The organism is Formosa sp. Hel1_33_131, assembly GCF_001735745.1.
Taxonomy (GTDB): Bacteria; Bacteroidota; Bacteroidia; order Flavobacteriales; family Flavobacteriaceae; genus Hel1-33-131.
Genome location: NZ_CP017260.1, coordinates 2,168,342 through 2,226,012, shown reverse-complemented (window position 1 = coordinate 2,226,012; position 57,671 = coordinate 2,168,342). Strand labels below are relative to the sequence as shown.

The 57,671-nt window shown below is 36.6% G+C and carries 57 protein-coding genes and 5 tRNA genes (2 of these 62 running past the window's edge); 12 read left to right on the top strand and 50 right to left on the bottom strand.

The window, feature by feature from the left end:
- From coaBC to FORMB_RS10285, 5 genes are all read right to left on the bottom strand, one after another.
- On the bottom strand, window positions 1–480 hold the 5' portion of the coding sequence (gene coaBC / locus FORMB_RS10305; RefSeq protein ID WP_069677372.1) for a bifunctional phosphopantothenoylcysteine decarboxylase/phosphopantothenate--cysteine ligase CoaBC. The gene continues 732 nt to the left of window position 1, outside the view; 480 of the gene's 1,212 nt are visible here — the first part of the coding sequence; its start codon is at window positions 478–480; its stop codon lies beyond the left edge, outside the window.
- Window positions 481–483: 3 nt separating this feature from the next.
- Window positions 484–816: a DNA-directed RNA polymerase subunit omega gene (locus FORMB_RS10300; protein WP_069677371.1), complete on the bottom strand. Its 333-nt coding sequence runs from the start codon at window positions 814–816 to the stop codon at window positions 484–486.
- 8 nt (window positions 817–824) lie between these two features.
- Complete coding sequence (locus FORMB_RS10295; protein WP_069677370.1) at window positions 825–1,640, bottom strand: outer membrane protein assembly factor BamD; 816 nt, start codon at window positions 1,638–1,640, stop codon at window positions 825–827.
- 114 nt (window positions 1,641–1,754) lie between these two features.
- Entirely contained in the window at window positions 1,755–2,630 is an 876-nt protein-coding gene (gene dapA / locus FORMB_RS10290; RefSeq protein WP_069677369.1) for a 4-hydroxy-tetrahydrodipicolinate synthase, read from the bottom strand.
- Between the two features lies 1 nt (window position 2,631).
- Window positions 2,632–3,150 carry a DUF6913 domain-containing protein gene (locus FORMB_RS10285; RefSeq protein ID WP_069677368.1) on the bottom strand — a complete coding sequence of 173 codons (519 nt, stop codon included), beginning with the start codon at window positions 3,148–3,150 and terminating at the stop codon, window positions 2,632–2,634.
- 33 nt (window positions 3,151–3,183) lie between these two features.
- Between FORMB_RS10285 and FORMB_RS10280 the strand changes: the two genes are divergently transcribed.
- The 5 genes from FORMB_RS10280 to FORMB_RS10260 all read left to right on the top strand — a co-directional run bounded on the left by FORMB_RS10280 (window position 3,184) and on the right by FORMB_RS10260 (window position 7,454).
- Window positions 3,184–3,942, top strand: a complete 759-nt coding sequence (locus FORMB_RS10280; protein WP_069677367.1) for a 5'-nucleotidase C-terminal domain-containing protein — start codon at window positions 3,184–3,186, stop codon at window positions 3,940–3,942.
- Window positions 3,943–4,037: 95 nt separating this feature from the next.
- Window positions 4,038–4,952: a bifunctional metallophosphatase/5'-nucleotidase gene (locus FORMB_RS10275; protein ID WP_069677366.1), complete on the top strand. Its 915-nt coding sequence runs from the start codon at window positions 4,038–4,040 to the stop codon at window positions 4,950–4,952.
- A 111-nt stretch (window positions 4,953–5,063) separates the two neighbouring features.
- Window positions 5,064–5,360, top strand: coding sequence for a type II toxin-antitoxin system HigB family toxin (locus tag FORMB_RS10270; RefSeq protein ID WP_069677365.1), 297 nt, complete (start codon window positions 5,064–5,066; stop codon window positions 5,358–5,360).
- A 2-nt stretch (window positions 5,361–5,362) separates the two neighbouring features.
- On the top strand, window positions 5,363–5,722 hold the full coding sequence (locus FORMB_RS10265; protein ID WP_069677364.1) for a helix-turn-helix domain-containing protein: 360 nt from the start codon (window positions 5,363–5,365) through the stop codon (window positions 5,720–5,722).
- A gap of 145 nt (window positions 5,723–5,867) precedes the next feature.
- Window positions 5,868–7,454 (top strand): peptide chain release factor 3, encoded by a 1,587-nt coding sequence (locus FORMB_RS10260; RefSeq protein ID WP_069677363.1) that lies wholly within the window; start codon window positions 5,868–5,870, stop codon window positions 7,452–7,454.
- A gap of 134 nt (window positions 7,455–7,588) precedes the next feature.
- Here the strand turns inward: FORMB_RS10260 and FORMB_RS10255 are convergent, their stop codons facing one another.
- From FORMB_RS10255 to FORMB_RS10095, 34 genes are all read right to left on the bottom strand, one after another.
- Window positions 7,589–7,837 carry an alpha/beta hydrolase family protein gene (locus FORMB_RS10255; RefSeq protein ID WP_335583336.1) on the bottom strand — a complete coding sequence of 83 codons (249 nt, stop codon included), beginning with the start codon at window positions 7,835–7,837 and terminating at the stop codon, window positions 7,589–7,591.
- 238 nt (window positions 7,838–8,075) lie between these two features.
- On the bottom strand, window positions 8,076–8,393 hold the full coding sequence (locus tag FORMB_RS10250) for a DUF3467 domain-containing protein (RefSeq protein ID WP_069677361.1): 318 nt from the start codon (window positions 8,391–8,393) through the stop codon (window positions 8,076–8,078).
- A 5-nt stretch (window positions 8,394–8,398) separates the two neighbouring features.
- Entirely contained in the window at window positions 8,399–12,700 is a 4,302-nt protein-coding gene (gene rpoC / locus FORMB_RS10245; RefSeq protein ID WP_069677360.1) for a DNA-directed RNA polymerase subunit beta', read from the bottom strand.
- A gap of 32 nt (window positions 12,701–12,732) precedes the next feature.
- On the bottom strand, window positions 12,733–16,545 hold the full coding sequence (gene rpoB / locus FORMB_RS10240) for a DNA-directed RNA polymerase subunit beta (protein ID WP_069677359.1): 3,813 nt from the start codon (window positions 16,543–16,545) through the stop codon (window positions 12,733–12,735).
- A 127-nt stretch (window positions 16,546–16,672) separates the two neighbouring features.
- A complete protein-coding gene (rplL, locus tag FORMB_RS10235; RefSeq protein WP_069677358.1) occupies window positions 16,673–17,047 on the bottom strand; it encodes a 50S ribosomal protein L7/L12 in 375 nt (124 codons plus the stop codon).
- A gap of 65 nt (window positions 17,048–17,112) precedes the next feature.
- Window positions 17,113–17,634 (bottom strand): 50S ribosomal protein L10, encoded by a 522-nt coding sequence (gene rplJ, locus FORMB_RS10230; RefSeq protein ID WP_069677357.1) that lies wholly within the window; start codon window positions 17,632–17,634, stop codon window positions 17,113–17,115.
- Between the two features lie 11 nt (window positions 17,635–17,645).
- Window positions 17,646–18,338 carry a 50S ribosomal protein L1 gene (gene rplA, locus FORMB_RS10225; protein WP_069677356.1) on the bottom strand — a complete coding sequence of 231 codons (693 nt, stop codon included), beginning with the start codon at window positions 18,336–18,338 and terminating at the stop codon, window positions 17,646–17,648.
- A 15-nt stretch (window positions 18,339–18,353) separates the two neighbouring features.
- Window positions 18,354–18,794, bottom strand: a complete 441-nt coding sequence (gene rplK, locus FORMB_RS10220; RefSeq protein WP_069677355.1) for a 50S ribosomal protein L11 — start codon at window positions 18,792–18,794, stop codon at window positions 18,354–18,356.
- A 75-nt stretch (window positions 18,795–18,869) separates the two neighbouring features.
- Complete coding sequence (nusG, locus tag FORMB_RS10215) at window positions 18,870–19,442, bottom strand: transcription termination/antitermination protein NusG (RefSeq protein WP_069677354.1); 573 nt, start codon at window positions 19,440–19,442, stop codon at window positions 18,870–18,872.
- 8 nt (window positions 19,443–19,450) lie between these two features.
- The gene (secE, locus tag FORMB_RS10210) at window positions 19,451–19,645 is read right to left on the bottom strand and encodes a preprotein translocase subunit SecE (protein WP_069677963.1); all 195 of its coding nucleotides are present in this window, start codon (window positions 19,643–19,645) and stop codon (window positions 19,451–19,453) included.
- Between the two features lie 75 nt (window positions 19,646–19,720).
- Window positions 19,721–19,793 (bottom strand) — tRNA-Trp (locus FORMB_RS10205).
- 591 nt (window positions 19,794–20,384) lie between these two features.
- On the bottom strand, window positions 20,385–21,572 hold the full coding sequence (gene tuf / locus FORMB_RS10200; RefSeq protein WP_069677353.1) for an elongation factor Tu: 1,188 nt from the start codon (window positions 21,570–21,572) through the stop codon (window positions 20,385–20,387).
- Between the two features lie 74 nt (window positions 21,573–21,646).
- Window positions 21,647–21,718 (bottom strand) — tRNA-Thr (locus FORMB_RS10195).
- A gap of 50 nt (window positions 21,719–21,768) precedes the next feature.
- Window positions 21,769–21,841: transfer RNA gene (locus FORMB_RS10190), tRNA-Gly, on the bottom strand.
- A gap of 29 nt (window positions 21,842–21,870) precedes the next feature.
- Window positions 21,871–21,952, bottom strand: a tRNA-Tyr gene (locus FORMB_RS10185).
- 147 nt (window positions 21,953–22,099) lie between these two features.
- A tRNA-Thr gene (locus FORMB_RS10180) sits at window positions 22,100–22,173 on the bottom strand.
- A gap of 100 nt (window positions 22,174–22,273) precedes the next feature.
- A complete protein-coding gene (gene hpf, locus FORMB_RS10175) occupies window positions 22,274–22,576 on the bottom strand; it encodes a ribosome hibernation-promoting factor, HPF/YfiA family (protein WP_069677352.1) in 303 nt (100 codons plus the stop codon).
- A gap of 29 nt (window positions 22,577–22,605) precedes the next feature.
- Window positions 22,606–23,493: a tyrosine-type recombinase/integrase gene (locus FORMB_RS10170; RefSeq protein ID WP_069677351.1), complete on the bottom strand. Its 888-nt coding sequence runs from the start codon at window positions 23,491–23,493 to the stop codon at window positions 22,606–22,608.
- A 98-nt stretch (window positions 23,494–23,591) separates the two neighbouring features.
- Complete coding sequence (locus FORMB_RS10165) at window positions 23,592–23,858, bottom strand: hypothetical protein (RefSeq protein ID WP_157498142.1); 267 nt, start codon at window positions 23,856–23,858, stop codon at window positions 23,592–23,594.
- Window positions 23,859–24,125: 267 nt separating this feature from the next.
- Complete coding sequence (gene rpsU, locus FORMB_RS10160) at window positions 24,126–24,320, bottom strand: 30S ribosomal protein S21 (protein WP_069677349.1); 195 nt, start codon at window positions 24,318–24,320, stop codon at window positions 24,126–24,128.
- A 67-nt stretch (window positions 24,321–24,387) separates the two neighbouring features.
- Window positions 24,388–25,527, bottom strand: a complete 1,140-nt coding sequence (locus tag FORMB_RS10155; RefSeq protein WP_069677348.1) for an acyl-CoA dehydrogenase family protein — start codon at window positions 25,525–25,527, stop codon at window positions 24,388–24,390.
- Window positions 25,528–25,534: 7 nt separating this feature from the next.
- Window positions 25,535–26,401: a ComEA family DNA-binding protein gene (locus FORMB_RS10150; protein WP_069677347.1), complete on the bottom strand. Its 867-nt coding sequence runs from the start codon at window positions 26,399–26,401 to the stop codon at window positions 25,535–25,537.
- Window positions 26,402–26,417: 16 nt separating this feature from the next.
- On the bottom strand, window positions 26,418–28,019 hold the full coding sequence (locus tag FORMB_RS10145; RefSeq protein ID WP_069677346.1) for an alanine/glycine:cation symporter family protein: 1,602 nt from the start codon (window positions 28,017–28,019) through the stop codon (window positions 26,418–26,420).
- Window positions 28,020–28,157: 138 nt separating this feature from the next.
- Window positions 28,158–28,445, bottom strand: coding sequence for a type II toxin-antitoxin system RelE/ParE family toxin (locus FORMB_RS12880; protein ID WP_083243989.1), 288 nt, complete (start codon window positions 28,443–28,445; stop codon window positions 28,158–28,160).
- 12 nt (window positions 28,446–28,457) lie between these two features.
- Entirely contained in the window at window positions 28,458–28,673 is a 216-nt protein-coding gene (locus FORMB_RS10140) for a hypothetical protein (RefSeq protein WP_069677345.1), read from the bottom strand.
- 50 nt (window positions 28,674–28,723) lie between these two features.
- Window positions 28,724–29,758: a potassium channel family protein gene (locus tag FORMB_RS10135; RefSeq protein ID WP_069677344.1), complete on the bottom strand. Its 1,035-nt coding sequence runs from the start codon at window positions 29,756–29,758 to the stop codon at window positions 28,724–28,726.
- 5 nt (window positions 29,759–29,763) lie between these two features.
- A complete protein-coding gene (locus FORMB_RS10130; RefSeq protein WP_069677343.1) occupies window positions 29,764–29,991 on the bottom strand; it encodes a PspC domain-containing protein in 228 nt (75 codons plus the stop codon).
- 8 nt (window positions 29,992–29,999) lie between these two features.
- Window positions 30,000–31,277 carry a DUF2851 family protein gene (locus FORMB_RS10125; RefSeq protein ID WP_069677342.1) on the bottom strand — a complete coding sequence of 426 codons (1,278 nt, stop codon included), beginning with the start codon at window positions 31,275–31,277 and terminating at the stop codon, window positions 30,000–30,002.
- Between the two features lie 148 nt (window positions 31,278–31,425).
- Window positions 31,426–31,746, bottom strand: coding sequence for a helix-turn-helix domain-containing protein (locus FORMB_RS10120; RefSeq protein ID WP_069677341.1), 321 nt, complete (start codon window positions 31,744–31,746; stop codon window positions 31,426–31,428).
- 4 nt (window positions 31,747–31,750) lie between these two features.
- Entirely contained in the window at window positions 31,751–32,080 is a 330-nt protein-coding gene (locus FORMB_RS10115; RefSeq protein WP_069677340.1) for a type II toxin-antitoxin system RelE/ParE family toxin, read from the bottom strand.
- Between the two features lie 135 nt (window positions 32,081–32,215).
- The gene (locus tag FORMB_RS10110) at window positions 32,216–32,434 is read right to left on the bottom strand and encodes a MazF family transcriptional regulator (RefSeq protein ID WP_069677339.1); all 219 of its coding nucleotides are present in this window, start codon (window positions 32,432–32,434) and stop codon (window positions 32,216–32,218) included.
- 208 nt (window positions 32,435–32,642) lie between these two features.
- Window positions 32,643–33,437, bottom strand: coding sequence for a cation transporter (locus FORMB_RS10105; protein ID WP_069677338.1), 795 nt, complete (start codon window positions 33,435–33,437; stop codon window positions 32,643–32,645).
- A 447-nt stretch (window positions 33,438–33,884) separates the two neighbouring features.
- Window positions 33,885–34,865: a PLP-dependent cysteine synthase family protein gene (locus tag FORMB_RS10100; protein ID WP_069677337.1), complete on the bottom strand. Its 981-nt coding sequence runs from the start codon at window positions 34,863–34,865 to the stop codon at window positions 33,885–33,887.
- A 64-nt stretch (window positions 34,866–34,929) separates the two neighbouring features.
- Window positions 34,930–36,165, bottom strand: coding sequence for an ABC transporter permease (locus FORMB_RS10095; protein ID WP_069677336.1), 1,236 nt, complete (start codon window positions 36,163–36,165; stop codon window positions 34,930–34,932).
- A gap of 9 nt (window positions 36,166–36,174) precedes the next feature.
- On the opposite strand from FORMB_RS10095, the gene FORMB_RS10090 reads away from it, so the two are divergent.
- Window positions 36,175–37,368, top strand: coding sequence for an exo-beta-N-acetylmuramidase NamZ family protein (locus FORMB_RS10090; RefSeq protein WP_069677335.1), 1,194 nt, complete (start codon window positions 36,175–36,177; stop codon window positions 37,366–37,368).
- On the opposite strand, the gene FORMB_RS10085 is transcribed toward FORMB_RS10090, so the two are convergent.
- Genes FORMB_RS10085 through FORMB_RS10075 form a run of 3 tightly spaced genes read right to left on the bottom strand, consistent with a single transcriptional unit; the run spans window position 37,337 to window position 40,134 of the window.
- Window positions 37,337–38,182 (bottom strand): sterol desaturase family protein, encoded by an 846-nt coding sequence (locus tag FORMB_RS10085; RefSeq protein ID WP_069677334.1) that lies wholly within the window; start codon window positions 38,180–38,182, stop codon window positions 37,337–37,339. The two genes, FORMB_RS10090 and FORMB_RS10085, sit on opposite strands and share 32 nt — an antisense overlap.
- 28 nt (window positions 38,183–38,210) lie before the next feature.
- Window positions 38,211–38,702: a YkgJ family cysteine cluster protein gene (locus FORMB_RS10080; RefSeq protein WP_069677333.1), complete on the bottom strand. Its 492-nt coding sequence runs from the start codon at window positions 38,700–38,702 to the stop codon at window positions 38,211–38,213.
- A gap of 49 nt (window positions 38,703–38,751) precedes the next feature.
- The gene (locus FORMB_RS10075; RefSeq protein WP_069677332.1) at window positions 38,752–40,134 is read right to left on the bottom strand and encodes an alanine/glycine:cation symporter family protein; all 1,383 of its coding nucleotides are present in this window, start codon (window positions 40,132–40,134) and stop codon (window positions 38,752–38,754) included.
- A gap of 208 nt (window positions 40,135–40,342) precedes the next feature.
- Between FORMB_RS10075 and FORMB_RS10070 the strand changes: the two genes are divergently transcribed.
- On the top strand, window positions 40,343–41,041 hold the full coding sequence (locus tag FORMB_RS10070) for a class I SAM-dependent methyltransferase (protein ID WP_069677331.1): 699 nt from the start codon (window positions 40,343–40,345) through the stop codon (window positions 41,039–41,041).
- On the opposite strand, the gene FORMB_RS10065 is transcribed toward FORMB_RS10070, so the two are convergent.
- Together FORMB_RS10065 and FORMB_RS10060 are read right to left on the bottom strand one after the other, a co-directional pair.
- The gene (locus tag FORMB_RS10065) at window positions 41,038–42,777 is read right to left on the bottom strand and encodes a TonB-dependent receptor (protein ID WP_069677962.1); all 1,740 of its coding nucleotides are present in this window, start codon (window positions 42,775–42,777) and stop codon (window positions 41,038–41,040) included. The two genes, FORMB_RS10070 and FORMB_RS10065, sit on opposite strands and share 4 nt — an antisense overlap.
- Window positions 42,778–42,781: 4 nt before the next feature.
- Window positions 42,782–45,811: a tetratricopeptide repeat protein gene (locus tag FORMB_RS10060; RefSeq protein ID WP_069677330.1), complete on the bottom strand. Its 3,030-nt coding sequence runs from the start codon at window positions 45,809–45,811 to the stop codon at window positions 42,782–42,784.
- Window positions 45,812–45,992: 181 nt separating this feature from the next.
- Between FORMB_RS10060 and FORMB_RS10055 the strand changes: the two genes are divergently transcribed.
- From FORMB_RS10055 to FORMB_RS10045, 3 genes are read left to right on the top strand one after another with little or no spacing between them, the layout of a single operon-like run.
- Complete coding sequence (locus FORMB_RS10055) at window positions 45,993–46,676, top strand: cell division ATP-binding protein FtsE (protein WP_069677329.1); 684 nt, start codon at window positions 45,993–45,995, stop codon at window positions 46,674–46,676.
- 2 nt (window positions 46,677–46,678) lie between these two features.
- Window positions 46,679–47,575 carry a glycosyltransferase family 2 protein gene (locus tag FORMB_RS10050; protein WP_069677328.1) on the top strand — a complete coding sequence of 299 codons (897 nt, stop codon included), beginning with the start codon at window positions 46,679–46,681 and terminating at the stop codon, window positions 47,573–47,575.
- Window positions 47,575–48,519 carry a glycosyltransferase family 2 protein gene (locus FORMB_RS10045; RefSeq protein ID WP_069677327.1) on the top strand — a complete coding sequence of 315 codons (945 nt, stop codon included), beginning with the start codon at window positions 47,575–47,577 and terminating at the stop codon, window positions 48,517–48,519. The genes FORMB_RS10050 and FORMB_RS10045 overlap by 1 nt, the downstream gene beginning before the upstream one ends.
- A gap of 14 nt (window positions 48,520–48,533) precedes the next feature.
- Here FORMB_RS10045 and FORMB_RS10040 read toward each other — a convergent pair whose 3' ends face one another.
- From FORMB_RS10040 to typA, 5 genes are all read right to left on the bottom strand, one after another.
- Complete coding sequence (locus FORMB_RS10040; protein WP_069677326.1) at window positions 48,534–49,640, bottom strand: glycosyltransferase; 1,107 nt, start codon at window positions 49,638–49,640, stop codon at window positions 48,534–48,536.
- Window positions 49,641–49,691: 51 nt separating this feature from the next.
- Complete coding sequence (locus FORMB_RS10035; protein ID WP_197493467.1) at window positions 49,692–51,305, bottom strand: phosphoethanolamine transferase; 1,614 nt, start codon at window positions 51,303–51,305, stop codon at window positions 49,692–49,694.
- 34 nt (window positions 51,306–51,339) lie between these two features.
- Complete coding sequence (locus FORMB_RS10030) at window positions 51,340–52,629, bottom strand: O-antigen translocase (RefSeq protein ID WP_069677324.1); 1,290 nt, start codon at window positions 52,627–52,629, stop codon at window positions 51,340–51,342.
- Between the two features lie 113 nt (window positions 52,630–52,742).
- Window positions 52,743–52,973 carry a uroporphyrinogen decarboxylase gene (locus FORMB_RS10025; protein ID WP_069677323.1) on the bottom strand — a complete coding sequence of 77 codons (231 nt, stop codon included), beginning with the start codon at window positions 52,971–52,973 and terminating at the stop codon, window positions 52,743–52,745.
- The gene (typA, locus tag FORMB_RS10020; protein ID WP_069677322.1) at window positions 52,973–54,772 is read right to left on the bottom strand and encodes a translational GTPase TypA; all 1,800 of its coding nucleotides are present in this window, start codon (window positions 54,770–54,772) and stop codon (window positions 52,973–52,975) included. The genes FORMB_RS10025 and typA overlap by 1 nt, the downstream gene beginning before the upstream one ends.
- Window positions 54,773–54,886: 114 nt before the next feature.
- On the opposite strand from typA, the gene kdsA reads away from it, so the two are divergent.
- Together kdsA and FORMB_RS10010 are read left to right on the top strand one after the other, a co-directional pair.
- Window positions 54,887–55,705, top strand: a complete 819-nt coding sequence (gene kdsA / locus FORMB_RS10015) for a 3-deoxy-8-phosphooctulonate synthase (protein WP_069677321.1) — start codon at window positions 54,887–54,889, stop codon at window positions 55,703–55,705.
- Between the two features lie 5 nt (window positions 55,706–55,710).
- Window positions 55,711–56,589 (top strand): hypothetical protein, encoded by an 879-nt coding sequence (locus FORMB_RS10010; protein ID WP_197493466.1) that lies wholly within the window; start codon window positions 55,711–55,713, stop codon window positions 56,587–56,589.
- Window positions 56,590–56,595: 6 nt separating this feature from the next.
- Here FORMB_RS10010 and FORMB_RS10005 read toward each other — a convergent pair whose 3' ends face one another.
- Window positions 56,596–57,671: the 3' portion of a M20/M25/M40 family metallo-hydrolase gene (locus tag FORMB_RS10005; protein ID WP_069677320.1), read on the bottom strand. It continues 328 nt past the right edge of the window; only the last 1,076 of its 1,404 coding nucleotides appear in the window; its start codon lies beyond the right edge, outside the window; it ends in the stop codon at window positions 56,596–56,598.

Genomic DNA, 57,671 nt, shown 5'->3' with positions numbered 1-57,671 from the left:
TGCCAATTCGCCTGCGGTTGCTGGAATCATGATGTTTCCAAAAGATTGAAGGGTTTCTAAAGAAGCTTTTGTGGAAGGATGTTTGTACATGTCCAAATCCATGGCGGGTGCAAAATAGACAGGACATTTGGCAGAAAGATAAGTCGCTACCAGAAAATTATCGCTGCTTCCGGCTGCCATTTTAGAAAGGGTGTTTGCCGTGACTGGCGCGACAATAAATAAGTCTGCCCACAATCCCAAATCGACGTGGTTGTTCCACACCGCATTCTCATCAGTTTCTTCAGTAAACGAAGAAATGACTGGGTTTTTAGAAAGGGTTGAAAGCGTAAGCGGAGTAATAAAATCTTTCGCAGCTGGCGTCATTATGACTTTGACGTCGGCACCAGCTTTGATAAATAATCTTACAAGGGATGCTGTTTTGTACGCAGCAATACCGGCAGTAATTCCTAAAAGAATATGTTTACCGCGTAAAATAGACATCTTTTATTTTTCTTCAGAATCTTCTTCTACACTACGGTAGTAGATTTTGTCGTTTAACCATTCTTGAACGGCTAAAGCGTGTGGCTTTGGAAGACGCTCGTAAAACTTAGAGACTTCAATTTGTTCTTTGTTTTCAAACACTTCTTCTAAGCTATCGTTAAAAGTTGCAAATTCTTCAAGCTTGTCAATCAACTCTCTTCTGATGTCGGTGTTGATTTGCTCTGCTCTACGAGAAATTACAGAAATCGCTTCGTAGATATTTTGCGTTGGCGCATCTACTTTATTTCGATCGTAAGTTTCTGTATTAACGGGTGCATTTACTTTTTTTAAGTCCATAATGAATATTAACTTTTAGTCGTTGGTGAATTAGTTTGAATTGATTTTAAGGCTTCGAGCATCTTCTGAATGTCTTCATTGTTTTGGGTCTCCGGAAACACATATAACAGAGAATTGTAAAAAGTCAATGCTTTTTCAACACGCTCCGGTTGTTTCCATTCCACACTATTCATAGCCAATTCATAGGCGGAATCAAATTTATAATACATGGCCTGTTCTTTGAAAGAGGAGCCTGGAAATTCAATGAGGAAATTATCTAAGGCGGTGATTGCAGAATTATAATCTCTGTGATACGGCCCTGTCTGGTTGTATTGCAAAGCAATGTTAAATGCTTTTTTTTCTAGTTTATAATCTAGTTCTCTTACCAAGGTACTGGCTTGATCCAAGTACTCCGATAAAGGATAGGTGTTGATAAACATTTGAAGTTTATCTACCGCTTCGACGGTTTCGGTTTGATCTTTAGAAAACAGTGGCGAAAGTTTGTAGTAACTTTTGGCTGCTAAAAAAGCTATTTCTTGAATTTTTTCGCTTTTTGGATATGCATTTACAAAGCGTTCCATCTGGTAGTTGGCCGTGTAATAATCTCTAGTTTCGTAGTAGGTTTTACAGTACATATACATCAACTTCTGCGCTTGTGGTTTCCCTCTGTATTTAGGAACAATTTGCACGAATAGGCGGTTTGCTTTGGCAAACTTGCCTTCTTCAAAAAGCTCAGTACCTAATTTAAACTTAGCAGCAATGTCTTCATTTTTCAAAACCTTCTGGTATTCACTACAGGAGTTCAATGAAAATGCTATAATTAAGATGTATATAAAATTCTTCATAAATATTTTAAGAATGTGGGCAAAATTACGGATTTATAACGGATTTAAAAAACTATTATTTTAGCTAAATTAATAGGTTTCATTTTCCATACTAAGGGTTTAAGTAATATTTAACTAAAACTGTGCTATAAAGGCTGCTATTTTTGACTGTAAGGCTTCGGTTGCAGGGACAAGCGGCAAACGCACGGCGTCCTCACAATACCCCATTTTTTTGAAGACTGCTTTGATGCCTGCTGGATTGTTTTCTTCAAATATCAAATTGATGATCGGCATTAAACGAGCTTCTAGCTTACGAGAATCTTCCGTATTCCCTTCTAATCCCCATTGAATCATCTGAGAGAATTCTTTTGGAAAGGCTTGTCCAATCACTGAAATGACTCCAGAACCTCCTGCTAAGGTCACGCCTAGCACTAAATCATCATCGCCAGAAATCACTAAGAAATCGGCTGGTTTATTTTTTATGAGTTCTAAATATTGTTCCCTATTATTTCCGGCTTCTTTCACCGCAACAATGGATTTGAAGTCAGTGGCGAGTCGCAAAATTGTGGAGGCTTCCATATTTTTAGCCGTTCGGCCTGGCACATTGTACAAAACTACTGGTATTTTGGATGCTTCTGCGATGGCTTTAAAATGCTGATAAAACCCTTCTTGAGTGGGTTTGCTGTAGTAAGGCGCTACGGACAAAATGGCTGCAAACGGGGAAAGATCTGTGGACTGTAATTCCTCGACCACTGCTGCTGTGTTGTTTCCACCAATTCCGATGACCAAAGGCACACGGCCTTTGTTCGCTTTGATAATTGTCGCTGAAATTTCTTTTTTCTCTTTCGCCGTGATGGTCGCACTTTCTCCTGTGGTTCCACTAATGACTAGATAATTAACACCGTTTGAGATGTTAAATTCTACAACCGCTGCTAAGGCTTGGTGGTCGATACTTAAATCTGCTTTAAATGGAGTGATAAGGGCAACTCCAGTCCCAATGAATGCATTCATTTTACAACCTATTTAGTTGGGTTAAATATTTAATTAATTCTATCTTAAAAATATCTGTATCTGCGGGCTCAACGTCAATGGTTAAATCGTGTAAACGCGAATCTTCGTTGGTAATCCCAATTTTGAAATTTGCTTTGGAACGTGCTGTGACCAAATTAAGCTCTAATTGATTGGTCTTGTAATAGCTAATCAACACATCAAATGGCTGTTCTACAAATTCTTCAATCTCAACACTTTTGGGGCGTCCTAACCAATCAAAATTATCTAAACTAAAAAAGGAATCCCAGCTGTTTGGCTTGTTTTTTTCCAAATCAACCTTGGCAATAAAGCGAACTTTAGTGTCCATAACCCCTAAATCTTTAATGAGATTTCGAAAAAAATCATAGTCATAGTACGCATCGTAATCAAAAATAACACCAATAGAATTGACTTTACCACTTTGAAAATTCTTGATTCGAGATTTAAGAATTAAAGTGATATTTTTTTGAAGCGATAGCGTTCGAAATTGTTTGAAAAACATTTACCTTTATTGTCAACTACAAATGTAACATAAATGATGTATAAATGCGTTCAAATTATTGGGATTCTTTCCTTGTTTTTATCTTGTGATAATTCAAAACAACTTGTAAATACCAAAGGTGAAAATATTTCCATTTCTAAAGAGATGCCGTCTGACAAAGCCATTGAGGCGGTTATTGATCCTTATAAAATAAATCTGGACAAATCCATGAATGAGGTACTCAGTTATGCTGTGGACACGTATTCTAAAAATGATGGTGACTACAACACCGCCATTGGAAATCTAATGGCAGATGCTGTTTTTGAACTTTCTGCTCCCATACTTAAAAGTCGTACGGGCTATGACCTCGACATTGTGCTGTTGAATCACGGTGGGATTCGATCTATTTTACCCAAAGGAGAAGTCACTACAAAATCCGCTTACAGTCTGATGCCGTTTGAAAATAGTGTGGTGGTGGTACCGCTGAAAGGGTCTGTCATTATGGAAATGACCACTTACCTGAAAGAATTTAATAAAGCCCATCCCATTTCTGGACTTGAATTGGTGTTAAATGCAGGTAATAACTATCGTAAAATTTTAGTCGACGGCAACCCAGTAGACCTCGAAAAAACTTACTATGTAGCGACCAACGATTATTTATACAATGGAGGCGATCGCATGGATTTCTTAAAAAAAAGTGACACCCTCTATGATATGAATTATAAAATCCGAAATGTCCTCATTGATTATTTCACAAAGTACGATACCCTCAATCCTAAAAAAGACCTACGATTTATAAAGCTTGAAAATTAACACACATGAAACGAGCATGTTAAAAATAGAATCTCCTAAGAGAATGATCTATTGCGAACACATGTGACCGTTAAAAAACAAATAACTATAGACGCATGAAACGTAGAAATTTTATTCAAAAAACAGCTGCTTCCACAGCATTTATATCTTTAAGTGGTTTGGGATTGGCATCTTGTTCAGAAGCGAAAGCGACCAAAATCACCATTCTTCACACGAATGATGTGCACAGTCATATTGAGGCTTTTGGTCCCAACGACGGACGAAACGCGAACAAAGGGGGCGTTGCTCGACGTGCAACGCTTGTGGAAAACTTAAGAAACGAAAATCCAAATACCTTACTTTTGGATGCTGGAGATATTTTTCAAGGGACTCCCTATTTTAACTTTTATGGAGGCGAACTCGAATTCAAACTGATGAGTATGTTAAAGTACGATGTTGCAACCATCGGTAATCATGATTTTGACAATGGAATTAACGGGCTTTACGCACAACTTCCACACGCAAAATTTGATTTCATTTCTGCGAATTACGATTTCTCAAATACGGTGATGGATACGCATGTCAAACCTTATAAAACGTTTGTAAAAGATGGAATTAAAATTGGCGTTTTTGGATTGGGGATTGAACTTGATGGACTGGTCAATAAAGAAGCTTATAAAGAAACTAACTATTTAGACCCGATTGAAATTGCTCAAGATATGAGCCGTATTTTAAAGACTGAGGAAGCTTGTGATTTAATCATTTGCCTGTCGCACCTTGGTTACGAATATAAAAAATCACCTTCTAAAATATCGGATATAAAATTGGCCAAAGCAACTCAAGACATCGATTTGATTATTGGTGGTCACACCCATACTTTTTTAGACAAACCCACTGTAGAAACCAATGCGGTTGGGAAATCTGTGCTTGTCAATCAAGTGGGATGTTATGGACTCTACCTCGGGAAAATAGATTTTTATTTTGATGCTAAAACGCTTAAAGGGAGTGAAAGTGATACGTTAACGGTTTAGGTACAGCCTGATTAAGTATCTGTTTTTTGTGTAAAATTATTTTGTTTTTTGTGATATTATTTTGAAAAACAAAATTTAATACTATCTTTGTATTGTTTAAAAAAGGAGCTCATGCGTATTGTGACCTACAAACGAATCCAAGAATTTGCGACAAAACATCCAGATACACAAGCACCTTTAAATGTTTGGTATCATACAATAACAGCAAAATCTTGGCAAAATCTTACAGATATTAAGAATGACTTTAATAGCGTAGATTATGTAGGAAATCATAGATATGTGTTTAACGTTAAAGGAAACGCTTATAGGTTAATTGCAATCATATCATTTAATGCTCAAAAGGTGTATATCCGTTTTATTGGTACACACGCAGCAAATGATAAAATTAAGGATATTAAAACTATATAAAGATGATACATACTGAACCACAATATAAAGCCATTTTAGAGCGTGTAGAAGAGCTATTACTGGTTTCTGACAACATCGAAAATCAAAATGCTAAAGGATATTTAGAACTTAATTTATTGTCCGACCTTGTTGCTGCCTACGAAGAAGAGAATTATCCCGTAAAAAAACCGTCGCTTACAGAAGTCGTCAAATTACGAATGACCGAAAGAGGTTTAAATCAAAAATTGTTATCAGAACTTTTAGGAGTCAGTACCTCAAGAGTCAGTGAATATCTGACAGGAAAAAGTGAGCCTACTTTGAAAGTCGCTAGAACCATCAGTAAAAAATTAGGGATAGAGGCTTCTATTGTGTTAGGCGTTTAATTTTAAAAAGATTCCATTAAAAGGGTATAATTCATTTTGTGCCTTTTTTTATGCTGTAGAATTTTTATGGGAGCTCCTTATATCTTTAGAGTGCCCTACTCTATTTTTTAGGGAATAATGGTATCTTTGCCAAAATTATCTTTTTATGTCTTTTTTAAGTGAAATTGAACGCCGCCGTACTTTTGGTATTGTCTCGCATCCCGATGCGGGAAAAACAACCCTGACTGAAAAACTACTTCTTTTTGGAGGGGCGATTCAAGAAGCGGGTGCCGTTAAGAGCAACAAAATTAAAAAAGGCGCTACGAGTGACTTTATGGAAATTGAACGCCAGCGTGGAATTTCGGTGGCAACTTCTGTTTTGGCATTTGAATACAATGGCATCAAAATTAATATTTTGGACACGCCTGGTCACAAGGATTTTGCAGAAGATACGTTTAGAACCCTGACCGCTGTGGACAGTGTGATTGTAGTAATTGATGTTGCCAAGGGAGTTGAGGAACAAACCGAAAAATTAGTGAAAGTGTGTCGAATGCGGAACATTCCCATCATCGTTTTTATCAATAAAATGGACCGTGAAGGAAAAGATGCGTTTGATTTATTAGATGAGATTGAACAAAAATTAGGCCTTAAAGTGGTGCCCCTAAGTTTCCCTATTGGGATGGGGTATGATTTTAAAGGTATTTATAATATTTGGGAAAAAAACATCAATTTATTTACGGGAGATAGTAAACGGGATATTGAAGAAACAATTAAAATTTCTGATGTCTCTGATCCTGCTTTAAATACGATTATTGGAGATACCGCCGCAGAAACCCTTCGGGAGGAGTTGGAATTGGTGGAAGGTATTTATCCAGATTTTAATAAAGAGGATTATTTGAATGGCGATTTACAACCGGTGTTTTTTGGTTCGGCATTGAATAATTTTGGAGTTCGTGAGTTGTTGGATTGTTTTGTATCCATCGCTCCAGAACCCCGTCCAAAACACAGTGAAGAACGACTGGTCGATCCTAAGGAGGAGAAATTTACGGGCTTTGTATTTAAAATACATGCCAATATGGATCCTAACCATCGAGATCGCTTAGCGTTTATTAAAATTGTTTCTGGAGAATTTAAGCGCAATACACCATACCTTCATGTACGTCATAATAAAAAATTAAAATTCTCGAGTCCAAATGCCTTTTTTGCTGAAAAGAAAGAGATTGTAGATATTTCCTATCCGGGGGATATTGTTGGCTTGCACGATACGGGGAATTTCAAAATTGGGGATACGCTGACAGAAGGCGAATTTTTGAACTACAAAGGAGTTCCTAGTTTTTCACCAGAGCATTTCCGCTACATCAACAATGCGGATCCTTTAAAGTCTAAACAGTTGTATAAAGGAATTGATCAGTTGATGGACGAAGGAGTTGCTCAGCTTTTTACCTTAGATTTGAATGGTCGAAAGGTGATTGGAACTGTGGGTGCGCTCCAGTATGAGGTGATTCAATACCGTTTGGAGCATGAATATGGTGCGAAGTGTAGTTATGAAAACTTGAATGTACACAAAGCGTGTTGGATTGAACCTGAGAGTGTGAACCATCCAGAATTTGTAGAATTTAAACGTGTCAAGCAACGCTTTTTAGCGACTGACAAACACGGGCAATTGGTGTTCTTTGCGGATTCAATCTTTTCGCTACAAATGACCGAACAAAAATATCCTTCTATAAAATTCCATTTGACGTCTGAGTTTTAGGGGGAAAGCCAGTCTCAAAAATTCTTTTCTTGTCAAGTTGAACTCGTTTCAGCTTCTCTATATTATTGATTTTAATACTTTAAGATTCTGAAATAAATTCAGAATGACAAGTTTTTTTTTAATTTCAAACAGCTTCAATTTTTGTTGCTTTTCAAATAATAATGAAACCAGTTGGCGATGGTGTCATTTCTTATTTGGGTATAATTCGACAGGGAATGATTCCCTCCTTCTACAAAAAAAGGCGTTATTTTATTTGGTGACTTTTCTAAGCTGTCCATCAACCTTTTGGAATGTTCTATATTTACTTTTTTATCATCTGAACCGTGAATAACAAGCATGGGTTCATTTAATTGATCGAACCAATACAAAGGAGACCTCTTGATAAACGACTTAGCGGAGTATTAAAAAAAGATCGCTCAAAATCAGGAGACTTTGCCTTTAGATTTACATTTTAGAAAATAACTATTATCTTGTTAATAAAAAAGAATGGGGTGAACTTTAGACTTTGCTAGCTACAGAACTATGTTGCGTATTAGTCCCCATTCGCAACAAGATTTAGGGAAACTATAAGTCAAAAAAAAATCTCACTTTTCAGTGAGATTTTTTTATATGTAATAAGAACTAAGCTTGTCCGGTTGGCCCAAAATTAAGCGGGACTGGAGGTTGCTCATAATCTTTAATTTCGCCATGCGCTTGCTCAAACCGTTTTACATTTTCATGTAAGGCTTTTGCAAGACGCTTTGCATGTTGAGGCGTCAGTATAATACGTGACTTCACTTTGCTTTTTGGCGTCCCAGGCATGATGCTCACAAAATCCACTACAAATTCAGAAACAGAATGGTTGATAATCGCTAGGTTTGAATAGGTACCTTCCGCTACCGTATCGTCTAACTCAATATTAATCTGTCCTTTTTTCGAAGGGTCTTTTGGAGTGTTCATAGGGCTTAATTAAAGTTTAATTCTTCTTTCTTTTCTATCAATTCTTCGAATTCTTCACTAGAACCTACAATGATATTTTCATAAGCTCTCAATCCTGTACCTGCTGGAATTCTATGTCCAACAATTACATTTTCTTTTAAGCCTTCTAAAGTATCCACTTTACCATTCACAGCTGCTTCGTTAAGAACTTTAGTAGTTTCTTGGAACGATGCCGCAGAGATAAACGATTTGGTCTGTAAAGAAGCTCTTGTGATTCCTTGTAAGATTGGAGTTGCGGTTGCTGGACTTGCATCTCTTGCAACAACGACTGCCTTATCTTCACGTTTCAGTAAAGAATTTTCATCTCTTAAGACACGGGCTGTAATGATTTGACCTTCCTTAAGGTTTTCAGAATCACCTGCGTTTTCAATCACTTTCTTACCGAAAATCTCATCGTTTTCTTTAATAAAATCAGAAGTATGAACCAATTGATCTTCTAAGAAGATGGTATCTCCAGAATCTTTAATACGTACCTTACGCATCATTTGTCTTACCACTACCTCGAAATGCTTGTCGTTAATTTTCACCCCTTGTAATCGGTAAACTTCTTGAACTTCATTTACTAAGTATTGTTGAACAGCCGATGGGCCTTTGATGTTTAAGATATCGTTAGGTGTAATTGAACCATCTGATAATGGCATCCCTGCTTTTACAAAATCATTCTCTTGTACTAAGATTTGATTGGATAATTTAACAAGGTATTTTTTAATATCCCCTAATTTAGATTCGATGATAATCTCACGATTCCCTCTTTTTATTTTACCAAAAGAAACAACACCATCAATTTCACTTACAACTGCTGGGTTGGAAGGGTTACGTGCTTCGAAAAGCTCGGTTACACGAGGAAGACCTCCTGTAATATCCCCTGCCTTAGCAGACTTACGTGGAATTTTAACTAAAATTTTTCCTAAGCTAATCTTCTCACCGTCATCGACCATAATGTGGGCCCCTAATGGTAAGTTATAAGATCTTATAAGATTTCCTTTAGCATCTTCTACGAGTAAGGTTGGAATTAATTTTTTGTTTCTAGATTCAGAAATAACTTTTTCTTGGAATCCTGTTTGCTCATCAATTTCAACTTGATAGGTAACACCTTGCTCAATGTTTTCATAACGTACTTTTCCTGAGAATTCAGAAATAATAACTCCGTTATATGGATCCCATTGACAAATCACTGTGTCCTTTTTAATCTTGTCTCCACTTTTAACAAAAATTGACGAACCATAAGGAATGTTGTTTGTACTTAAAACAATCCCAGTTTTCTTGTCAACTAATTTAATTTCAGAGGTTCTAGATATCACGATGTCAATTACGTTTCCATCCTTGTCTTTACCTTTTACAGTTTTAAGATCTTCAATTTCTGCAATCCCATCAAATTTGACGATTAATTTATTTTCTTCAGAAATGTTACCTGCAATACCTCCAACGTGGAACGTACGCAATGTTAACTGTGTTCCTGGTTCTCCAATAGATTGTGCTGCCACAACGCCTACAGCTTCACCTCGCTGAACCATTTTACCTGTTGCTAGGTTACGTCCGTAACACTTCGCACAAATTCCGGTTTTAGCTTCACATGTTAATGGTGAACGAACATCGACAGCTTCTAAAGGAGACTGTTGGATTTTTTTCGCTTGAGCTTCATAAATATGATCTCCTGCCGCTACTAGAATTTCTTCTGTGAGTGGGTCATAGACATCATTTAATGACGTACGTCCAACGATTCTTTCTTCAAGAGTTTCAACGATTTCTTCGTTTTTCTTTAACGCTTTTACTGAAATACCTCTAAGTGTACCACAGTCAACAGAGTTGACAATCACATCTTGAGATACATCTACTAAACGACGTGTCAAGTAACCAGCATCTGCTGTTTTTAATGCCGTATCGGCAAGACCTTTACGAGCCCCGTGTGTAGAGATAAAGTATTCAAGAATTGAAAGTCCTTCCTTAAAGTTAGAAAGAATTGGATTTTCAATAATTTCACCACCACCGGCATTGGATTTTTTAGGCTTTGCCATCAATCCACGCATACCAGTTAACTGACGAATTTGTTCTTTCGATCCCCTTGCTCCAGAATCAAGCATCATATATACAGAGTTGAACCCTTGTTGGTCTTCTCTAATACGCTTCATGGAGAGTTCAGTTAATTCAGCATTGGTAGAGGTCCAGATGTCAATAACTTGATTGTAACGTTCGTTATTGGTAATCAGTCCCATATTATAGTTTGCCATAATACCGTCCACTTGCTTGTTAGCTGCAGCAATCATGGTATGTTTTTCTGGCGGGATAATAATATCTCCTAAACTGAATGACAATCCACCTTTGAATGCGAAATTGTATCCTAACGATTTAATTTCATCAAGGAATGCCGCTGTTTCAGGAACAGACGTTGCTTTTAAAATATCATGGATAATATCTCTTAAAGATTTTTTTGTTAAAACCTCATTGATATATCCTGCCGCAGCGGGTACTTTTTCGTTGAAAAGTACACGACCTGTGGTTGTTTCAATAATTTGAGTGGTTAATTCACCTTCTTCGTTAAAGTCAATGGTTCTTACACGAATTTGCGCATTCAAATCAACACGTTTTTCGTTGTAAGCAATGATCACTTCTTCAGGGGAGTAGAACGTTAAGCCTTGTCCTAAAACTGGAACTTCAGGAGTTGACATACGTAACTTGGTCATATAATACAGACCCAATACCATATCCTGTGAAGGAACAGTTACTGGTGCACCATTTGCTGGATTCAAAATATTATGAGACGCTAACATTAAAAGTTGTGCTTCTAAGATTGCTTCGGGTCCAAGTGGTAAATGCACTGCCATTTGATCTCCATCAAAATCGGCATTAAAGGCCGTACATACTAATGGGTGTAATTGGATTGCTTTTCCTTCAATCAGTTTTGGTTGAAATGCTTGGATTCCTAAACGGTGTAAGGTAGGCGCACGGTTTAGCAATACTGGATGTCCTTTTAAAACATTTTCCAATATATCCCAAACTACAGGCTCTCTTTTGTCTATGATTTTCTTTGCAGATTTAACCGTTTTAACAATTCCTCTTTCAATTAATTTTCTAATTACAAAAGGCTTGTATAATTCAGCTGCCATATTTTTTGGCAGTCCACATTCAAATAATTTTAATTCTGGTCCAACAACAATTACCGAACGTGCTGAATAATCCACACGTTTTCCAAGTAAATTTTGACGGAAACGACCTTGCTTCCCTTTCAATGAATCTGAAAGTGATTTTAAAGGACGGTTAGAATCTGTTTTTACAGCAGATGATTTACGTGTATTATCAAACAATGAATCTACCGATTCTTGAAGCATACGTTTTTCATTACGTAAAATGACTTCAGGAGCTTTGATTTCAACCAATCGTTTCAAACGGTTGTTACGGATGATGACACGACGGTATAAATCATTTAAATCAGAAGTTGCAAAACGACCTCCATCTAAAGGAACTAATGGACGTAATTCTGGTGGAATTACTGGGATGGCTTTCATAATCATCCACTCCGGTTTGTTCTCGCGATTTAAGTTCGATTCTCTCAAAGATTCTACAACTTGCAAACGCTTTAACGCTTCCGTTTTACGTTGTTTAGAAGTCTCTGTATTGGCTTTATGACGCAATTCAAAAGACAAAGTATCAAGATCAATTCTTGATAAAAGGTCGATTAAACATTCAGCTCCCATTTTGGCAATAAATTTAGTAGGGTCTGTATCGTCTAAGTATTGATTTTCTTGCGGTTGAACTTCAAGAATATTTAAGTATTCTTCTTCTGTAAGGAAATCCATTTTTTTAACGGGTTCTCCTTCAGCGTTCACGGCATTACCTGGTTGAATTACGACATAACGTTCGTAATAGATGATCATATCTAATTGCTTAGATGGTAATCCAAGTAAGTAACCTATTTTGTTTGGTAAAGAACGGAAATACCAGATGTGTGCTACAGGCACCACAAGGTTGATATGTCCCACACGATCTCTACGCACTTTCTTTTCGGTAACTTCTACCCCACAACGATCACAAATAATTCCTTTATAACGGATACGTTTGTATTTTCCACAAGCACATTCGTAGTCCTTTACAGGGCCAAAAATACGCTCACAAAATAAACCATCCCGTTCAGGTTTGTGGGTTCTGTAGTTAATTGTTTCTGGTTTAAGAACTTCACCACGAGACGCTCCTAAGATCGACTCTGGAGAGGCTAAACCAATTGAGATTTTATTAAATCTCTGTACTGTAATATTATCTTGCTTTTTTGCCATAATATATGGTTATGATAATGAATTAAATTCTATTATTCTTCTAATCTTATGTCTAGTCCTAAACCTTTCAATTCGTGCATTAATACGTTGAATGATTCTGGTAATCCCGGTTCCGGCATTGGTTCTCCTTTAACGATCGCTTCGTATGTTTTGGCGCGTCCAATAACATCATCCGACTTCACGGTAAGGATTTCTCTAAGCGTGCTAGATGCTCCATAAGCCTCTAATGCCCAAACTTCCATTTCTCCAAAACGCTGACCACCAAATTGTGCTTTACCACCTAATGGTTGTTGTGTAATAAGAGAGTACGGTCCAATAGAACGTGCGTGCATCTTATCGTCAACCATATGTCCTAACTTTAACATATAGATAACTCCAACGGTTGCAGCTTGATCAAAACGATCTCCTGTTCCACCATCGTATAAGTATGTATGTCCAAATCTTGGAATTCCTGCTTCGTCTGTAAGCTCATTGATTTGATCCAATGTAGCCCCATCAAAAATTGGAGTGGCATACGTTCTTCCTAAATCTTGTCCAGCCCATCCTAAAACAGTCTCATAAATTTGCCCAATATTCATACGCGATGGTACACCAAGTGGGTTTAGTACGATATCTACTGGAGTTCCGTCTTCAAGGAATGGCATATCTTCTTGACGTACAATACGTGCAACAATACCTTTATTTCCGTGACGACCCGCCATTTTATCACCTACTTTAAGTTTACGTTTTTTAGCAATGTAAACTTTCGCAAGTTTGATGATACCCGCTGGAAGTTCATCTCCTACAGAGATTGTAAACTTCTCACGTCTTAAACCACCTTGAAGGTCATTTTCTTTAATTTTATAATTATGAATCAATTCTGAAACTAACTTATTGTTAGTAGCATCAGTTGTCCATTTACCTGAAACTAAATGCGCATAATCATCAACGGCATTTAACATCTTAAGTGTAAATTTCTTTCCTTTAGGGAATACATCTTCTCCAAGGTCATTTGAAATACCTTGCGCTGTTTTTCCACCAACAATACTAAAGAGTTTTTCAACTAAAACAGACTGTAAATCGTCAAATTTAGTATCGTACTGATCTTCCAATTTAGAAATATCTTCTTTATCCTGAGCACGTTTCCGTTTGTCTTTAACTGCTCTTGAGAATAATTTTTTCTCAATAACAACTCCGTGAAGTGATGGAGACGCTTTAAGTGATGCATCTTTTACATCGCCTGCTTTATCTCCAAAAATAGCTCTTAATAATTTTTCTTCTGGTGTAGGGTCTGATTCCCCTTTAGGAGTAATTTTTCCGATAAGGATATCTCCTGGTTTGATTTCAGCTCCAATACGTATCATTCCATTTTCATCGAGGTCTTTAGTCGCCTCTTCAGAAACATTAGGAATGTCGTTTGTGAGTTCTTCATTACCAAGTTTTGTATCTCTTACTTCAAGAGAATACTCGTCAATATGAATCGATGTGAATACATCATTTCTAACCACTTGTTCAGATATTACAATTGCATCCTCAAAGTTGTACCCTTTCCAAGGCATAAAAGCAACCTTCATGTTTCTACCTAGTGCAAGCTCCCCGTTTTGAGTCGCATACCCTTCAGTAAGAACTTGTCCTTTTTTAACTTTATCACCCTTTTTAACAATGGCTTTAAGGTTTACAGACGTTCCTTGATTGGTTTTTCTAAACTTAGTTAATGGATATGTAACAATGTTTGAATCAAAACTAACTAATGATTCTTCATCTGTTCTGTCATATTTAATTGTGATCTTGTTTGCATCTACATACTTCACAACACCAGAACCTGCAGCATTTACCAAGACTCTAGAATCGGACGCTACTTGACGTTCCAATCCAGTTCCAACAATAGGAGCTTGTGGTCTTAATAATGGTACAGCTTGACGCATCATGTTAGATCCCATCAATGCACGGTTGGCATCATCATGTTCCAAGAAAGGAATTAACGACGCAGAGATTGACGAAATTTGGTTTGGTGCAACATCCGTATAATTTACTTGAGAGGGATCGATCACTGGGAAATCACCTTCTTGACGTGCAATTACTTTTTCAGAAGTAATTTTACCATTTTCATCTACAGGAATACTTGCCTGCGCAATCATTTGATTTTCCTCTTCTTCAGCACTTAAATATATAGGAGTTCCTTTAATATCTACAACTGAATTTTCAACTTTTCTGTAAGGCGTTTCAATGAATCCCATTGAATTCACTTTTGCAAATACAGAAAGAGAAGAAATCAAACCAATGTTTGGTCCTTCAGGAGTTTCAATTGGACATAAACGTCCGTAGTGTGTGTAGTGCACATCTCGAACTTCGAAACCTGCACGCTCTCTTGATAAACCACCGGGCCCTAGCGCAGACAAACGACGCTTGTGCGTAATTTCTGCAAGTGGGTTGGTTTGATCCATAAATTGAGACAGCTGATTGGTTCCAAAAAAGGAGTTGATGACTGATGATAATGTTTTCGCATTAATCAAGTCAATCGGAGTAAATACTTCATTGTCACGTACATTCATACGCTCACGAATGGTTCTTGCCATACGCGCTAAACCAACACCAAATTGAGATGATAATTGCTCACCAACAGTTCTAACACGACGGTTAGATAAGTGATCAATATCATCAATTTCAGCTTTAGAGTTGATTAACTCAATTAAGTATTTAATGATGGTAATGATATCTTCTTTGGTAAGCACTTGCTTGTCCATTCCAATATCAAGACCTAATTTTTTATTCATTCTATAACGACCTACTTCACCTAAGTTGTAACGTTGGTCACTAAAGAATAATTTGTCGATAATACCACGCGCCGTTTCTTCATCAGGCGGCTCAGCATTACGTAATTGTCTATAAATATGTTCAACCGCTTCTTTTTCAGAGTTGGTTGGATCTTTTTGAAGTGTGTTATGGATAATTGCATAATCACCTTGCTGTGCACTTTCTTTGTGTAAAAGAACTGTTTTTGCAGCCGTTTCTAGAATTTCTTCTATGTTATCTTTATCAAGGATGGTATCACGATCAAGTATGATTTCGTTTCTTTCAATAGAAACAACTTCACCCGTATCTTCATCCACAAAATCTTCATGCCATGTATTTAATACACGTGCCGCAAGCTTACGTCCTTGTACTTTTTTTAATCCTGATTTTGAAACTTTGATTTCTTCTGCAAGGTCAAAAATTTCAAGAATATCTTTATCTCTTTCGAAACCAATGGCTCTGAAAAGAGTGGTTACAGGTAATTTTTTCTTTCTATCGATATAAGCGTACATAACGCTGTTGATATCGGTCGCAAATTCAATCCAAGATCCTTTGAAAGGAATGACTCTAGCTGAGTATAATTTTGTACCGTTAGCATGAAAAGATTGACCAAAGAAAACACCTGGCGATCGGTGAAGTTGTGACACTACCACACGTTCTGCACCATTGATACAAAAAGTACCACTTGGCGTCATATAAGGAATTGTACCAAGGTAAACATCTTGTACTATAGTTTCAAAATCTTCATGTTCAGGGTCTGTACAGAATAATTTTAAACGTGCTTTTAAAGGCACACTATATGTAAGACCTCTTTCGATACATTCTTCTAGTGAGTATCTTGGTGGGTCGATGAAATAATCCAAAAATTCTAATACAAACTGGTTACGTGTATCAGTGATTGGAAAATTTTCCATGAAGGTGTTGTACAACCCTTCATCTCCTCTTTCTTCTGATTTTGTCTCTAACTGGAAAAAATCCTGGAAGGATTTTATCTGAATATCCAAGAAATCAGGATACTCTGTTCTATTTTTAATAGACGAGAAATTTAATCTTTCAGCTTTTTTTGCTAACATCGATGGACGAATTATTGATTAAAAAAATAAATATTTATGTGTGTACATAAATTATACACAAAAGGGTTTAGGTCATAGAGTGTATGACTCTAGGACCTAAACCAATGTATGGAATTAAGTGGTAAGCTTACTTAAGCTCAACCTCTGCTCCAGCTTCTTCTAAAGAAGTTTTTAAGCCTTCAGCTTCGTCTTTAGAAACACCTTCTTTGATAGCGCTTGGTGCGTCATCAACTAATCCTTTAGCTTCTTTTAAACCTAAACCAGTTAATTCTTTAACTAATTTAACTACTGCTAATTTAGATCCACCTGCGGCTTTAAGAATTACATCGAATTCTGTTTGCGCCTCAGCAGCTTCTCCACCACCAGCGGGTCCAGCAGCGACTGCTACAGCTGCGGCTGCAGGTTCGATACCGTACTCTTCTTTTAAAATTGTTGCTAGTTCGTTAACTTCTTTTACTGTTAAGTTTACTAATTGTTCTGCGAAATCTTTTAAATCTGCCATTTTTCTATCGTTTTAATAAATTTTTAATATAATATATAATTGTAAAAAGTGCGTACTCTTTTTGATTATCCCTCTTTCTGAGATAATGTTTTTAGGATACCTGATAATTTGCCACCACTTGATTGAAGTGCTGAAACAACGTTCTTAGCAGGCGATTGTAATAATCCAATGATGTCTCCAATAAGTTCTTCTTTAGACTTAATGTCAACTAACATATCCAATTGATCATCACCAATGTAAACCGCTTGTTCGATAAAGGCTCCTTTAAGGAACGGCTTTTCCGATTTTTTTCTAAAAGCTTTGATTACTTTTGCTGGTGCATTTCCAGTTTCAGAATACATAACTGAGGTATTACCTTTTAACGTACTAGGTAAATCTCCGAAATCTTTATCTGAAGCTTCCATCGCTTTTTCAAGCAAGGTGTTCTTTACTACTGCTAACTTAATGTTTGCTTTAAAGCAAGCACGTCGTAAGGCTGAAGTAGCTACTGCGTTTAAACCTGAAATATCTGTTAAATATAAATTTGAATTCTCAGCTAATTCTACAGTCAACGCTTCGATTACTTTTGATTTTTCTTCTCTTGTCATAATAAAATTGTTTAACTACTCACTTTTGAATCCACAGCAATACTAGGGCTCATAGTACTCGACATAAATATGCTTTTCACATAAATCCCCTTTGATGATGTTGGTTTTAACTTCATGATAGTTGTTAATAGCTCTTGAGCATTGTCTTGAATTTTGTCTGCAGAAAAAGATGTTTTTCCTATAGCTGCATGTACAATTCCAGTCTTATCAACTTTGAAATCTATTTTTCCTGCTTTCACTTCTGTTACTGCTTTAGCAACGTCCATTGTTACAGTTCCTGTCTTTGGGTTAGGCATTAAACCACGGGGGCCTAATACACGACCTAATGGTCCTAATTTACCCATAACACTTGGCATTGTGATGATGACGTCAACGTCTGTCCAACCACCTTTGATTTTGTCAAGGTATTCTTCTAAACCAACGTAATCTGCACCAGCATCTTTAGCTTCCTGAGCTTTATCAGGAGTTACTAATGCAAGTACTTTCATATCTTTACCAGTTCCATGCGGAAGAGATACAATCCCTCTTACCATTTGATTAGCTTTTCGAGGGTCTACTCCTAAACGAATTGCTAAATCAACAGATGCATCAAACTTTGTGTTTGTAATGTCTTTTACTAAAACTGAAGCCTCTTGAAGACTGTAGATTTTACTCTTATCAATTTTAGCAACTGCTTCCTTTTGCTTTTTTGTTAATCTTGCCATTTCAAATAATTTTGATTAATTGGGTGCTTCACCACCTTTAACAGTTATACCCATTGATCTGGCTGTTCCTGCTACCATTTTCATAGCAGACCCAATCGTAAATGCATTTAAATCTACCATTTTGTCTTCAGCAATCGTTTTTACTTGATCCCAAGTTACTTTTGCTACTTTTTTTCTGTTTGGTTCGCCAGAACCTTTTTTTACTTTGGCCGCTTCTAATAATTGTACTGCAGCTGGAGGTGTTTTGATTACAAAGTCAAATGATTTGTCTTTGTAAACAGAAATAACCACTGGTAAAACTTTACCAGGCTTATCTTGAGTTCTTGCGTTAAATTGCTTACAGAACTCCATGATATTAACTCCAGCAGCACCTAAAGCGGGTCCGACCGGTGGCGACGGGTTCGCTGCACCTCCCCTTACTTGTAGTTTGACTACTTTACCTAATTCTTTTGCCATTTTTTAAATTTAGTGTGACTCGTTATTATAAGTTGGAAGCTATAAACCCGAATCTTAATATTTGTGTAACAATTATTAAATTTTATCTACTTGCATATAACTTAATTCTAATGGTGTTTTTCTTCCAAAAATCTTCACCATGACTTCAAGCTTGCGTTTTTCTTCATTGATGTTTTCTACAGTACCATCAAATCCATTAAATGGACCGTCGATCACTTTGACTGTTTCTCCTTTTACAAAAGGAATGGCAACGTTTTGATCTGCTTCTAATGACAGTTCATCTACTTTACCTAACATTCTGTTTACTTCTGATTGACGTAAGGGCACTGGCTCTCCTCCTTTAGTTTCACCTAAAAAACCAATCACGTTTGTAATTGACTTTATAATGTGAGGAATTTCACCACTAAGATTCGCTTGTACCATTATATAACCAGGGAAGTATACTTTTTCTTTTTGAACTTTTTTACCTTTTCTAATTTGGATCACTTTTTCAGTAGGCACTAAAACTTGCTCTACAAAAGCTTCTAAACCTAAACGCGAAATTTCATTTTCGATATAGGCTTTGATTTTGTTCTCTTGTCCACTTACTGCACGAACAACATACCACTTCTTCTCTACTTTAGTTTGTTCAACTTTAGTCTCTTCCATCAGTAGTATTATTTGATCCAGTTAAAATATTCTTCAATAACACCTGCGAATACCGTATCCACACCCCATATAGCTAGAGAAAATATAATTGAAAAAACCGCCACAAGTACTGTTAGACTTTGTCCTTCAGCCCATGTTGGCCAACTTACATTGTTTTTAAGTTCTCCAAATGATTCTTTTACATATTCTACTATACCTGCCATTGTCTTATATTTTTTAATTTGAGTACGCTTACTATTCGGTTTCACTAAAGTTGTTTCACTTCTCCAATTACCTAGCACGGGTTGAGAGACTCGAACTCCCGACACCTGGTTTTGGAGACCAGTGCTCTACCAACTGAGCTAAACCCGTATTCGACTCTAACATCAATTACTATGCTCTAGTCTTTCAATCTTTTCAAATTCAACTCTCTGGTTTTGTCACGCCTTAGGCGTGATACCAACTGAGCTAAACCCGTATTCGACTCTAACATCAATTACTATGCTCTAGTCTTTCAATCTTTTCAAATTCAACTCTCTGGTTTTGTCACGCCTTAGGCGTGATACCAACTGAGCTAAACCCGTATTCGACTCTAACATCAATTACTATGCTCTAGTCTTTCAATCTTTTCAAATTCAACTCTCTGGTTTTGTCACGCCTTAGGCGTGATACCAACTGAGCTAAACCCGTATTCGACTCTAACATCAATTACTATGCTCTAGTCTTTCAATCTTTTCAAATTCAACTCCCTGGTTTTGTCACGCCTTAGGCGTGATACCAACTGAGCTAAACCCGTATTCGACTCTAACATCAATTACTATGCTCTAGTCTTTCAATCTTTTTAAATTCAACTCCCTGGTTTTGTCACGCCTTAGGCGTGATACCAACTGAGCTAAACCCGTAAATACAAGTTAAGGTATCTCGATAAATCGAGACACCTTTACAAGTATTAGTCTAATAATATTAGTCTAAAATCTCAGTCACCTGACCTGCACCTACAGTTCTACCACCTTCACGAATCGCAAAACGAAGTCCAACATGCATTGCAATTGCTTGAATTAAATCAACCTCAATTGTCAAGTTATCTCCTGGCATTACCATTTCTACTCCTGATGGTAAAGCAATATTTCCTGTAACATCTGTTGTACGCACATAAAACTGTGGACGGTAGTTTGTATGGAATGGAGTGTGACGTCCACCTTCTTCTTTTTTAAGGATATAAACCTCAGCTTTGAATTTAGCATGTGGAGTTACTGAACCTGGCTTGGTAATAACCATACCTCTAGAAATCTGTGATTTTTCAATACCTCTTAATAAGATACCTGCATTATCTCCAGCTTCACCTCTATCTAATATTTGACGGAACATTTCAATTCCTGTAATCGTAGAGTTTAATTTTTCAGCACCCATACCGATAATCTCAACAGGATCTCCAGTATTTGCGATACCCGTTTCAATTCTACCCGTAGCAACTGTACCACGACCTGTAATTGAGAATACATCTTCAATAGGCATTAAGAAATCTTTTTCAACATCACGAACTGGTAATTCAATCCATACATCAACAGCTTCCATAAGCTCTAATACAGAATCAACCCACTTTTTCTCTCCGTTAAGAGCTCCAAGTGCAGATCCTGATACAACAGGTCCATTATCACCATCGTAATCGTAAAAGTTTAATAAATCTCTTACTTCCATGTCAACAAGCTCTAAAAGCTCTTCATCGTCAACCATGTCAACTTTATTTAAAAATACAACCATTCTTGGAATACCAACTTGGCGTCCTAAAAGGATGTGCTCACGAGTTTGTGGCATAGGACCATCTGTAGCAGCAACTACTAAGATCGCACCATCCATTTGTGCAGCACCAGTAACCATGTTCTTTACGTAATCCGCGTGACCTGGACAGTCAACGTGAGCGTAATGACGATTTGCTGTTGCATATTCTACGTGAGAAGTATTAATTGTGATACCTCTTTCTTTTTCTTCTGGAGCATTATCAATCTGATCGAATGATCTTGCTTCTGAGAAACCTGCATCAGCTAATACTTTAGTAATAGCAGCAGTTAAAGTTGTTTTACCGTGATCTACGTGTCCAATGGTACCAATGTTTAAGTGTGGTTTTGAACGATCGAAAGTTGCCTTTGCCATGTTTTAAAATTTATTCTTAGTTATATTAATATTTAGTAATCTTATTATATTCAATTCATTTAATCAAAAAAAAGAGCCAATGACGGGAATTGAACCCGTGGCCTCTTCCTTACCAAGGAAACGCTCTACCCCTGAGCTACACCGGCCAAAAAAATAGAGCGAAAGGTCACGCCGAAGCGTGACAACATTCGCCTTGAGCGAGAGACCGGGTTCGAACCGGCGACATTCAGCTTGGAAGGCTGACGCTCTACCAACTGAGCTACTCTCGCAATTTAATTTAATCCATTCATTCAAAATGTGGGGAGAGCAGGATTCGAACCTGCGAAGACGTAGTCAGCAGATTTACAGTCTGCCCTCGTTGGCCGCTTGAGTATCTCCCCTCAATTTAAATTATATTTCACTCTTTAAAAGAACTTGAGCCGATGGAGGGACTCCCTTCGACGACACTCAGGATAAACTTCTCGTCCCAAGCTAAAACAATGTGTATTACATTCTTTTAACTCCCTGTGCGCTATTCAATATTTCAGAGCCGATGGAGGGACTCGAACCCACGACCTGCTGATTACAAATCAGCTGCTCTAGCCAGCTGAGCTACATCGGCTTTTCCTCAGTACAATTAGGCACTAAAAAAGCCCGCTATTTCTAACGGACTGCAAATGTATATATATTTTTCTTGTTTCAAAACATTTTTTGTAAAATTTTCACGAAAATTGTCTTAATTTTTCTTTTCGCTTTTTTAACTGTCTTTCTAATGAATGTACAGCAGCATCTAATCCCTCTTCAAAAGTCTTAGAAACCTTCTTTATAACGATGATATCACCAGGGATGGAGAGCTGAACTTCAAATATTTTATTTTCTTTTGCGGATGTATTTTCGACCTTCAAATAAACATTTGATTTAATGATTTTATCAAAAAATAAATCTAATTTGTCCATTCGTTTCTGAATAAAGTCAATTAATTTTTGATCGGCATGAAAATTAACGGATTGTGTGTGTACTTTCATAGTGTAATTTTTAAGGTTAGATTATAATCCTAGGATAAATTCCTAGGGTGTGATTTTTCATATACTTTTTTGAGTTCTGCAACACTGTTGTGGGTATAGACCTGAGTCGCTGCCAAACTCGAATGTCCTAAAAGTTCCTTAACAGCATTTAAATCTGCGCCATTGTTTAATAAATGGGTCGCAAAAGAATGCCTCAAAATGTGCGGACTTTTTTTAACTTTAGATGAAACGCTGTCAAAATAACGTGTAATGATTCTATACACCAACACCTCATAGACCTTCGTTCCTTTTTTGGTTAGAAAAAGAATGGAGGGGTCTTTTATACTTTCCAGCTTTAAACGTTCCGAAAGATAACTCTCAAACGTATCCATGACGGAAGGCAATAACGGGATAAAGCGTTCTTTATTTCGCTTTCCTAATACCTTTATCTGTCCTTGAGATAAATCAACGTCTTGGAGTTGCAGTTGTGCCAACTCTATGCGACGCATCCCCGTAGAATAAAAAAGCTCTACAATAAGTTTGTCTCTTAATCCTTCAAAAGTGTCTGTTTGAATACTATTCAATACGGAATTAACTTCTGTTTCAGAAAAGGGTATTTGTATCTTTTTACTCACCTTCAGCGCTTTATGCTTCATTAAAGGATTGGTTTCAATAGATTGGGTCTTCAATAAAAATTTATAATAACTGTTTAAGGACGATATCTTTCGATTGATGGTTCGATTGGAAATAGTACGATCTACCAGTTGAACAATCCAAGATCGTATTTGTGAGTAATTGGCAGTTGAAACTTCTGAATCGGAAAACTCCTGAGTTAAAAACACTTGAAATGCTTTTATATCATTTTGATAGGCTACAACTGTGTGTGGAGAATATTTTTTCTCTAGCAGTAAGTAATCAATAAATTTTTGGACGCGCATTCCTTTTTATTTTACCATTCCAAGATACACAAAATATTATGAACTCCCCACTAAAAACATAAGGTTTCCAATGGGAGATTTATAGTATTTCAAATGTTTTAGGCTTTTGTCTTTCCTATGACCAAAGCAATCACGCCGCCCATGATGGCAGCAGACACTGCGTCAATAGCGATCATAATCGCAAAATTAGAATCTAAAACACCCTCGGAAGAACTCATAAAGAAATTTACGCTAAGTGACCACAGAAGACCAATTAAGAAACCCGCTTTGGCACCTGAGTTAAACGTAGTAATGTGTGCCCAACGGCTAAAAATGAGTGCGAATGTAAAGGCATAAAATAAGCAGCCTAGAAAAATGAATAGCATGTCTGGATCAGTATCTTCAGTGTGAAGATCTGAAAAAATGAGACCGTAAAAAAGGAATCCCAGAAGGAAACAAACAATGGTACCAACGATACCGGATAGGAAAAAAGATTTTGTGTTCATAGTTATATAAGATTGGGTTGAATCAAAGTTAATAAAAAAAATGAATTGACCAAATTTTTTAACATTTACTATGCAGTCTTGAAACTGTTTTAAACAAAAAAAGCACCTTAATGAAAAGGTGCTTTGACTTGTATTGATTTTGAAAACTTATAGGTTTTCAGCGTCTCTTAATCCTTGAATGTACTGAGCTTTTTGAATTTGTGCTCTACGTTTCACAGATGGCTTTATAAATTGCTTGCGCGTTTGTAAAGATCGCTTTGTTCCCGTTTTATCAAACTTTCGCTTGAAACGTTTTAGCGCTCTGTCTATATTTTCTCCTTCTTTTATTGGTATTATTAACATAGTCTTTTAACCTCCCCTCTTTTAGATTTCGTGTGCAAATATAAACTTAATTATTGTTCTGCAATAGTTATTTTAAAATATTTCTTGAGATGACTACCTTTTGTATTTCAGTGGTCCCTTCTCCTATAGTACATAATTTTGAATCTCTGTAAAATTTTTCTACTGGATAGTCTTTCGTATACCCATAACCGCCATGAATTTGGACGGCATCATTGGCTATTTTGACACAAGATTCACTGGCAAACATTTTTGCCATAGCCCCTAGTGTGGTGACTTTTTCTCCATTATTTTTCAAAAAAGCTGATTTGTGTAACAACAGTTCTGAGGCTTCAATTTCTGTTGCCATATCTGCTAGCTTGAACGATATTCCCTGAAAACTTGCAATAGGTTTTCCAAACTGAACGCGTTCTTTGGCATATTTTAAGGAGGCTTCATAGGCTCCTTTTGAAATTCCTAAGGATAATGCACCAATAGAAATCCGTCCACCATCTAAGATTTTTAGAGATTGGACAAAACCTTCGCCTTCTTCTCCTAATAAGTTGTCTTTATGGATGCGGCAGTTATCAAATACTAATTCAGCGGTTTCACTCGCACGCATTCCTAATTTGTCTTCTTTTTTACCAGAGGCAAAACCTGGTGTTCCTTTCTCAACCACAAAAGCGGACATCCCGTGAGAGTCTCCTTTTTCGCCCGTTCGGGCAATCACCACAGCGATATTCCCACTACGGCCATGCGTGATGAAATTCTTAGAACCATTTAATATATAATGATCACCATCTTTAATAGCGGTTGTATTCATTCCCCCAGCATCACTCCCTGTGTTGTGTTCTGTGAGTCCCCAAGCACCAATCCACTCCCCTGTGGCTAGTTTTGGAAGCCATTTTTGCTTCTGAGCTTCGTTTCCAAAATAGTAAATATGGCCTGTACAAAGTGAATTATGTGCAGCAATGGACAGTCCTATTGAAGGATCTACTTTAGATATTTCTTCGATAATAGCAATGTACTCGTGATATCCAAATCCAGAACCTCCATATTTTTCAGGGATAAAAACCCCCATAAAACCCATTTCACCAGCTTTGTGAAGTACATCTGCAGGGAAATGCTGAGATTCATCCCACTCCATGATGTGTGGTCTGATGTATTGCTCTGCAAATTCTTTAGCAGCATTGGCAATCAAATTCTGTTCTTCTGAATAATTAAAATCCATATCTAATTTAGTTGAGTGACAAATATAATTTAATAATTTCTAACTTTTCCGTGGGAAAATCTTTAACTTTTGTTAATTCCTCAATAGCACTGTAACCATCTCTTAACATTCGCAATTCTATGATCTCATACGCCAGTTCATAATCGATATACTCAATGCTCACTAATTGTGCAATTGTGGCAGAATTTAAGTCAATTTTTTCGATAACCCTTGGCGTTTTGACTGTAAAATCTTTAAGAATATTCACAATCACTTCTGGGGTCAACCCTTGAATTCCTTGTAATTGGAGATCCGAAATAAACCCGCCTTCAAAAGAATCTCTTAATCGTACGATCCGTTCGGAATAAAAAGCACCAATGCCGTGCACCTTTTGAAGCTGCTTGGCGGTTGCTTTGTTTAAATCGATTTTTTTCGCAAATGTATTGGTAGAAGTAGAAGCGGTTGATGACGATTTTTTAGTGGATTTCGTCACCCAGTCGGGGAATTTAAAATAAGGGGCTATCTTCTTAAGTAGTGAATCCGATACGTTGGTAATACGTTGAAATTCTTTATTTGTATTTACCCATTTATTTTTGGCTCTATACGCATGCAGCCGATTGATTTCTTCTGCACTCATTCCAAGGGAATAGCCTTTATAATCGGTTATATAATTTGGATTGAAAGGATATATTTTTGGAGCAGAGTTTTGCCGTTGTTTTGCTATTAAACTGTCCACCTCTTTTTGAAACTTCAAATAGGTTTCGGGTGCAATATCAAAAGTATCTGCGCGTAATTCATTATAAGACACCCAAGAGAGTTGCATCGAAATGATAACGAGCATCAATACGATGACAGCCAAGCGTTGTTGGCGTGAAAAGTAGGTGTAAAATTTCATTTGGGGGCAACCATATCTATTTCTTGATAGCTTTTAAATATTTAGTTAACTCTCTCTTTACAACAGGGTATAAGAAGAACAATCCAACCATGTTCGGGAAGATCATTGCGAAAATCATTGCATCAGAGAATTTCCAGATAGATCCCATACTTGCCGCAGCTCCAATGACTACAAACAGTAAGAATAATAATTTATAAACTAAATCAGCTACTTTTCCTCTTCCAAATAAAAATTTCCAAGATTGTAAGCCGTAGTAAGACCATGAAATCATCGTCGATACCGCAAACAATACCACAGCAATCGTTAAGAATATATTAGAATAAGGTATGTATTGTGCAAAAGCTTTGGATGTGATTCCTGCGCCTTCATAAGCGACTCCCTCAATAAATACAACTCCAGAGCCATCGCCACCATATTCGAAGAATCCTCCAAAATTAAAAATCACAATCACCAAGGCGGTCATAGTACAAATGACAACCGTATCAATAAAAGGTTCTAAAAGTGCTACCAACCCTTCAGATGCTGAATATTTTGTTTTAACAGCTGAATGTGCAATAGAAGCAGATCCTGCTCCAGCTTCATTTGAAAATGCAGCTCTTTGAAATCCTACGATCACAACTCCAATAACGGATCCAACTCCAAAAGCAGTTGGATTAAATGCTTCTCTAACAATAAGACTAATGGCATCGTCCACTAAAGTGAAATTAGATAAGATGATATACAAACACGCTACCACATACATAACGGCCATAAAAGGCACTACTTTTTCAGTGACTTGCGCAATACGCTTGATACCTCCAATAATAATGACTCCAACCAAAGCTGCTAATACAACTCCAACGATCGCACCCGCAGCAGTACTGTCCCAATTAAATAACTCTTTAATAACAATCGTCGCTTGATTGGATTGTGCAGCATTACCACCCCCAAAAGAACCTCCAATACAGAAGACTGCAAAAATAGCAGCGGTTACTTTTCCAATTTTAGCAAAACCTCTCGATTTTAAACCTTTACTTATATAATACATAGGACCTCCATATACGGTTCCGTCCTTTCCTACATCTCTAAATTGAACTCCTAAAGTACATTCTACAAACTTCGTTGACATTCCCAATAATCCACAAACAATCATCCAAAAAGTTGCGCCTGGACCTCCTAAAGCAATCGCTAAAGCAACCCCTGCAATGTTTCCATTTCCAACCGTTCCTGAAACCGCCGTTGCCAAAGCCTGAAAATGACTTACTTCGCCATCCGCACTTTCATCTTTAATAGTTTCAATAGCATCGCCACCCGGCGTAGAATCTCCGTACATCGCTTCTGCAACACCATGGTCAACATGATCATATTTCCCTCTAACAACATTAATTGCTTTTCCGAAAAAACGAATGTTTGGAAATCCAAAATATATAGTAAAGAACAATGCACTACCTACTAATAGCACCAATACAAATGGAATTGTAATTGTATCTCCTTTATATATAGGAAAGAATATAGCATCAAAAAAAGCATCTGCTACTGGCTGAAATGCTTCGTCAATTTTTTCATCTAATCCTTTTTCTTGTGCAAAAGACATAAATGGTAAAATCAAAGCAATTATAGTTTGAATGTATGTTTTCATAGGGAAAATTTATGGTCGTGATTAATAAGCGAACAATATGGTGAAAAAATATGAAATATTAAAATTTGGTAGCGGTTTAAAGATTAAAAACTATTTCATCTTAACCTTTAACAAAAGTAGGTGACGTTGCTCTTTTGTCTAATATTTTCTGGGTTCTCTACTACTATGTCGAACTCTTAAAATTCTAATTTCAGTTTCTGTAATTCGATAAGCTATACGAAAACTATAAATTTCAAATGCTCTATAATTACCATCGTTATGAGCTTTAAATCGATCTAATTCGTAAATATCTGGACTTTTATAAAGATTTTTAGCTTCTTCAAGAATTCTAGTTATTACCTTATTTGCAGAAAGAATGGATTTTTCTTTGAGGTAGTTATAAGCTTCCTTTAATTGATTCAGTGCCTTTTTATCCCAAACAACTATTTTTTTTGTGGGCTACCATTGATTGGCAATTTTCTCAACCTCTTCTTGAGTGAGAAAATCTCCTGCATCAATACGTGCATTGGCTTCGTCAATTTCTTTATTGTATTGACTTAAACTAATTCCTCTTGAAGTTGATTTGTTTAAAAAACTTTCTAGTTTATCAAAAACACTTTCTTCTACATTTAGTAGTTTTTGAATGAATTCATGTTTTCTAGTTTCTAAATCCATGTGTATAAATATTTAGTTAACCTTACAAATATAATAAAAAATGACAGTCATTATTCTGTAAATACATCAATATTATAAGTACTATTCAATTTTTGAATTTGCTCAGGACGTCCCAAAACAATCACTTTAGAGTTGGGGACTAATTTTTGATTGGCTTCTGGATTGATGATGTAGTGTCCTATTTCATCTTTGTATCCTATCACGTTACATCCAGTTTTTTTTCTTAGGTCTAAATCTTGAATCGTTTTAATAATAGACGTATCGTATAATTTTCCAACTGCAATCTCCTCTATATTAATCGTGTCATTTCCAACAATCGAAAGGTTGTCAATAAATTCTAACAAATCTGGTACAACTACTAAGGAAGCCATGTGATCTCCTCCAATTTTATCAGGTAAAATGACGTTGTTGGCGCCTGCAAGTTTAAGCTTGCTATAGGAGGATTCATTAGACGCACGACTGATAATGCGTGCGGTTTTGTTCATTTGACGTGCAGACAGCACAACAAACACATTGTCAGAGTCACTCGGCAAGGCAGAAATTAAGCACTCTGCGCGTTCAATTCCAGCTGATTGAAGCACATTGTCATCGTTGGCATTGCCATAAACAAAGAGAATGTCTTCATTTTGATGCTTGTCTATAGTCTCTTTATTGGATTCCACAACCACAAAAGAACGGTTGTGTGTCAATAATTTTTTGGCAGCCTGCTGCCCATTTCTTCCAAATCCACATATCACAATATGATTGGACAGTGCATCAATTTTTTTTTGCATCTTCTTATGTTTTAGTTCGGAAATAACATTTTTAGAAATTATATATTCTGTGATAATTGTGAGCGCATATCCAACAATAATGACACTGGTTAATATCAAGAAAATAGTAAATATTTTAGTATCTGAATCTAAGGGAGCCACCTCTCCAAAACCAACCGTAGTGATGGTGATGACAGTCATATAAAACGCATCAACCCATGAAAAATCGGACAGAACCTTAAAGCCTACGATCCCCGTGAAAAGCAGGAACACCAACAATATAATCGCTGTGCTAATTTTAGATTTGTAAAGTTTTATAAAAGGATTATTCATAGCTATTAAATATCAAAAACGGAGGTTCTTTTGGTGTATATCAAATCCTTTATACGGATCCAAAACGCTAAGAATAAATAAAAGGCAAATCCAAAACCAAGGGTTACAAATGTGAGGTAGATGAAGGAGGTTCGGACGACTTTGGCACGCATCCCAAAACGATCGGCTATCCGTTGGCAAACGTAGAACCCATATTTTTGTAAATTGAAAAGTCCGTTGTAAAATAATTTCATACTGCAATTTATGAATTTCGATTCAAAAGTGCACTACCAATCGCGCAATGAAGACATTTATTTTTTGAACAATAGTTTTGTTTTAATTGAATCAACGCTTGAGAATCGAAAGCCGTTTTTCCAAACGCATAGAGGGTATGAAATTTATCGACAATGCTGTTGTGCTCCATAGGGATTTTGCGCATAATTGCCACTACATCTTCTTGATTGGTTTGTCGATTGTATTTATTGTAGGCAAACTTGATAGGGATGATGGTATTGATAATCAATAAATTCATAAATGATTTTGTCAACGTTTTTGGGATGGATTTGGAGGTCTTCTCAAAGGTGTAGTGCGTGTCCCAAAACTTGGAAGTGGTTCCTTCAAAAATAGAATACAACTGATCTAAGGACTGGGCTTCAATGATGCTTGAAAATAAATTTGAACTCCGACTGTAGAGTGCCGCTAGTTGTGCCAGTCGGATGGTTGGAAAATTAGGAGGGCGCAATCGAAAAAACTGAACTGGGAGTACGCCATTATTTGAAATTGAAAATTTGGTTTTCAAAAAGGTATAAGTGCTTTTCAATTCAGAGATATAAGCATCTTGTGCTTCGGTTTCCATAAGCCCCGATTGTCCAAAAAATAAGGCTTCAAGTTGGTGAACTTCAAATTGTGATTTTCGAATGACCGAAAAATCCATTGATTTTGCAATGCTTAAAAACGCATCGCCATTGACTTTAAGTCCAAAATTTTTGGCCAATTGCCAAAACAATACGGCTTCCCAATTTTGTTTCGATTCAATGAGTTGTGCTTCAATGGCTTTGTACTTTCCTTCCAAGCGCTCTAAATACAAACGCTCCAGCCAATGGTTAATGGTGAAAGAATCTACTTCCTTCATATTAGGTTCACAAGGAATCCAATATTGTTTTTGATTTAATAAGGTGTTGTAGTTTTTATAGGTGTGTGGAAGGACGTAATTTTTGAGCTCTAGGGTTGGGATCGGCGTGTTGTCCTTTCTGTATATTTCCATATTGTGTTCCCAAACCACATGCAAAATTACACTGTCATAAGCAGCATCGGTCTCGTGGTGATGCACATACCAATCGGAAGATTTAATATGAATCTCTACGTTACCCGCCCACAACTGGGTGCCGATACTTAATTGAGCATTAAAAAAATCGGGGCCTGAATTGACATTTGCTAAACCAACTGCCTTCAGAGTTATTGACTCCTGAGTAGTGGTTTTTAACGATTTGAGGCTCATTTTTTTATGCTGCCAGACATAATGTAGGAAGTCTTCTTGCATCCCACTAAGATAAAAAAAGTTTTTAAGCTACCAAATTATCTAAATGGGGTTTCACAAACTGCTTTAAAATCGTAACAATTTGGGTCGGACAAAATCTTGTTCTATCTCTTTTAGAGTTGTTTTACTTATAAGTTGTTAAGCGTTTAGCTTAAGCTATTTCAACTCTGTTGTTTTCAAGTTTTACATTGAATTGAATTTCAGCTTTTAATGCCTTAAACACTCTAATTATGGTTTCAATTCTAGCACTGTTTGCATTATTCTCAAGTTTTGATATTTGAGATTTATTAACGCCAATCATTTCTCCTAATTTTTCTTGAGTTAAGTTGCGTTCTTTTCGGGTGGTTTTTATCATACGACCCAACAAATCCATACGCAATTCATATTCATATTCATCTCGCTCTTCAGTACCTTTCTTTCCTATATACTTATCTTCCATTTCGGATAAGCTGTATGATTTTAATTTTGTCATAATCTTAATATTTTAGATATTCACTCCTTATTTTTTTCGCTTTATTAATCTCCGTTTTGGGAGTTTTCTGCGTTTTTTTGACAAAGCCATTTGTTGTAACAACTAACGTATTTTCGTTGTCTCTTTTGTCCCAAAATGACAATAATCTTATCTGATTGTTTGAAAACCGAACTCTAAACTCCCAAATATCATCAGTTAATTTTTTAAAGAGTTTAGGGTCATTGGATTTTTCAGCCAACCTAATATTATAAAATATTTTCTTTCGGGTTTTAGCATCCAAATTTTTTATAAAACCAGCCGCACTTTCTAAAAATATTGTTTTGAAATATTCCAATAGATAGATATCTTATTAATACAAATATACATAAAGTTTCTAAATTTAGCAACTTTATGTTTTAGTTCACAAACGTTTCTTGGATGACCTCTTTGCATTTCTGTATATCAGATTTTGATAATCGGTTATACTGTTTTAATACCATTCCTCAAAGTTTTGATCTTCAAATACGTCATTGAAAAGCAAGGTGTCGTCATTATTTTTAGACATTTCCTCAAAGGCTTTTTCCCAATTTTTTCGTGGACTCCCAATTGGTTTTAGGATAATTCGTTCCTTTTCTAAAATCATCTGAACCTTGTTCTTTATATTGTGTTTTATTTCCAATTTTTTACGTTTATTAATGGGCACGAGCAAAAGATGTTCGCGCTAGTGGAGGAGTTGTTTTCTCTGAATTTACTACCCACACAAAGTTCTTTTGGTCTTGTGTAAGCCCCTCAAAAAAACAAAATAGCACACTCATTTTTTAATATGGCACCCCCTACATCGGCTTAAAAAGGAAGGTTTTTTATTTTTTTAGAGGACTTGTGCAACGGTTACCGTTGTTGTAAGTAGTGCTTCCCGCTTACTTACTCAATTTCAGTATCCGAAATGCTCCTTGAATTACCAATACAAAAACGATTGTTCCAATAATCAAGTCAGGTTTATTAGAAGTCAAATAATGCACTAAAATTCCTGCAAGTATTACTCCTAAATTTATAATCACATCATTCGAGGTGAAAATCATACTTGCTTTCATATGTGCCTCTTCTTTACTCTTGGACTTTTGCAAAATATAAAGACAAATTCCGTTTGCGATAAGTGCGAAAATCGAAACGATAATCATTGTCGAAAAATCGGGAAGTTTCTCGTCTCCGAAAAATCTTCTTAAAACTTCTACAAATCCAATAATCGCAAGTATTATTTGAAAATATCCAGCAAGTTTGGCAATCCGTTTTTTCTTTATTACTGTTCCTCCAACCGCAAACAAACTTATTCCGTACACAAAACTGTCAGCAAGCATATCTAAACTGTCGGCAACAAGTCCCATAGATTTTGAGATAATTCCTGTTGTCATTTCGATTATGAAAAACGCAAAATTTATAACAAGTACAGACCAAAGTAGCTTTTTTTGGTTTTTGTTTTCTTTAAATTCTGTTTGGTCGGTTTGTTCAGTTGAGATTTTTTTCCCTCCTAAATTCAGTTCGATAACTGACTTTTCGATTAGGTCAATTTCTCCGCTGTGAAAAACAGTCAATTTCCGATTCGGAATATCAAAGCCCAAATTCGCAATGCTCGAAATTCCGTCCAATTTCATTCGGATTAGATTTTCCTCTGAAGGACAATCCATTTTGGTAATTTCAAATATCGTTTTATTCATTCAGTTTCTGGGTTTTTCGGCATTACTTACAACTACTGTATATCGGTACTAGCTCCTATATTTTTAATATGTTTGATTGTTAAATTACTTTATTTATAATACTGATAATCAATGCTTTTTAGTTATTAAAATTATGATTTCACTGTCCTCAGTCCTCATTAGATCAAAACTATTTACAAACGTAAATCCCCGTGCTGCGCAAAGTCCCGTGCTGTGCAAAGTCTCCCGACTTTGAGCTTATATAATTATCAATGCTTTTCCGTTTAAAACTTATTGTTTACAATATTCAATTTGCATTTTACTTTTTTGTAGTTGCGCTAAGTCGGGAGACTTTGCAGCGGGTAAACGTATAAAAAAAATCACCTATTTCCAAAAAAATAGGTGATTTTTAAAAGTTTATACTGCTCATAGAGAGCTTTATAGCGTAGAGAATCCACGGATTTAGGTCTAATCGATATAACCCATCTCACGCATCCAATCGTCATTAAACATTTTACCTACATAACGACTGCCATGGTCATGAAATAAAACGACCACTACATCTTCGGGTTTAAAATGTTCTTTCAGTTGAAGCACCCCTTTAATCGCAGAGCCTGCAGAGTTCCCTAAAAACATGCCTTCTTCTTTTGCTAACCGTTGGGTATAGACCGCGCCATCTTTATCAGTAACTTTGGTAAAACCATCAATGACTCCAAAGTTGACATTCAAAGGCAAAATATCTTCACCGATGCCTTCGGTGACATACGAGTAAATTTCTTTTTCGTCAAATTCACCTGTTTCGTGGTATTTTTTAAACACACTTCCATAGGTATCTACACCCCAAATTTTAACGTTCGGGTTTTTCATTTTTAAATAACTTCCAACCCCTGAGATTGTACCTCCAGTTCCAACACCTACCACAAAATGGGTTATTTTCCCGTCGGTTTGCTCCCATATTTCGGGGCCTGTACTCAAAAAGTGTGCCTTGCAATTGCTCGGGTTGTCGTATTGATTCACATACCATGAGTTGGGTGTTTCTTCTGCCAAGCGTTTGGAAACGGAATAATACGATCGTGGATCTTCTGGTTCTACAGAGGTTGGACAGACCACGACCTCAGCACCAACGGCGCGTAAAATATCCATTTTTTCTTTGGACTGCTTGTCTGCAAGTACAAAAATACATTTGTAACCTTTTATGATCCCAGCCAATGCCAAGCCCATTCCCGTATTTCCTGAGGTTCCTTCAATAATCGTCCCTCCGGGTTTCAAACGGCCATCGGCTTCCGCATCCGCAATCATTTGTAACGCCATGCGATCCTTTACAGAATTCCCCGGATTAAAGGTTTCGTATTTTGCCAAAACCAAACACGGCAATTCTTTAGTGAGGACGTTCATCTTAATTAATGGCGTGTTCCCTATGGTTTCTAAAATATTTTCGGCGTACTTCATGTTCTATCTTTGCCGCAAATATACGTTAAATTTTTCGGGATACAAATCTGGAATACAGAAGTTTTTATTCGAATTGAATGGCCTTTACAGGAACGATTTTACTAATTAAAAACGAAGGAATGAGCAACATTAATAGACATAAAACAAAGGTCATCAAATTGAGTAAAACCACATACGTCCAATCGAGATAGACAGGAGCAACGGTCACATAATAAACGGAAGGATCTAATTTTAGAAACTCAAATTGTTTTTGAAGTAACAAAACTCCAATCCCAATAAGGTTGCCCCAAAACAATCCACAGGCTATCAAATAAGATGCATTGTACAAAAATAGTTTTCGAATGCTCCAATTGCTACTTCCTAAGGCTTTCAGAATTCCAATCATTTGGGTACGTTCAAGAATCAAAACGAGCAATGCTGTGATCATATTGATGGCGCCCACAAGAATCATAATGCCTATAATTCCATAGATATTGGTAGTAAAAATAGGAATCCATTCAAAGATGGTGGCATATTTTTGTTTCACCGTCATCGCATCTAAAGTCGAAGGCGTTTGCGCATACACTTCTTTTCCGAGGCGATCTAAGTCGTTGTAATTTGTGATGAAAACTTCAAAATTTCCAATCTGATCTTTAGTCCATCTGTTCAAGCGTTGCACATGATTGATATCGCCAATGACATAGGTTTTGTCTAATTCTTCAAAGCCCGAATTAAAGATGCCCACCACGGCATATTTCATGATGCTTGGCGGCTTGCTTGAGTCGGATTTCATGAAATACATCTGAAAGGTCTCCCCGACTACAAACCCCAACCGGTCTGCCAAATACTTAGAAATTAAAACTTCGTTGCTGTATTTTTGAGTGTATGTTGGAAGGCGTCCTTCTATTAGAAACTCTTTGAAATACCGCCAATCGTAATCCGTTCCTACCCCTTTTAAAAACAGACCTTCAAAATCGGTGTTGGTTCTAATAATTCCAAATTTATTGGCAACTGCTTGGATGTGAGACACGCCCTCAACAGAGTTAAATTCTGGATAAAAATTTTGATTTTTAGAGACAGGCACTTGAGACCCTTCAGATTCGTTGCTGTCAAAATTAGAGATTGTAATATGACCGTTAAAGGCCACCGCTTTGTCGCGAATTTTATGCTCCAAACCAATGCCGGTCGCAATCGCGATCAGCATCACAATGGTGCTAATTGCGATGGCTGCAATTCCGATTTTTATTATTGGCGCCGAAACACTACTTTTATAGGACTTATTTCCAATGATTCGTTTGGCTAAAAAATACTCGTAATTCAAAACTTATAAATGCATTTAAATTTCATCAAAAATACAGTTTTATTATTTGTTCTGACACTTCTTTCGTGTCGAAACCAATCCAACACGCATGCGCAAACCCCTATCAGCGTGGGAGCGCAACAGACAGAAATCTATCTGCCGATTCTAAAAAATAAAAATATTGGCATTGTTGCCAATCAGACTTCGGTTATTTTTAAAGAGAATGGCTACACGCATTTGGTAGATTCTTTATTGAGTTTAAATATTGCGGTCAAAAAAGTATTTGCTCCGGAACACGGGTTTCGAGGGACTGCGGATGCGGGGGAAACTATTAAAAATGGGATTGACGTTTCAACGGGCATTCCGATTGTATCGCTCTATGGTAAAAATAAAAAACCAACTCGAGAACAATTGGCAAATTTAGACCTTATTATTTTTGACATTCAAGATGTGGGTGCTCGATTTTACACCTTTATTTCAACCCTCCATTATATAATGGAAGCCTGTGCGGAGGCGGATATACCACTGCTCGTTTTGGACCGACCGAATCCAAACGGACACTATGTGGATGGTCCTATTTTAGATATAGCTTATTCTAGTTTTGTAGGCATGCACCCTGTGCCGATGGTTCACGGGATGACGGTTGGCGAATATGCCAAAATGATCAATGGAGAAGGTTGGCTTTCTGAGGGTGTTCAATGTGACCTGAAAGTGATTCCTATAGAAAATTACACCCATCAAACGGCGTATGAACTTCCCATAAAACCCTCACCAAACCTTCCCAATGCAAAAGCGATTAATTTATATCCGAGTTTGTGTTTGTTTGAGGGAACGAATGTGAGTGTAGGACGTGGTACGGAACTTCAGTTTCAGATTATGGGGAGTCCTTTTTTAGAAGGGAGCGATTATAATTTTGAGTTTACACCGACTCCCAATGTAGGTGCTAAATACCCGAAACACGAAGCTAAAGTTTGTAAAGGGTTGAACTTGAAAAACCATCCGAATTTATCTCAAATTGAATTAAAATGGTTGATAGATACGTATCAAAACACTGAAAATAAAATTGATTTTTTTAATCCGTTTTTTACCAAATTAGCGGGACAAAAATTGTTACAAGAACAGATCGAAAATGGTTGGACGGCCAATGAAATTCGTGAGAGCTGGATAGCTGGTTTAGAACATTACAAAACGCTTAGAGCGCCTTATCTACTGTATCCGTTGTAGGTCTTCTATACCCTTGAAACGGTTGTTTCAATAGGTGTTTCAAACTGCTGTTTTCGGTCTCATTCGGAAAGGTGTCCACTCCATACACAATACGTTCTCGATCCATATAGATATAGGTTCCGAGAAGACGGTCCCAAATGGAAAAAATATTTCCGTAATTCGCATCTGTATAGGGCAGTTGGTAGTGGTGATGAATTTTATGCATATCAGGCGAAACGAGTACAAAGCTCAATAGGTAATCTAGTTTTTTAGGCAGTTTGATATTCGCATGGCTAAACTGAGTAGCGACTAAAGAGATCGATTGATACAACATCACAATCCCGATGGGCGCACCAATAATAAACACACCTGCAAGCGTAAACACATACCGAATCAAACTTTCTAAAGGGTGGTGACGGTTGGCAGTGGTTGTATCGACTTTATGATCTGAATGGTGAACCAAATGCACCATCCAAAGGGGTGGGACTTTATGCTCGGTATAGTGTGGTAAATAGGCGCCTACAAAATCCATCAACAACACGCCTAGAGTAATGTACAACCAAAGTGGCATTTCTGGAAGCCAGTTGAGAATTCCAAAATTATGAACACCTACCCAATCGGCAGTGTTGAGTAATAAAAAGGCCAAAGCGAAATTAATGAGAATGGTTGTAAAGGTGAAAAACAGGTTTGGCAGCGCGTGTTTCCATTTGTTATAACCAAACTTAAACAGCGGCAACGACCCTTCTAAAAGCCAAAAAAACGTCAATCCACCTACGAGTATCGCACTGCGATGCAGTGAAGGGATTGTTTCGAAATAGTGAATGAGTTGCTCCATATTAGCTTTTAAAGTTTGATAAATATACTTATTTTAATTTAGCTCTTAAGGCTTCAACGATATTAAATGTCGCGGGACAAATCGCAACATTCTGAAGTGTGAGGTCTGAAATTTTCTCAAAATTTTTCCGATTCGTATGTGGATATTCTTGACAGGCCTTGGGGCGCACCTCATAAATATTGCAGGAGTTGTCCTCTGCTAAAAACGTACAAGGAGATGATTTTAAAACATAGTCTTGGTCGTCATCAACATTCAGATAGGTATCTATAAATTGACGTGTTTTGATTCGGAAGGACTTTGATATGCGCTCAATATCTTTTTTGGTAAAAATTGGACTGGTCGTTTTGCAACAGTTGGCACATTGGAGGCAATCTGATTTTTTAAACTCATCCTCGTGCAATTTCTCCATGATGGCATCGAGATTTTTAGGCGTTTTTTTTCTGAGCTTGATAAAAAAGTTGCGATGTGCCTTTTTGTTTTCTTGGACTTTTTTTGGAAGGGATTGTAATTGGTCTTGCATACTGCAAAACTAAGGATAAAAAGTTGAGTATGTGGTGAGGTATTTTTAGTTAATTAAACTCCCCCTTTTTCAAACGCCTCTTATACGCTTTCAATTCTTTGACCACTTTTGGTGCTAGAATAATCGTGGACAACATGGTTGGAATCGCCATGAGAGCAAAGGCTCCATCAATCAGGTTGATCATCATATCTAAGGAAGCCGTTGCCCCAAAGAGGATACTCGCAATGTAGAAATAATTATAGTAATGTTTTTTATCGGCACCAATTAAAAATGACAAACATTTAGTTCCGTAATAAGAGAATGAAAATAAAGAGGAGATACTAAACACCGCTATACACACTAATAACAAATATTTTCCATAACCTGGCATGGCATTTCCAAAAGCGGCGGCGGTTAAACTGACTCCATTATCGGAAGACGTTTCCCATACACCAGTGACTAAAATCGCTAAGGCCGTCAAAGTACATACCAATAAGGTATCTATGGCGGGGCCTAACATGGCTACCAATCCTTCACGAACGGGTTCATTGGTTTTGGCAGCACCATGTGCTAAAGGAGCCGTTCCAATACCGGCTTCGTTTGAAAAAGCACCACGCTTCACGCCTAATAATATCAATCCGCCAACAAGGCCACCAAAAAAGGAATCACCTTTAAAGTTGTCCGCAGCAAATGCATCGGTGAAAATCATGGCTAAATATTTAGGAACGACTTCTATATTTACTGTTAAGATAATCAGTACGGCAACAAAATACAACAACACCATAGAAGGCACCATTTTAGAAGCTATTTTACTGATGCGCCCGATACCACCAAGAATGACAACCGCGGTCAAACTCACCAATACCAATCCGATTGTTAAATTAGATGTAAGCCCTACTTCAACGCCATTTGGTGTTAACAAAATATCATTGATCGCCTGCGTCAATTGATTCACATTAAATACGGGTAACGCGCCTACCAACCCACAAATACTGAACATGATGGCCAAAGGTTTCCACGATTTTCCTAAGCCTTCCATAATAAAATACATGGGACCTCCTTGCAATACACCTGCACTGTCTTTTCCTCTAAACATAATTGCCAAGGTGGACGTGAAAAACTTTGTGGACATACCAACGATTGCACTCACCCACATCCAAAAAATAGCACCGGGCCCACCAATGGAAATAGCAACTGCAACTCCTGCAATATTCCCCATACCAATAGTGGAAGACAAAGCAGTTGTTAAGGCTTGGAAATGACTGATTTGCCCAAGGTCGTTTGGATCGTCGTATCTGCCGCTTAGCACTTGAAACGCATGACCAATAAGTCGAAATGTTTCAAATCTTGAACGAATGAGTAAATACAATCCGCCACCAATAAGAAGAATCAGTAAAGGCAATCCCCATACGGCACTCGAAAAATCCGCCGTCAGTTGTGTGAGTTGTTCCATGAATAGTGAAGAATTATTGCAATAGGCAATCAATCCTAGTTACAAATATAACTTATTAGAATGCAATTGTTTTTTTATGAGCTGGATATAAAAATTTCTAAGGCTTGAGAAAAACCCACTTCATCCCTTTTTCTTATCTTTGTCTCGATTTAAAAGGATTCGCAAGAATTCTGGATTTAATTTAAATACCCATTTAAAAAACCCCGATATGAACGATGTTTTTGGAACTGCCATTTTGGATTATCAAGAAGGAAACCACACAGAAGACCTCATCACTTCGACGAGTATTTCGGAAGAAGACAGCTTACCACTCCCCTATTTATTTAGAGATTTCCCCGAGATGCCTGCCTTGGAAAAAACAGCTTTAAAGCTGTCTAAAGGAAGTGTTTTGGACGTGGGCTGTGGCGCAGGAAGTCACAGTCTCTATTTAACATCCAAAGGGCTGGACGTGAAATCCATCGATATTTCTGAAGGGGCCATCAAAGCCTGTCAATTGAGAGGGTTAAAAAATGCTCAGGTTTTAGATGTTATGAATGAAACCGCGTCTTTTGATACCTTGATTTTACTGATGAATGGTTCTGGGATATTTCAATCCTTGGCACATACGCCTTTGGTGTTGAGCCATCTTAAAACACTTCTCAAACCGGGAGGTCAAATTCTAATTGATTCTTCGGATATAAAATATATGTATCAAGATGAAGATGGTGGGTATTGGATGGATACCAATAAAGATTATTATGGCGAACTGGATTATACAGTGCGCTATAAAGGAGAAGAAGCCACCTTTAGCTGGATGTATCTCGATTTTGAACATCTAAAAATAGCCTGCAATCAGGCGGGACTCACATGTGAATTGGTTGAAGAAGGCCCTCATTTTGATTTCCTCGCGAAACTTACGGTCAATTAAAAATCAAATTTATAACTCACGCCTCCTAAAATCTGAAATCCTTGAACCGGATAATGGTTCCAACGGTTGTAGCTGTTATTCGCTATATTATTGACTTTTACGAAGGCTCCAAATTGGTTGGTGATTTCATAGGAAACCTGAAAATTAGCATCTAAAAAAGCGTCGAGAGTGACGTTGGGAGTAATCGGCTCAGGAATGAACAGCCCTTCAAAGTTAGTGGTGTCTTGTCTTGATCCCCAATAAAATAGATTGGCAGCCATTGATAATTTATCAGAAAGCTGATAGTCTAAGAATAGAGAGGCTTCAAATTCTGGTAAGTTCCAAGCGGTGGGTTCTGCATCACTGGTATATTTATAAAGATCGCCTTTCAGACGGACGTTTAGTTTTTGACCCATATCAATTTCTAAGGCACCTGAAATATTAATCACATCGACATCATCATACACAACTCCAAACGAATTTCCTTGATTGTAATTATTAGGTGCTGAAAAATTTTGAATGGAATGCGTTCTAAAAAGAGCTTTGTTTTGTTCACGAGCGAAGCTTCCTTTTACATCATATCCAATGCTTTGAGAGAGTTTTCCTTTGGTACCCACAAACACTTTATAAGGGGTTGAACTTGGACGAATGTCTAAAGTTGGCGACACAAATGGATTTATTTGAGCAAAATCGTAATAGGTGTTTTGATATAAATCGCCTTTAATTCCAGCGTAAGCCACTACAATTGAATTGACAACAGCATAACTGGCTTCTACATTGGGATAGATATAAAAATCGTTTTTATTTTGTTCAGAATCCATCAAATAATAGGCTTTAAATCCTACTAAAACGGTGAGATCATCTTGTACGTATTGATAGCTAGGCGCTACTGAAATTTGAATATTCCCATAATTTTGCGTGTCTAATCCATTATAGTTTTTAGCAAAACTTCCTTTTAAATAATCCACTTTGATACTAGAATTAATTGGACTGTCAAGCACATCAAATTGAAAATTCGTTTCGCCTGTAAGATGGTATTCTTGCGAGTCATAAGCATCTGAAAATCGACGTAAGTGAATGTCTCCACTGCGAAGAACGCCCTTAGTAAACTGCACATTGCTGCCCAATTCTATGGTCGAATAGACTTGTTTTGGATCAAGAGCTAATGTTGTTTCAAATGGAAGTCCATACCAATTTACGGCTTGCCGTTGAAAGGCTGCATCCGTGTTCCAAACAAAAGCCTTTAAACTTTTGACATAATTAATTTGAGCACTGCTGTTTGAAAAACCATCTTCAAATTGTAATCCATCAATACCTCCTTGCGAGGAGTGGTGTTCTATATAACCACCAATGCGTTCTCCACGACCGAGGCGGTGATTGAGGTGTAAGTTTCCTAAAATTGTTCCATAATTTCCATAGCCTAAAGAGGCATAGTTTTGAAATAATTTTTCTTTTTTTAGTTTATCTAATCTGACTGAAGTGCCTTTAGCTGGTGTAAAAGTAGAAGCAACAGGGATAGAAAAAATAGTGTACTTCACCGATTTTTGAGGGGTGTCAGAAACACCCATACGTGGGGTTTGCTTCAGCTTAAAAGCATCCGATATTTTTGGGGTGTAAGGCTTTACTATGTTGACCACTTGTGTGTCAATCGTATCTTGAGAACGAGACTGTGGGGTTTGCGCTTTTAAATGATTTGCATGAAACATCACCATCAAAACGGATACTAAACTCAGGTGTTTTTTTAATCTAATAGTCATATAATTAGTTTTCATTTTCAGTATCTACTTCAATAGATGCATTTGTTTTAGCGGCTTCTGTTTTGATGCGTTCCAATTCGACTTGGGCTTCAGCAGCGACCTCCTTAAATTCTGCAAAATTTTGAATCACATTTTCTAAGATATAGGTAGCTTGAAATACATCGTCTAGTGCCTTGAAATTCTTGGCCATAATAATCAGCCCTTTGGAGGCATAATATTTATAGCTAGAGAAATTTTTAATCAATACTTGAACGCTCTCATTAGAAGCTTCATTGTTTCCATCCACATACTTAAAGTAGGCTTCAAAATACTGTGCTTCTGCCCCCATCTCCCCCGTGGCAATGGTTTTTACCTGCGCATAGGCTGAACGTGCTTTGGTTTCATCATCGGTTTTCATAGCAGCACGCGCAATGATAATGTAGGCATCACTTTTTATATAGGCATCTGTTTTAGAATTATCGAGAATAAATTCAGCATAACGAATGGCAGCATCGTAATCTTCTAATTGAAAATAGGTTTTCATTAAGTTGGACTGTGCATACAGCCTATTTTGAGGATTATTGGCTTCCAATTCTAATCGCGATAATAAAGATAATGCGGTTTCGTATGTGTTGGATGCCAATACGATTTCAGATGACTTTAACAAAGAGACTTCTGTAAATTCATTCGTGGATTGTTCATAAACAAACGTATAATGTGGTAGTGCGTTCTCAGACAAATCACTCTTATAATACAATTCTGCGAGATAAAAATGAGCTTTTATGAGTTGCTTTCCTGTTGGGAAACGCGCAATATAGCCGTTAAACAAATCGATGGCTTTCGAAGTGTTATTATCTAAGTATTGTTTTTCGGCAGCTTCGTACGTGGCATCGTCCAATTCGCTATCCGTGACCCCAACATATTCTAAGGTTTGAACCCATGCGGCATAAGCATCTACTTGACCTAAATCAATATAAATAGAGCGCGAAGAACTGATGGCTTGAAACGCTTCGGGTGTGGATGGATAGTTGACGGCTACCTTGTTTAAGTTTTGAAGTGCTGCTTGTGTATCCCCTCTGTTGTACAACATCAACCCTTTTCGTAACAAGGCTTTGGACACCAATGCACTCGACGAAAAATCACTGATTAATTGACTGTAATATGGAAGAGCTTTCTCTGGAGTTCCTTGATTGACATAGGTGTTTGCCAATTCAAACAGGGCTTGATCTTTTAAGTTCGATTTTTTAAATTTCATCACTTTATTTAGACCTGTGATTTTATCTGATATCTGACCTAGATACCCATGACTAACGGCTATTTGGAAAGTGGCATAATCCAATTCAATTTTACCAAGTTTTAACGCTTCTTGATACGCATCAATCGCAGGACTGTATTGGGTGGTTACAAAATAAGAATCGCCCAATCTCAAAAATGAATCACTTAATAAAACCAAGTTTTTAGGTTGTGTTGAGATAAAAGACTGATAGGCTTTGATGGCTAATGCATATTTTTTTTGTTTAAAATAGGTATAAGCTAGATTGTATTCTAAATTCTTAAACTCATCAAGTTGGGCACTTTCAGTATTGTTTTTAAAGTCCGAAAATCCATCCAATGCTTCGTTGAAATTTGACAATTGATAGTTTGTTTCGGCTTTCCAATAGGTGGCTCTTGCTTTAAACACTGGGTTTATAGCAGTTGACAACGAACGACTCAACAGCTCCTTAGCATCAGAGTATTTGGCTTTGTTATACAATTCTAAAGCTCTAAAAAAAGCAACTTTTTGGTAGGCTTCTTTATGAGCTGCACGCGATTTGTTTTCTAATAACTCAAGTGCTTCTTTAAAATTATTGGAACTTATATAGGAGTCAATCAATAAAGTTTCCACCTCAATTTTAAAAGCTGATTTTGGATAAAGGTTCAAAAATTCGGTAAGAACTTCAGGAGTGGACTGATACGGATTGCCAATATCATAACTGAGTTTGGCATAATTCAGCCAAGCATCTTCTTGAATGTTGGGACTGAAATCCATTTCAGAGGCATTCCGGAACGCATTCAAAGCTTCTTGTTTTTTGTTTAGATTGACATAACTTTCCGCTAAATGATAATAGGCATTTTGTGCAATGGCATTGGAGCCTTCTATGATTTTATTAAATTCATTAATCGCTTGTTGATAATCGTTTTGTTTATAAAACGCATAGCCCAATTGGTAATAATCGGTATGATTCCAACGGCCTTTTTTTCCTTTATAAGCTTTTAAAAAGGGAATGGCTTCGGAATATTTTTGAAGGTTGAAATAACTTTCACCAATAATTTTAGAAAGTTCTGACACTTCTTTTGATGAACTTTTTTCTAACTGTGCAGTCGCCAACTCGATGGCTTTTGCGAATTTCCCTAATTTGAAATTCAAATCGGCTTGGTAATAGGATAGCTTATTTTTATAGGCTTCGGTCTGTTCTACTTGCTTAAAATATTCGGTCGCTTGATCGTAATCATCGCCTTCATACGCCATAAAACCAATGTAATATTTGGCTTGGGAGCCATAGGTTTTAGACATTTCAACTTTCTTTAAGTAAGATTTAGCAGCTTTATATTTTTTGGTGGCATACAAACTGTATCCATATTTAAAATAGAACGACTCCATATTTGATTTTGAGATGGAAGCGCGGTCCACTTTTTCAAACCATTTACGGGCATAAGAGTATTTGGCATTTTCAAAATAATAATTAGCCACTTCAAAAAAGGCAGAATTGCGTTTGGTACTAGAAGGGTAATGCTTCACAAAAGATTCTACGAGTAATTCAGCGTTTGGCTGATTCAATCGCACGGCACAATTGGCATTGTAATAGGCGGCATTCGATTTTAAAAAAGTATCCGAAGCATTTAATTCTACAGAATTAAAAAGCAGTTGTGCAGATTGATATTGCTGGGTGTTATAGAGTGCTAATGCGGATTGAAAATTGACAGCTTCATTGGTATATACCGCCGATTGTTGTGCAAATCCAACACAAAAGAAACACAAAAAAACAAGTCGAACTAAACATTTTATAGAGGTCATATACGGAAGGCATTTTATTACATTCAAAGATAAAATATATCAAGTGGATAACGGAAAAAAATTGGCTAAATTATAAGTTCCTTAAAATATAACTAAAAGAAACCCGTTTAATCCAAGTGATGTTTGATAATTGAAGTAAATAGTAATACTTTTATAAAAAATTAAATTTTAGGGTACATACATGTCAAATTCGGTATTAAAATTAGAGAACGTTTCCATTTTTCAAAATGACAACTTAATCTTAAGTGAGGTTAATGTGGATGTCAAAGAGGGCGAATTTGTATATTTAATTGGGAAGACAGGCTCTGGAAAGAGTAGTTTTTTAAAAACACTTTATGGAGATTTAAAATTAACTAACGGTACTGGATCTATTGTTGAATTTGATTTGAAAACTCTGAAAGAAAAAGACATTCCTTTTTTAAGACGAAAATTAGGGGTGGTATTTCAAGATTTTAAACTTCTAAACGAACTCACTATTAATGGAAATCTGGAATTTGTTTTAAAAGCAACAGGTTGGAAAGACAAAGCATTAATAAACGCCAAGATTGAAGCGGTTCTGACAAAGGTTAATATGCAGACAAAAGGCACTAAATTTCCGTATGAACTTTCGGGTGGTGAACAACAACGGGTGGCGATTGCCAGAGCGTTGTTGAACGATCCAAAGTTAATTTTAGCCGATGAACCAACGGGAAATCTCGATCCACAAACCAGTGTGGAGGTGATGGAAGTTCTTTTGGAGCTCAATAAAAAAGGACATACTATTTTTATGGCGACCCATGATTATGCTTTGATTTTGAAATACCCAAGTAAAACACTCAAATGTGAAGACACCAAAGTCTTTGAAGTTGTACAACGTAAAAACTAAGAATGCTCTCTATACTTATTCCAACATATAATTACAATATTGAGGCCTTGGTAGCCGAACTCCACGCCCAATCCACAGCTTGTAAAATCGATTTTGAGATTCTTTGCTATGATGATGGTTCCACAAACCTTGAGATCATCGCTGCTAATAAGTCCATAGATGAATTGAAAAATACGACCTATAAAGTTTTAGATTCTAATATTGGGAGAAGTGCGATTCGAAACCTATTGGCAAAAGAAGCGAACTATGATTTATTATTATTTTTAGACGCCGATGTGATTCCTGTGAAAGATGAATTTATCTCGAATTATATCACTGCATTTACAGAATCGACACAATTAATATTTGGAGGGGTCAATTACCAAGACAAAAAGCCAAACAATGAAGAAATGCTTCGCTGGGTTTTTGGAAGAAAACGTGAAGTTGTTCCTTTAAACGAAAGGAAAAAATCGGTTTACTTGAGTTTTCTTTCCTGCAATTTTTTAATTAAAAAAGACATCTTTAATAGCGTGAATTTTAATGAAGAAATCTCACTTGATGCTCATGAAGATCTACTATTCTCTTTTAACTTAAAAGAAAATGATATCGCCATTTCTCATATTAACAATCCCATTTATCACCTTGGTTTAGAGAGTAGTGAAATCTATTTGAAAAAATCATTGAAAGGCGTAAAAGCCTCTCTTAGTTTGGCGAAAAATAATTTGATACATATAGAATATACACGTATTATTCGAACGTTTCATAACTGCAAAAAAATTGGAGTTAACTTTTTACTTGCATTGTTGTTCCCTGTTTTTAAAAATTCATTTGAAACAAATTTATTATCCAAAAAACCATCGTTGTTCATTTTTGATTTATACAAACTAAGCTACCTTTGTTATATCAGTAAAAACGAATAATGGCATCCATATCCGTAATCATTCCGTTATTTAATAAAGAACACTTTATTAAGAAAACACTTTTAAGCGTTCTGAATCAGACGTTTTCGGATTTTGAGGTCTTCTTAATTAATGATGGTTGTACTGATGGCAGTCTTGACATCGTAAATTCTTTTGATGACGAGCGTATCAAACTTTACACGACTGAAAATAAAGGGGTGTCTCATGCAAGAAATTATGGTGTTTCTAAATCAACTTCAGATTTAATCGCATTTTTAGATGCCGATGATTTGTGGGAATCCAACCATTTAGAAAACTTATACAGCTTATACACGAACTTCCCTAGTTGTGGATTATACGCCACAGCCTATTACAAACGATTCTTTAATGGCAAAAAAATGAATGCCCATTTTAATGGGGTATCCACGGATCATTTTGGAGTGATCGACGATTATTTCTTAGCTTCCACCATGGATAGTATTGCGTGGACTTCTGCTGTTTTAATTCCCAAAAAAACGTTACGTGAAATTGGAGGGTTTGATGAAGATATGCGCTCAGGACAAGATACCGATTTATGGATTCGTATTGCACTCAAAGAAGCTGTTGCATTCTCTGCTGTTCCCAGTGCACATAAAATTATTTTAGACCCTCAATATCATTTGTCGTACTCGTCCAATCGCATCGATCGCATGAAATTATTTGAGAATTTTAAAGATGAGGACACTTCCAATACATCCTTTAAAAAATACATGGATTTGAATCGATTCTCAGTGGCTATTGAAAGAAAAGTTGCGGGTGATTTTGGTAGTTATACGCACTTAAAAAATGAGATTGATCCTTTGAATCTTAATTACAGTCAATGCTTTTTATTGAATACACCTTCCGTTATTGTTGGTATTCTTAAACAGTTACAAAACGCTTTATTACGTTGTAATATCTATCTATCGCCGTTTAAAAAATGGTGATTTAAAGAGGTTACCTAAGATAGGTTTTCGATAAGTCGCTTCCAGTCCATAGAAATGTTTTCCATAGAAAATTTCTCAACACTATTTTTAGCGTTCTTCTTACATTGGTTATAGAGTTCTTTATCCGTTACAAAACGATTCATCGCCTCAGCCATTAAATCAGGATTATGATTGTCAACTAAGAGTCCATTATGTGTGTCTAAAATAATCTCAGAGGGACCAGATTCACAGTTTACAGAAATGACTGGAGTCCCCAAAGACAGGCTTTCAACAAGCATAGTGGGAAATCCTTCGTAATGACTCGAAAGCACAGTACACATGGCTTTACTAACAATTGGATACGGGTTTTTGGTGTATGAGAAAAATATTATATGTTCCGACAAGTTCAATACTTGCACTTTTTTCTCTAATTTTAGTTTGTCATTTCCATCCCCAAGAATAACCAATTTTATCTTGTTATCTATTAAATCGGAATGTTTGTAGCTATCAATTAGCAATGTCAGGTTTTTTACTTCATCTTCAATTCTACCAAAGAATAGCATGAAGTTTTCTGGAAGCAGTAAAGATTCCGTGAGAGCAGTCATCTGAGGTTTATCAACAGCATTATGAATGGCTTTTACATTTTCAAAATGATACTTGTTTGTAAGCTTCGTTTTTATAGTCTTTGAGACCGTTACAAATTTGAATGCATTACTGTATAAGTACTTTGCAATAAATTTATTATCAGGAATGTAATTTTTGAGGAACGCACTATGAACTATAAAAATTACTTTTTCATTGACATAGAGTACTTTGTTTATTAAGAATTGTTTGAGAATACTCGGTCGTGATCTGCTATCAATAATAAAATCAAAGTTATGTGATCTTAGATAATTTAAAAAAACGGTGAACCTTTTTAGTGTTCCAAAAAAAGAAGCATCCTTATCTTTTAAGGCTCCTAAATTTAACAACGTTCCTTTATAGTCATAATCTATACGATTAAGAATACTGATGACATGAACCTCATAACCTAACTTGTCCAACAAAATTGACAATACTGCAGACGATTTTTCGGCGCCCCCCTTCCCTAAAGAAGAGGTGACAATGCATATCTTTTTTTTTGCAGTGTTTGAAGAACTCAAAATTTAAATGAGATTTTACTGAGATTCATAATATAATAGTTGTTTTCAAATTTAATCTAAATTAAAATACGTGTCATATTCTGAAGACTCTAAAATGATTCTTTTTCGGCTTTTGAAGGAATCGTTAAAAATACTTCGTTCGGGCTCAACTTCGTGAGCTGAAATATCTAATAGATCTGCAAGCCCATGAAACAAATCGTCAAGCATATAGGATCTATTCTCGTCGACTGTAAGCTGCTTTTGTTTCTTATAAGTGGCAGACTGCCATAATAAAAAAGGAACATCATACATGTCTTTTGTCCCAACATCCTCATTGTGACCTGCCATGTTGTGATCTTTAAATAATTCTTCCCCATGGTCTGACATATATAACACAAAACTTTTGGTGTTTAGAGCTTTAATTTTTTGGATGATTTCAGAAACCACAAAGTCAGTGTACAGCACTGCATTATCATAGTGGTTAATTATTTTGGATATTTCATCAGATTTATAATTACTTAAGGGGGTGTCTTTAAATTTATTGAAAGTGTCGGGATACCTGTTGGCATAGCTAACATGTGTTCCCATAAGATGAATGATGATAAATTTTTTGGAAGAGGAATCGTCCGACAGAATGGTTTCTAATTCAGGTAAAAGCTCGGCATCTTTTACTTTATTATGGACACCAAATGTGGTGGTGAGAAATTTACTTTTTTCGGAGGATAAAGCAATTTTGGTGACTAGACTTTCATAGATTCCAATGGGTCTCTGATTGGACAACCATACAGTTTCAAAGTTTGCCTTATTTGCGAGTTGAATAATAGAGCCATCCCCAATTTTATCTGGATATTCATAATTCCCAAGTGTGAGTATTTTAGTGATGGAAGCAATCGAATGTGCATGTGGACTGATGACATCATTGTAAATAGACAGCTCCTCTTTTAAAGAATTTAGTTTGGGTGTTGTCGGTCTGTAATAATCATACAAGCTAAAATGCGAACGGGTGGTCGATTCTCCTAAAATCATCACATAAACCTCTTTCTCTTGGTTGTCCAGTCGAGAGACATTGGTGAAATTTCCAGTTTTATTTGTTTTATAGGCGCCAAGTTTATTGGATTCTACTGTGTACTCTTTCGAAGATTTTAGTATTAAATAAGCAAGGTTGTAAACGATTAGTCCAGAGAACTTAAGGAATGCTAATATAACCAACATATAAATTGACACCTTAACCCTCGTCCGTGTTGATGATTTATTAAAAGGAGTCAGAATGATTTTAAACCTTATAAGCGATGTTGCAATCACGACCAGCATCAAAACGGAAAAGATGATGACTTTATGATCGACATAAAAATTAAGGAATTCTGCTGCTTCTGAACTGTTTGAATCTAATACCACAAATAGTGAAGATGCACTTAAATAGGCTTCAAAAAAGTAGTAGTAAACCGTTTCAAAATAAATTGCAAAACAAAATAGAAGAAACGTGAGTGATGTATATCCTAGCTGGATTTTACGATTCACAATAAAATAAACGGGGCTTACTAATAGAATAGAAAATAAACTATTTTCTAGAAAATTATAAACTGTTGAAACTTCAAATTCTTTATAGATAAGCTCAAAAATCACAGCAACAAAAACAGGTATCAAAAACTGATAAAAGATTTTTTTTGTAATTTTAAAATTAGTCATTTCTGTTTGATTAAACATTTCCGCTCCTATCCTTTTATATATCTCTGTTTTTTCCAAAAAAGGTATTTCTTAAAACAAAAAATACAATTCCTAAATATATTAAATTACTAACAAATAGAGCCATTACAACCCCTTCGGTACCAAAGGAACTTAAATAGTATCTGCCAAAAACATAATACATAGCCAATCCAATCAGTTGTGTCGATACAAAATATTTGATTTGTTTTTTAGCTAAAAACTGGTAGGATAATACATTCGCAATAAAGCGAACAAAATCCCCTGCCAATTGCCATTTAAATAAAATAGCCATTCCCATAAAAGCGTCTGTAAAAATAACTTCGATTAATACATTTCTTAAGACATACACTAAAACCATCCCTATAAAAACAAGTGGTACTAATGATGTATAAATTTTTTTTATTTCTATTCTAAACTCAAATGAGGTATTAATAGTTGCGTACTTGGGTAAAATATAGAGAGAGAAAATTGCAATTAAAAATTGCATATAAATTTTTGAAATGGAGTTCATTGCCGTCCATGAGCCCGCTTCAGCTTCACTAATTCTATCTAAAATGAGTGTTCTTAAATCAATTTCAACGTAATTTGAAAGTACCGTTGCTACAAAAGACATGGCCGTAAACCCTAAAAGCTGCTTTAAAAAAGGAATTTTAAAGGTGATTGATTTGAAATCAACATAGTCTTTTAAAAGTTTTCCAAAGATAATTATTAGCACTGCAAACTGAATAATCGGCGTCAGTGCAATGGCTACTAACACCCCTTTTAAGGAGTAGAAATAAAGGCTGACGAGCAACAAAACTGCTGCAAGAAAATGAGAAATAAACTCAATTTTAGTGTGTTTCTTATAGTCCGAAATTCCGTTTATAACCCCACTAAAAATTCGATTCATTGAAATAAAAGGAACCGCAACAGCCATCAATTTAAAAACAACGGCATACGTATCTGATAAAAATAATTTATGAGAGAAATAAGAGGCTCCAAAAAACAGTATAAAAAATAACACGACACTTGCCGTGAAACTAAAAACATATAAGGTTGAAAATAATTTGAGTAAGTTTTTTTGATCGGACTTATACTCTGAAACATACTTCACAACGCCGTTAAAGGTTCCCAGAGACGTGAGACTCATGAGTATCGAGGAGATGTTGCGCAACTGCCCTACTTTGGCAATCCCCGCTTGTCCTGTGTACTCCGCCAACAATTTCTGAACGACTAACGACATCAAAAGTCGCGCCCCCACAACCAATGAATTGAGTGAAGTGATCTTTAGAATTAAATTATTACGTATGAATTTAGGTAACTTCAAATTGGCTCATTAGAACTATTAATATAACACACGATAACTAACATTGAATATTAGTGCAGCACATTAGGCCCACTAAATTCTTATATGACAAGTTAGTTAATCGTGTGAAAATACTAATTTTTCTTCAAAAACAGGTAATATATATTAATTCCCATGATAGATGCATTGGAAATAATAATCGGCCAAGAGGTTGCTAACATAAAACCATAGGCAACAAACAACGCGCAGGCGACCGTGTTTAGCTTCCGTAAGCGTCTGATATCTTTCATCAAAAAAGAAATCAATAACAACAGCATTGCTAAATAACCTACGAATTCAGTCGCGTGAGTTTCTAAAAAATTCATTATATGATTTTGTTGCGCTTACGGTCAACTTCAGTAAGGTATATCTTACGTAACCTTAACGACTTAGGCGTTACTTCTACGTACTCATCTTTTTGAATGTATTCTAAAGCTTCTTCTAAAGAGAATTTAATTGCTGGAACAATCTTAGCTTTATCATCTGCACCAGAGCTACGGACATTACTTAACTTTTTAGTTTTTGTAATATTAATAGCCATATCGTCTCCACGAGAATTTTCGCCGATCACTTGACCTTCGTAAATGCTTTCGCCTGGATCTACAAAAAACTTACCTCTATCTTGTAATTTATCAATAGAATAAGGAATGGCTTGACCTAATTCCATAGAAACTAAGGATCCATTTTGACGTTCTGGAATTCCACCTTTAAGTGGCTGGTATTCTTTAAATCTGTGTGCCATAATCGCCTCACCAGCCGTAGCCGTCAAGAGTTGATTACGCATTCCGATAATCCCTCTAGATGGAATTAAAAACTCACACACCATACGATCGCCTTTCGCTTCCATACTGAGCATTTCACCTTTACGCATCGTTACCATTTCAATCGCTTTACCTGAAACAGATTCTGGTAAATCAATCGTCATTTCTTCAACTGGTTCGCATTTAACGCCGTCAATGACTTTGATAATTACTTGTGGCTGTCCGATTTGTAGTTCATACCCCTCACGACGCATCGTTTCGATAAGTACAGATAAGTGTAATACACCTCTTCCAAATACCATAAATTTATCGGCACTATCCGTTGCATTCACGCGTAGTGCTAAATTCTTTTCTAATTCTTTATCCAGGCGCTCTTTAATATGTCTTGAAGTTACAAACTTTCCATCTTTCCCGAAGAAAGGAGAATCGTTAATTGTAAACAACATACTCATTGTTGGCTCATCAATAGCAATCGTTTTTAACCCTTCTGGGTTTTCAAGATCCGCTACCGTATCACCAATTTCAAAACCTTCTAGGCCCACAATGGCACAAATATCACCCGTTTGAACTTCTTCAATCTTCTTTCTACCTAAACCTTCAAATACATGAAGTTCTTTTATTCTGGACTTCACGATGCTTCCATCACGTTTTACCAACGAAATTTGCTGTCCTGTTTTCAATTCACCACGCGTCAATCGACCAATGGCAATTCGACCTGTAAAGGATGAAAAATCTAAAGATGTAATTAACATCTGGGTATTTCCTTCAGGAATTTTTGGCGAAGGAATGTGTTCAATCACCATATCTAATAAAGGCTCTATATTATCTATTTCGTCTTTCCAATCGTGGTTCATCCAATTGTTTTTGGCGGAACCATATACCGTTGGGAAATCTAACTGCCACTCTTCTGCTCCTAATTCAAACATCAAGTCAAACACTTTTTCGTGTACCTCATCTGGAGTACAGTTTTCTTTGTCGACTTTATTAATCACTACACAAGGCTTTAAACCAAGGTCAATTGCTTTCTGTAACACAAAACGCGTTTGAGGCATAGGGCCTTCAAAAGCATCTACCAACAACAACACACCATCTGCCATGTTCAATACACGCTCTACTTCACCACCAAAATCGGCGTGACCAGGCGTATCAATAATATTGATTTTGGTATCTTTATATATGACGGAAACATTTTTAGCTGTGATCGTAATACCTCTCTCACGTTCAAGATCGTTATTATCCAGAATTAAATCACCTGTATTTTGGTTCTCACGAAACAGTTGACAGTGATACATGATTTTATCAACCAAGGTTGTTTTTCCGTGATCGACGTGTGCAATAATTGCGATATTTTTTACATTAGCCATAAGTGCCTTGTTTTAAGCGTGCAAAGTTACATTTAATTTTCTTACTTTAGTACTGCTTATTAATTTTAAAACACCTTTTAATTTTGATTATATTTGCAGCATAAATTTACAGCAATGAATCTTCAAGATATTCCAAAATTAAAACATACAACTTCGGACAATTTTTTCCTGTTAGCAGGACCTTGTGCGATTGAAAGCGAAACAATGGCGCTTCAAATTGCAGAAAAAGTGTGTAAAATTACTGATGACTTAAAAATTCCTTACATTTTTAAAGGCAGTTTTAAGAAAGCAAACCGCAGTCGAATTGATAGCTTTACAGGAATCGGTGATGAAAAAGCCTTGAAAATTCTTAGAAAAGTTTCCGAAACTTTTGACATCCCAACCGTCACCGATATTCATGAAGTATCGGATGCAGCCTTGGCAGCTCAGTATGTAGATGTATTACAAATCCCTGCGTTTCTAGTAAGACAAACCGACCTTGTAGTCGCAGCGGCTCAAACAGGAAAAGTTGTGAATTTAAAAAAAGGGCAATTTATGAGTCCCGAAGCCATGAAACATGCCGTTCAAAAAGTGAAAGATGCTGGAAACGAAAAGGCATGGATTACCGATCGTGGCACCATGTTTGGCTATCAAGATATGATTGTTGATTTCCGTGGCATTCCAACAATGCGTGCTTTTGCACCTACTGTTTTGGACGTGACACACTCGCTACAACAACCCAACCAAACAAGTGGCGTGACCGGTGGTCGTCCAGATATGATTGAAACCATTGCCCGCGCAGGCATTGTTAATAATGTGGATGGATTATTTATCGAAACACATTTTGACCCTTCCAATGCCAAAAGTGATGGTGCCAATATGCTTCACATCGACCATTTAGAAAAATTACTTACCAACTTAAGCGCCATAAGACGCACTATAAATTCCCTTTAGAACCTATGCAAAAGGCACTCCTCATTTGCTTATTATTTGGATTCAGTATTCAAGGATATTCTCAAGAAACGCCTCTTGAAATTTCTATGGAAACACCCACCATCGAAACTAGTTTTAAAACCCAAAATAAAGGTAAATTCTATTTTTATTGGGGATGGAATAAAGCACAATACAGCTATTCAGACATCACCTTTAGAGGGGACGATTATGAATTTACACTCTATGATGTGGCTGCCAAAGACCGTCAAAACCCGTGGGATGCAGACGTGTATTTAAATCCTACAAACATCACCATTCCGCAAACCGTGGCAAGAATAGGGTATTATTTTCATGACAATTGGAACATTTCTATAGGAGACGATCACATGAAATACATCATGGTAGAGCAACAACCCGCCACGATTGATGGTTATATTGACTTAGACGATCCACTCTCAGAATTCAACGGTGTGTATGACAATGCACCTATATACATTGATGAGGATTTCTTGGAATTTGAACATACCGATGGACTCAACTATATAAATGTTGAGATTTCAAGAGTTGATAATCTTGGGGATTATCTAAAATGGAATTCCAAAAAAATACAACTGAATCTGTTAGAATCTTTTGGTGCAGGAATTTTATACCCAAAAACCAATTCAACCTTACTTTCTAAAGAGCAAAATGATGAATTTCACTTGGCAGGATTTGGACTGTCTTTTAAGGCGGGTGTCAATTTAACTTTGTTTGACCACTTTTTTGTACAAGCGGAATTTAAAGCAGGCTATATTGATATGTCGGACATACGAACTACTAGATCCACAGCAGACTCTGCTTCTCAAGAATTTTTCTTTTACCAAAGAAACATTTCTTTTGGGTACATCTTTCAGTTAGTAAAATAAGAAACTTTAGTCCTTTAACTGTGGTATTTTCGTTATGGTATTCAGTCCATATTTATCTACCAAATAAACCAAGGACGTCATGGTGGCGGCTCCTAACTCTAATTCACGTTTATTAACGGCATCAAAAGTATCATTCGCCGCATGGTGGTGGTCAAAGTAACGTTGTGAATCTGGACGCAATCCTGCCAACACATTCGTGTTTTTTTTTAAGGGACCAATATCGGCACCACTGCCTCCTTTTTTGAAATAATGAATAAGATAGGGTTCAAACAAAGGCTTCCATTGCATGATTTGATCCACTTTATAATCGGGGCCATCAAAAGTGAAGCCTCGAGGTGTGAACCCACCTGAGTCACTTTCTAAGGCAAAAATATGATTCTCCCCTTTTCGTGTGGCTTCCTTCGCATACGCTTTACCACCTCTTAATCCATTTTCTTCATTCATAAACAATACAACTCTGATCGTTCGTTTGGGTTTAATTCCCGAAATTTTCAATAAGCGCAGTACATCCATAGATTGGACACAACCCGCACCATCGTCATGCGAACCATCCCCTAAATCCCACGAATCTAAATGTCCGCCGACGGTAATGATTTCCTCTGGAAATTCAGCCCCTGTAATTTCGCCAATCACGTTGTAAGACTGCACATCTTTTAATTGACGACAACTTTGTTTGATAAATAATTTAAGACTTGAATCGATCTTTAGCATACCGCTTAACATTTCGGCATCATTGGTGCTAATCGCTGACGAAGCAATCCGTTTAGATACAGGTGCATCTCCGTAAGACATTGCTCCCGTGTGAGGCAAATCGTCCATTCTGAGATTCATAGAACGCACAATCATGGCAACTGCTCCGAGTTTACCAGCTTCTTCTGCCCCATTGTAACGCTGATCGACACAACCACTATAGGCTTCAAAAGTTAAGATCAAATCGGCTTGCATGGGACGGTTGAAAAATACGATTTTTCCTTCCACATCTTTTCGCTCCAAGGCTTTTAATTCTTCTATGCCTTGCACTTCAATCACTTCTGCTTTCACACCTTGAAGCGGAGTAGCAACCGATCCTCCCAAAGCACATA

Coding starts and splice junctions, on each gene's coding strand:
- FORMB_RS10300 (WP_069677371.1), bottom strand. CDS start 816: ATGGACTTAAAAAAAGTAAATGCACCCGTTAATACAGAAACTTACGAT.
- FORMB_RS10295 (WP_069677370.1), bottom strand. CDS start 1,640: ATGAAGAATTTTATATACATCTTAATTATAGCATTTTCATTGAACTCC.
- dapA (WP_069677369.1), bottom strand. CDS start 2,630: ATGAATGCATTCATTGGGACTGGAGTTGCCCTTATCACTCCATTTAAA.
- FORMB_RS10285 (WP_069677368.1), bottom strand. CDS start 3,150: ATGTTTTTCAAACAATTTCGAACGCTATCGCTTCAAAAAAATATCACT.
- FORMB_RS10280 (WP_069677367.1), top strand. CDS start 3,184: ATGATGTATAAATGCGTTCAAATTATTGGGATTCTTTCCTTGTTTTTA.
- FORMB_RS10275 (WP_069677366.1), top strand. CDS start 4,038: ATGAAACGTAGAAATTTTATTCAAAAAACAGCTGCTTCCACAGCATTT.
- FORMB_RS10270 (WP_069677365.1), top strand. CDS start 5,064: ATGCGTATTGTGACCTACAAACGAATCCAAGAATTTGCGACAAAACAT.
- FORMB_RS10265 (WP_069677364.1), top strand. CDS start 5,363: ATGATACATACTGAACCACAATATAAAGCCATTTTAGAGCGTGTAGAA.
- FORMB_RS10260 (WP_069677363.1), top strand. CDS start 5,868: ATGTCTTTTTTAAGTGAAATTGAACGCCGCCGTACTTTTGGTATTGTC.
- FORMB_RS10250 (WP_069677361.1), bottom strand. CDS start 8,393: ATGAACACTCCAAAAGACCCTTCGAAAAAAGGACAGATTAATATTGAG.
- rpoC (WP_069677360.1), bottom strand. CDS start 12,700: ATGGCAAAAAAGCAAGATAATATTACAGTACAGAGATTTAATAAAATC.
- rpoB (WP_069677359.1), bottom strand. CDS start 16,545: ATGTTAGCAAAAAAAGCTGAAAGATTAAATTTCTCGTCTATTAAAAAT.
- rplL (WP_069677358.1), bottom strand. CDS start 17,047: ATGGCAGATTTAAAAGATTTCGCAGAACAATTAGTAAACTTAACAGTA.
- rplJ (WP_069677357.1), bottom strand. CDS start 17,634: ATGACAAGAGAAGAAAAATCAAAAGTAATCGAAGCGTTGACTGTAGAA.
- rplA (WP_069677356.1), bottom strand. CDS start 18,338: ATGGCAAGATTAACAAAAAAGCAAAAGGAAGCAGTTGCTAAAATTGAT.
- rplK (WP_069677355.1), bottom strand. CDS start 18,794: ATGGCAAAAGAATTAGGTAAAGTAGTCAAACTACAAGTAAGGGGAGGT.
- nusG (WP_069677354.1), bottom strand. CDS start 19,442: ATGGAAGAGACTAAAGTTGAACAAACTAAAGTAGAGAAGAAGTGGTAT.
- secE (WP_069677963.1), bottom strand. CDS start 19,645: ATGGCAGGTATAGTAGAATATGTAAAAGAATCATTTGGAGAACTTAAA.
- tuf (WP_069677353.1), bottom strand. CDS start 21,572: ATGGCAAAGGCAACTTTCGATCGTTCAAAACCACACTTAAACATTGGT.
- hpf (WP_069677352.1), bottom strand. CDS start 22,576: ATGAAAGTACACACACAATCCGTTAATTTTCATGCCGATCAAAAATTA.
- FORMB_RS10170 (WP_069677351.1), bottom strand. CDS start 23,493: ATGCGCGTCCAAAAATTTATTGATTACTTACTGCTAGAGAAAAAATAT.
- FORMB_RS10165 (WP_157498142.1), bottom strand. CDS start 23,858: ATGCTATTCATTTTTCTAGGCTGCTTATTTTATGCCTTTACATTCGCA.
- rpsU (WP_069677349.1), bottom strand. CDS start 24,320: ATGTTAATAATACCAATAAAAGAAGGAGAAAATATAGACAGAGCGCTA.
- FORMB_RS10155 (WP_069677348.1), bottom strand. CDS start 25,527: ATGGATTTTAATTATTCAGAAGAACAGAATTTGATTGCCAATGCTGCT.
- FORMB_RS10150 (WP_069677347.1), bottom strand. CDS start 26,401: ATGAAATTTTACACCTACTTTTCACGCCAACAACGCTTGGCTGTCATC.
- FORMB_RS10145 (WP_069677346.1), bottom strand. CDS start 28,019: ATGAAAACATACATTCAAACTATAATTGCTTTGATTTTACCATTTATG.
- FORMB_RS10140 (WP_069677345.1), bottom strand. CDS start 28,673: ATGGATTTAGAAACTAGAAAACATGAATTCATTCAAAAACTACTAAAT.
- FORMB_RS10135 (WP_069677344.1), bottom strand. CDS start 29,758: ATGAATAATCCTTTTATAAAACTTTACAAATCTAAAATTAGCACAGCG.
- FORMB_RS10130 (WP_069677343.1), bottom strand. CDS start 29,991: ATGAAATTATTTTACAACGGACTTTTCAATTTACAAAAATATGGGTTC.
- FORMB_RS10125 (WP_069677342.1), bottom strand. CDS start 31,277: ATGCAAGAAGACTTCCTACATTATGTCTGGCAGCATAAAAAAATGAGC.
- FORMB_RS10120 (WP_069677341.1), bottom strand. CDS start 31,746: ATGACAAAATTAAAATCATACAGCTTATCCGAAATGGAAGATAAGTAT.
- FORMB_RS10105 (WP_069677338.1), bottom strand. CDS start 33,437: ATGAATAAAACGATATTTGAAATTACCAAAATGGATTGTCCTTCAGAG.
- FORMB_RS10100 (WP_069677337.1), bottom strand. CDS start 34,865: ATGAAGTACGCCGAAAATATTTTAGAAACCATAGGGAACACGCCATTA.
- FORMB_RS10090 (WP_069677335.1), top strand. CDS start 36,175: ATGCATTTAAATTTCATCAAAAATACAGTTTTATTATTTGTTCTGACA.
- FORMB_RS10085 (WP_069677334.1), bottom strand. CDS start 38,182: ATGGAGCAACTCATTCACTATTTCGAAACAATCCCTTCACTGCATCGC.
- FORMB_RS10080 (WP_069677333.1), bottom strand. CDS start 38,702: ATGCAAGACCAATTACAATCCCTTCCAAAAAAAGTCCAAGAAAACAAA.
- FORMB_RS10075 (WP_069677332.1), bottom strand. CDS start 40,134: ATGGAACAACTCACACAACTGACGGCGGATTTTTCGAGTGCCGTATGG.
- FORMB_RS10070 (WP_069677331.1), top strand. CDS start 40,343: ATGAACGATGTTTTTGGAACTGCCATTTTGGATTATCAAGAAGGAAAC.
- FORMB_RS10065 (WP_069677962.1), bottom strand. CDS start 42,777: ATGACTATTAGATTAAAAAAACACCTGAGTTTAGTATCCGTTTTGATG.
- FORMB_RS10060 (WP_069677330.1), bottom strand. CDS start 45,811: ATGACCTCTATAAAATGTTTAGTTCGACTTGTTTTTTTGTGTTTCTTT.
- FORMB_RS10055 (WP_069677329.1), top strand. CDS start 45,993: ATGTCAAATTCGGTATTAAAATTAGAGAACGTTTCCATTTTTCAAAAT.
- FORMB_RS10050 (WP_069677328.1), top strand. CDS start 46,679: ATGCTCTCTATACTTATTCCAACATATAATTACAATATTGAGGCCTTG.
- FORMB_RS10045 (WP_069677327.1), top strand. CDS start 47,575: ATGGCATCCATATCCGTAATCATTCCGTTATTTAATAAAGAACACTTT.
- FORMB_RS10035 (WP_197493467.1), bottom strand. CDS start 51,305: ATGACTAATTTTAAAATTACAAAAAAAATCTTTTATCAGTTTTTGATA.
- FORMB_RS10025 (WP_069677323.1), bottom strand. CDS start 52,973: ATGAATTTTTTAGAAACTCACGCGACTGAATTCGTAGGTTATTTAGCA.
- typA (WP_069677322.1), bottom strand. CDS start 54,772: ATGGCTAATGTAAAAAATATCGCAATTATTGCACACGTCGATCACGGA.
- kdsA (WP_069677321.1), top strand. CDS start 54,887: ATGAATCTTCAAGATATTCCAAAATTAAAACATACAACTTCGGACAAT.
- FORMB_RS10010 (WP_197493466.1), top strand. CDS start 55,711: ATGCAAAAGGCACTCCTCATTTGCTTATTATTTGGATTCAGTATTCAA.